This is a genomic window from Vibrio navarrensis, from assembly GCF_015767675.1.
Taxonomy (GTDB): Bacteria; Pseudomonadota; Gammaproteobacteria; order Enterobacterales; family Vibrionaceae; genus Vibrio.
Window position 1 is genome coordinate 1210584 of sequence record NZ_CP065218.1, and the last position, 57671, is coordinate 1268254.

A 57671-nucleotide genomic window follows, 5' to 3' on the forward strand; every position below is an offset into this window, starting at 1 on the left:
CAGTAGTACCAGCGCGAAATCGTAGTCTAACGTTAGGGCAAGGGCCTCTTCGCCGGAAGTGGCACGGACTACGTTTACCGAAAAAGCGTCCAGTAGGCCTTCTAGCGTGAGTAGGTTTTCGATTTTGTCATCAACGATGAGTATGGTTGCTTTATCTTGCATGGTTAACAGTCACATAGAGAATTTAAGAAATGACCAATTTCGTCCAAAGGGAGGATATGATCGACATTGGCCGTTTCAATCGCGGCGGCTGGCATGGCCTGCGCCTCGGCACTTTCGACGGATTGAACGACGGCCAGTCCGCCCATTTGTTTGATTTTTTTCAGCCCAAGCGCGCCGTCGGAATTCGCGCCCGTCAATACCACACCAACCAACGATGGGCCATAATAATCGGCGGCGGTTTCAAACAACACATCAATCGATGGCCGTGAATAATTCACAGGTGGATCGACTGAAAGTGCAATACAGCCATCGACTTCTACCATCATGTGGTAGTTGGGCGGAGCGATGTACATATTGCCGCGGCGGATGGGCAGTTTGTCTTCGGCTTCTTGCACGCTCAGGTGGCTTTTGCTGTCAAAGTGCGTGGCCATGTAACTTTCTGGCGAGGGACTAATGTGCTGTACCAGCAAAACCGGTAAGCAAAATGAATCCTTCAACTGACGCAATACCGCTCCAACGGCTGCAAGGCCGCCTGCGGATGCGCCAATAACAACTGCGCTGTATGTGTGGCCACGACAACTCATGTATCACCTAATCCGTTTCTTGCGATAAATCTTTTCTTTTTCTGAGACCAAATCAAACTTGTCCGCGATATCAGAAAAACGCAGCGATTCTTTCGAGCCGAGGCAGAGAAAACCGCCCGGTACTAAGCTGTCGTAGAAAAGTTTAAACACGCGGTTTTGCAGCTCTCTGTTGAAATAAATCAATACGTTACGACAAAAAATCACATTCATTTCACCAAACACACCGTCGGTGGCTAAGTTGTGTGGGGTGAACAACATTTTATCGCGCAGCGCGAGTTTCATGATCACACTGTCGTAGTCGGCAATGTAGTAGTCAGAGAAAGATGCGTTGCCCCCCGCTGCTTGGTAGTTGGCGGTGTATTGGCGGACCAAGTCCATCGGATAGATGCCTTTTTTGGCTTTTTCCAAAATGGCTTCGTTGAAATCGGTCGCGTAAATTTGCGCACGATCTTTCATCCCTTCTTCTTCCAGCATGATGCCCATCGAGTAGACTTCTTGACCTGCTGAACAGCCCGCATGCCAAATTTTGACAAACGGATAGGTCTGCAAATGAGGAATAATCAGCTCACGAACCTTTTTGTAGAACCAAGGGTCGCGGAACATTTCCGTGACGTTGATGGAGAGATCGAGCAGCATTTGATCAAAAAAACGCGCGTCGTTGATGACTTTGTGCTGCATTTGCGAATAGTTCGACATGCCTTCAATCGCACGTCGATATTCGAGTCGTCGCTTGGTATGAGCGAGCGAATATTCGCGAAAGTCATAGCCATATTTGCGATAGATCGCTTCCAACAGCAGTTGAATTTCTAATTGTTCGTTTGAAAGATCAGTCACGCTTTCCATTTCAGTACAACCATACTCGCAACATTGACAATAACTTATCGGTATTGACTGGCTTGGCGAGATAATCGCTCGCACCTGCTTCAATACACTTACTTCTATCGCCCTTCATCGCCTTTGCCGTCAGCGCGATCACTGGCAGCTTTTCGTAAACTTTTTGTTTACGAATCTCTTCCATGGCTTCGTAACCATCCATCCTTGGCATCATGATGTCCATTAATACGACATCAATATCCGGGTTTTCTTTTAACTTATCTAGGCTCTCCAAACCATCTCGGGCAATGACAATATCCATGCCTTTGTCTTCTAAAATGCTGGAGAGAGCAAACACATTACGCATATCGTCGTCAACCAGCAAAACTTTTTTGCCGATCAGAACCGATTCTTTATTGTGCACTGCGCGCAACATACCTTGCTGTTCTCTCGGCAGGTTGGCTTCCACGCGGTGAAGGAAGAGCGCGGATTCATCCAGCAAGCGCTCAGGAGATTTGACCCCCTTGATGATGATGCTCTCGGCGTAGCGGTTTAACTCTTTCTCTTCTTCTTTGCTCAACTCGCGCCCGGTATACACAATAATGGGGACGCGCGCCGCTGTTTCGCTGCGGCGAATACGCTCCAGTAGCTCAAAACCGGTCATATCCTCAAGGCCCAAATCCAGCACCATGCAGTCATAACGTGCCGACTCCAACTCACTCAACGCTTTCTCGCCCGTTGGCACGGTAACAATATGCACGTCATCTTCGCCAATCAGTTGGCGAATGCTCTCTTGTTGTATGGCATCGTCTTCCACCACCAGAAGGCGCTTCACGGGTTTGGAGATAATCTCTTCAATATTGCCAAACGCCTTCTCGAGTTTTTTCATATCGACCGGTTTGGTGAGGTAGCCAATCGCGCCCATACGTAGCGCATCCAAATTGGCGTCGTTGGCCGACATGAAATGTACTGGAATGTGGCGCGTTTCTGGGTTCTCTTTGAGACGCTCCATCACGGTCCAACCGTCGATGCCGGGCAAGCCAATGTCCAAAATGATGGCGCTCGGGTTGTAGTATTGAGCAAAGTGCAAGCCGCTTTCACCTGTTTCGGCGACAATGCATTTAAAGCCTCGCTCACGGCCAAAATCACGCATGACACCAGCAAACGCGCGATCATCTTCAATGATCAACAAGGTGCGATCTTCGGCGACAATCGATTGTCGGTCGTCTTCCACATAACTGTCACTGGCGCTGAGAACGGGTTCTGCTTTCTCGACACTTATGGGCGGTTGCGGCGCGGGTGTGGATACCACCGCATGTTCTTGCGCTTCTACTGGCGCATCGCGTTCGGTGATTTCCAGTGGCGCGAGGCTAATCTGCGGCAAGCTTTCCATCTCATTACGTGCCTTTTCGGTGTATTTCAACGGGAACACCACGGTAAAGGTGCTGCCTTTTCCTTCTTCACTCTTAAGATGAATACGACCGCCGAGCAAATGGGCCAGCTCTTTGGAGATAGACAAGCCGAGCCCTGTGCCGCCATATTTACGGCTGGTGCTGCCATCGGCTTGCTGGAAGGCTTGGAAAATCGCCACTTGCTGATCTTGCTTAATGCCGATGCCGTCATCGCGTACTGAGAATGCGATTAACTCTTCACGTGGCTTGTTGAGCAGTTTTGCCAGCTCTTGTGACGGATGAGCCATGTTCAGCGTCACGGCACCTTCATGGGTGAATTTGAATGCGTTGGTGAGTAGATTGCGCAGAATTTGCTGCAGTCGCTGCGAGTCACTCTCAAGGCTCGCGGGCAAGTTGCCGGCACAGATGACTTGGAAATCGAGCCCTTTGTCGTCGGCTATCTCTTTGTACAGGCGCAACAAATCCTGCTCTATGCTGGCAAGCGATACATCCTCAATATGCAAGTCGATTTTCCCAGCTTCAACTTTGGAAAGATCGAGAATTTCGTTAATCAAAGAGAGCAGATCAGAACCCGATGAGTTGATTGCCTTAGCCGATTCGATCTGTTTGTCGGTTAAGTTGCCGTCTTTGTTGTTGGCGAACAACTGCGAGAGGATCAAAATACTGTTAAGCGGTGTGCGCAGTTCGTGCGACATGTTCGCCAAGAACTCAGACTTGTACTTGCTGGCGATTTCCAACTCTTTGGCTTTTTCTTCCACCACTTGCTGCGCCTCTCGCAGCGCCTCATTTTTCTCTTTCATCTCGTTTTGCTGCTGCTCAAGCGCTTTGGTTCGCTCTTCCAACTCTTCGTTGGTGACGCGTAGCTCTTCTTGCTGGGCTTGCAGCTCGGCTTCCGATTCTTTGAGCACTTTGGTTTGCTCTTGCAGTTCTTCGTTGGTGACGCGCAGCTCTTCCTGCTGCGCCTGCAACTCCTCTTCCGAGGCGCGCAGCGCTTGAGTCTGCTGTTCCAACTCTTCGTTCGCTTTGCTTAGGCTCTCTTTCTGCTGCTGCGTTTCCAGTAGCAGTGAGTTAATCACCAAACGCGCTTTGGTGGCGTTAAACACAATGGCGAGATTGCTGACGATCTCATCGACAAAGCGGCGTTGAATCGAGCTGTAGGCTTGGTTTGAACCGAGCATCACGACGCCAATTAACTGTTCATCAACCGCTAATGGGATGGCGAGAAAATGACTTGGAATAGTTTCCCCAGCGGCAAAATTGTAGCTCGGCACATTGTGTTGCAGATGGTTAAAGGCGATCACTTGGCGCTCGAGTGCCGCTTGACCGACCATGCCTTCGCCGAGTTTGAGTTGATTGAAATTGCCATGGCGATCGGAAAACGCATAGGAGGCGTGCAGCTCCAATCGGTCGTTTTCAAACAGATAGAGCGCGCCCAACTGGGCATTCATGTGTTTGGTAAAAAAAGCAATAAACTTGTCTGACAACAGATCGAGGCTGAGATCGCCACGGATTTCATTGTCCAACATCTCTTTGCCAGATTTCAGCCAGTCTAAGTCGCGCAGTTGCGAAGCCATATTGTTGAGTGAACGGCTTAATTCGCCGAGCTCGTCTTTGCGGTCAATGGTTAACGCGGACTCTAAGTCGCCCTCGGCAATGCGCTGAGCAAACCCCATGCTTTCGAGCAAAGGCTGAGTAACCGACGAGGAAAACTTGATAGCAATAAAGCAGACGATAACAAACAAAGCCACGCCGACTGCCAGCAGGATCTGGTACACGTGATAAACCGAAGTGGTGACTTCGTCTTGGTTGATTTTGGAGATCAGATACCAGTCGTGCCCAGGGATGCTCAACTTATCGAAGGTAACCAGAACCGGAAGGCCAAGGCTATCGATATAAATGCCTTGCCCGCCGCGCTCGCCCGCCGATTGCGCATCGCGCCAGTAATCGGGCTCACCACTGCTGAGTCTGTAGCCAACCACATATAGGCCGTTGCCCATCGTAACCAGATCTGAGCGCAGCGAGAATGTATCCGTCGCGTGTTCAAGACCAATAATATAGGACTCGCCTGTTTCTCCCATGCCGACACGGGAATTGACGATTTCGGTTACCAATTCCGGCATCACTTGCACGGCGACAATGGCAATCAACTTGCCTTCTTGGTCCAAAATCGGCGCAGAAAAGTAAGCGACGTACTGATTATCCGCGGCCTTGCTTTTGGCAAAGTCGGTAAAAAGTGCACGCGGGTGGCTCAGCTCTTTGGCCCAAAGTCGGGCGAGGGCCGGATCGCTCGACTCATAGCTGAGATTGATGGTGCGGATACGGCTCTTGTCTCGCAAAGCGTAGAGGATTTTCCCGTTTTGCGGCGAAAGGATAAACAGATCGCGATAGCCATAAGATTCGACGAAGTGCCGCAATGTTTCTTCGAGTTGACTTTGCGATGCAGTGGTCACGGACTCACTGAGTTTCTGGCTAAAATCGAGCATTTCCGATGTGGAAGCAAACATACTGATATCAAGCAGTCGCTTGCTAAAAAAGGTGTCAATCGCGGTGGAACGTAGCGATTGAATGGCCTGTAGCTCTTCAAACGATTTGTCGATTAACGCATCACCTGCCATGCGTCCACTGAAAATCGTTACGCATACCATAGGCAAAATGCCAAACGTGATTAAAAGGGCAATTAACTTGGGACGAATACGAATGTCCGCGAACTTTATCATCAAGGTATCACTAATCAGTTGTTTTTATTAAACCAGTTTCTCTGATATTCCCTTCTTGTTCAAATGGACTTAAGCAGACTGTTGACTAGGATCTGATTTTAACATGGCCAAACCACATATTGATTGATGGATGAATCAATATGTGGTTTGGATTTTTAGTGGTGTGTCACTTGCTCTTAATGACCATTTGGCGCTTATCTTGCAAGCTTGTCTTGCTAGTTAAAGGAAGAAGATATGCGCAAATGGCGACTTCTCTGCCTTTAAGGTAGGAGAACGATAAAAAGGCGATTTTATAGAGTATTAACTCTATCTCGGCAAAATAAATAAAATGATGTTTTATTGTTAATGTATTGATATTTAATGATTTTATCCTTTTTGGATTACAGTTGTTCGCCCGAAAGTATTTGCAACAATATGTGAAGTGTTTCAAAATTAACTGGTTGAGCCAGTTGGGCAAATCATTAACCAAGGTTTTTTTATGAAAGTCACAAATCTTTTTAGAGACAAAGTTGATGCATGGTCTGCACATCATACTGAGTTTATGAATTGGATGTCCCCGACGCTACGCGATTATTGGGGTGACTTTTTGGAAAAAGCACAAGGAAGCTTTCTTTTTTCAAAAGTGCGCGACCATCAGCAGCCTGCGGTAAACGAGGAAGTTTCTATACCGGAACCGATTGTTTTAAATGCAGAAGCGCAAAGACTCTACGATGAATTGCAAGGAAAAATTGGTCAGGTGATCCACGTTGGCGACTGGATTCATGTTGATCAACAGCGTATCAACCAATTTGGTTTAGTTACTGAAGACATGCAATGGATCCATACCGATCCTCAGCGCGCGGCCACTGAATCGCCATTCAAAACCACCATTGCACACGGATTTCTGACGTTGGCGCTATTGCCCAAGTTGACCGATTCGGTGGATGCGGATAAACCGCTGTTTCCGACGGCGAAAATGGTGGTGAACATTGGTCTTAACCAAGTGCGTTTTCCTTATCCAGTCAAAGCGGGTAACAATTTACGTGCTTCAAGCGTGTTGACTAAAGTGACACCGGTCAAAAAAGGTCTTGAAATTGAACGCGAAATCAAAGTCGAGATCGAAGGGGTGCGCCGACCCGCAGCGGTAGTAGTCTCGGTTATTCAATTGCATTTCTAATTTAGAGACCTGCATCTAAACCATGCCAAAAGGCCAGCTTGTTGAGCTGGCCTTTTCTATTGCCATAAGCCCCAACTCTGTTGCCATAAGTTTCAAGGGTAAACTTTGTTGTAAAGCTCATTTTTCTGCTTGTAAGAAAGTTCTCATCAATTAAATCCACAAAATAATGACGGCTATCATGCTGTTGATAAGCAATGCGAATCCCTCTTTGTAATATTATTCATATTTGTGTATAAATTGCGGCGTTCAACTATTCCAACAAAAAAGATGTGCCACTATGTCAGTCAGTCTTTCGAAATCAGCTCATGAGACAGTGCTAAGTGAACAAGATCAGCTTGTTTCTACTACCGATCTTAAAGGGGTCATTACCTACAGCAATGAGGCATTTTGCCGCGTTGCGGAATATCAGCAACATGAGTTGCTAGGGCAAAACCACAATATCGTTCGTCATACGGACATGCCGAAGGCCGCGTTCGGTGATATGTGGAAAAATCTCAAGCAGGGTAGAGCTTGGCGTGGCATCGTTAAAAATCGCACTAAATCTGGCGGTTACTACTGGGTTGATGCCTATGTCACCCCAATTTACGACAATGGCGTTATGTGTGGTTATCAATCGGTGCGTGTTAAGCCAAAACGTGAGTGGGTTAATATTGCCGCCAAAGCGTATCAATCGTTGCTCAGTGCGGAAAAAAATGGCCGGACGTGGTCATTACAACTGAGTGACAGCATACGCTACGCAATTCTTTTAGGGTCAGTGTCCGCGCCGATGCTCGCCCATGCATTGCATGCTGAAGGCCTATTGGCTTGGTTGGCGAACCTGCTTCCGGCAGCGGCGCTGGGATTACTGTTTCGTCAAGAGTTGATCGACACGCCGAGCCAACTAAAAAAGTTACAATCCAAGTTTGATAGTGTGAGCCGTTTGATCTATTCCGGTAACACGCCGTTTTCTGTCGCCGATTTCCATTTAAAAATGGCCTCTGCGCGAATTCGAACCATTTTGGGCCGAATGACCGACTCCGCTCGCCCGCTGCAAAACTTGGCCGATGAGTTGAGCGCGACGACGGAAGAAGTTTCTCAAGCGCTTGGCCAGCAAGCGACGGACATTCGTCAAGTGCGTGATGCCGCGGATTCGATGGAGCAAGCCGCCAATGCGGTGTTCGATAGCACTCGTAATGCGCACGGCTTGATAGATGAAACGGTGCAAAGTTGTGCGCAAACCAAAGCAACCATTGAGCACACGCAGCAAAATTTGAATCGCTTGAGTAGCCAAGCAGAAAAAGCGACCCAGACCACTTATCAACTCAGTGAGCAAGCGGAAAGAGTGAGCAAACTGATGGAAGAGATCGGGGGAATTGCAGAGCAGACCAACTTGTTGGCTTTAAACGCGGCGATTGAAGCGGCGCGGGCAGGCGAGCAGGGACGTGGTTTTGCCGTTGTGGCCGACGAAGTGCGAGCACTATCCGGGCGTACATCGAAAGCGACATTGCAGATCAAATCCAGCATTGATGACATGCTGGGCACGATTCAGGGCTGGCAAAGCGATATTATTAGCAACCGCGAGCAGACCGAAGCGTGCTCTCAAAGTGCCTCGCAAAGCGCCGTGCGGCTGGCGGAAGTTGAACAATTGATGCAAAGCATGGACAGCTTGATGGAAGATGTGGCCGATTCGGCCAATAAGCAACTCACGCTGTCGCGCGATGTTAATCAGCACATTCACTCTATCGCATCCGCAGCCGAGCAAAACTTGGCGGCCACGCGCATCGTGGAAGAAAATAGCCTGAAACTCAAAGATCAAGTAAACGAGTTTTATCAACTAGCTGAGCGTTTTCAAGAGCGATAGTGGTTCTGAATGGCTGAACACAATAAAACCCAGCGCAGGCTGGGTTTTTTTAGGCCAGTATGACAAAGGCGAACACTGGTGCATATCGTTAGGTTAAGTATGCTGAGCGCACCACTCGTCACGCCAAGCAACAAACTCCTCCATCGGCATCGGTTTGTTGATGTAATAACCTTGTGCTTCATCGCATTGCAGTAACGCAAGTGCATCAAACAGTTCGCGGGTTTCCACCCCTTCTGCGACAACACGCAACCCTAAATTGTGCGCCAGTTCAATGGTGGAATTGACGATAATTCTGTCGTTGTTGTTCTCTATCATATTGAGGACAAAAGATTTATCGACTTTAAGCTCATTGACTGGTAGCTGTTTTAGATAGCCGAGTGACGAATATCCTGTACCAAAATCGTCGATGGAAAGGTGAAAGCCCATGTCGGCGAGTTCATTTAAGGTTTGTTGGGCAATCTTCGGATCTTCCATGATGGCGCTTTCGGTAATTTCTAAACAGATACCCTCAGCTGGTACCTTGAATTCGTTCAACTGTGAATCAAGAAAAGCAGGTAGCTGACCTGTCATGAGATCCCAAGTCGACAAGTTAATCGAGATGATCATCTGTCCTTGCCGAGGTTGCACGTGATGCCACTGGCTAATGACCTCTCTAATCACCCACTTAGTAATTTCACGCACAAAACCGGTCTGTTCTGCAAAAGGAACAAACTGATAGGGTGCGATCATACCTTTACTGGGATGCTGCCAACGGATCAAAGCTTCAGCGGCAGAAACCACCGCGGATCTTGTGTCCACTTTGGCTTGTAAGAAAACTCGCAGTTCATTTTCTCGCACTGCTCGGCGCAACTCAGAAAGCAGTGATAAGTTTTGTGGAGCCGCCGTCACCAAGGCTTGGCTGTAAACCACGATCTGCTCTTTTTTGGATTTCGCTGCGTACATGGCAATTTGTGAGGCGTGAATCAGCGAGTCGGGATCGGCAGCGTCTGTTGGCCAAGAAGCAATGCCAATTGAGACACTGAGATCAATCTGCGTTCCGTCGATTTCAAACGCATCATCCAAACTGTGTTTAAGGTGCTGAGCGGCCTCAAAAGGCAATTGTTGGGAGGTATCCAGCATCACGGAAAACTCATCACCACTTACATGAGCCGTCATGGTTCGGGACGTACGTGAAGCATCACTTAAACGCTCGGCAACGGTTTTGAGTACCCGATCACCGACCTCATAGCCCAGAACATCATTCACTTGCTTAAAGCGATCGAGGTTGAGCGTAATAACGGAAATTTGCCTAAACGTGTTAGATGCCATTGCTTCGCTGAGCTTTTGTTTAAAATTGAGACGGTTTGGTAATCTGGTCAGAGGATCGAAGTAAGCCAGTTGAGTGATGGTTTCTCTCTGTTCCTCAATGCTACTGCGCATTTTATCGAATCCCCGCGCGAGTTGGCCGATCTCATCAGGGCGATCCGTTCCCTCAATCTCAGAGGAGAAATTACCTTTCTCTAGCTCAGCGGTTGCTTCTGTGAGGGTAATTAGCGGCTTTATGGTTCGGTGAGACAAGGCGAAAATGGCTAAAGTGAAGATAATAATGCCAACACCACTCACCGTCAGATATTGAGTGGAAAGTTGGTCAAATTTCTCGCTGGCTTTTGGCAAAGATTCAAGGAAAACCACGTGAACCCAATGTTGCGTCGAGGTCTGTTCGCTGATTACCCCACTGATGAAAACTTCTTGATTGATCACTATATCCTGAAGTGAGTGTTCGTCTTGTGCCATGGTGCTGTTTTGCGAACGAAAATAGTCAGCAATGGCCTCTGAACTGGCGACGACATTGATGGTTTGTGCCCCTGTTGATGAAGAGAGAAGGGCAATTTCAATCCCCGCCAGTTGGCTAGCTTGTAAGATGCGTTCTTGGTCAATATCGAAGCCCAACAAAACGTAGCCGATCACTCGCGGAGCACGTACCGGAGCCAGTACAAACTGGGTCGGTTTGCCGCTGTACATCATCAGCTGAAAGGGCTTTTGCTTGTCAAAACGTTGGATAATCTCTTTGTATACCGAAGGGTCGTCAAGCAAGATAGCTTCGGATGAAGCGGCTTTGAGCTGCCAGTTGGCATCAATCAAAATAGCGATGGAAGCGTTGATGCGCTGGGCGTTATTTAACAGCGCGGAGGCAATGGTGCTTTGATCTTGCGTGGCGACGGCAGAGCGAAAACCGAAGTCGGAAGCGAGCACTTCTGCACTCTCTTGTAACATGGAATTAGATTGTGCCAGCAATTGATTCCAAACGCGTTTTGATACTTCTAATGACTGTCTGATTTCCTCGCGAACATGTTTGTCCACGGTTATATTAACCAAAGTAAGGCTGATGGCCTGCACAGCAATCAGCAGTAACAAAGTGATAAAAATAAAGCGCCTGGATAGACTCTCTTGGAAAAATGCCCAGTTTAGACTCACAATCTCCCTCCAGAATCTGGCATGGTAATACGAAGTGAAATGGGCTCTGCATCGACGGTCACGCTTGAAGTCACAAACGGTGAGCCATATGGTAGGCTGGCATGCCACACATCAATCTCATAGTGCTCTGGAATTTGATCGAGAAAAATAGCCTCACCTTGTTGATTGGTTTGTGTATAGACTGGCGTTTCTGATACCAATATCCAAGCCAGCATGCTGTCATGGATGTTACAACCGAGTTCAACTACGCCTGCTTGGTCGAAGATAACGGGCTGTTCTGGTTTGTCGATGTAGAGCTTGAGTTCAAATGTTTTTGCTGGCGAAAAAGAGTAAACATGGTGGCGGACTGTGTCGCGATTGGGAAAATCAACCGCAGTTCCTTGGGTAATGACAAGCACTCCGGGCACAAACGCACGATTTTTCTGTGCCATTTCGATGTTGCTCAACGGTTTTAGCTGGCTCTTTAATCGTTCTGATTTGAGAAAGACCACCGCGTTTTCTAACGGCTCACCAGTCGCATTTTGCACTTCTACCCGAATCTCAGCAGCTTGTGCAACACCAACTGCGAAGCAAAGCAGCGATAACCACCATTGTCTTTTGTACAAGGTACACCTCATAAAAGTTAGGGCTCAATCGCCAATCCAGTAATTGTTTTACCGCGTGGGAAGTGGCCAAGCAGCTCGGCTCGGCCAGTCGTAAGGTCAATCACTACCAGCTTTACTGGCAGGCTGGCTGATGTGGTGATGGTGCCAAGCGCAACATTATTAATATCGCTGATATCCAACGAGGCGTCCTGAATCGGTTCGATACCGAGTCCACCTATGGTGTAGAGCACGCCAAGATTGGGAGAAACGGCAGGCGTTGCTCCTTCTATAGTGCCTTGCATCACCAAGGTTCCGCGCTGCTTATCGATAGCATAATTGGTGGTGAGCTTTTCATTGTTTTGGTTGTAAGTGTAGGCCGCGGCGACAATATCTGGCTTGTAAGCTGCGTTGACATCACCTTGGTCATAAGTGAGCCTTGGATCCATTTGAGTGCCAAGCGTTTTACCATCAAAATCAATAATTGCTCCAGTGTCTGGGTGCAAGCGCAGATTGAGGTTTTGTTTTCCGACCACACGCATCTTGTCTGCTGCTGGGTTAAAATCGAACCCCCAATGCCCATCGTTGATCGGTTCAGTCGGTTTAGAGCCCGGAACTAGCGTTGCGACACCCGATGAGAGGTTAATGATAAAAATGCGTCCTTGGCTACTCAGGGCATAGAGATCGCCGCGCGCAACTCTAAAATCAATGCCGATGATATTTTCACCCGATGTTAACCCTTGCACTGGCAGAGTGGTTTTGATCGTGTCTGGTGAGCGAGGATTGATTTTTAGGAGTTGCTGATAGTTTTCGACCACCCATACTGTGTTGGGTAAATCGGCTATTGATGTTGCCGCAAAGAGAGGAAAACTGAATGATAGACAGAGAGTGATAAGACAGGCTTTCGTGCTGCGCATAACTGAATGTTCCTTATTTGTCGTTCTTCGTTGCACCTCTAACTATAGAAGAGTTATAGAGAAAAAAGTAAAGCATTGATGTGGGGGGGATATAAAAAGCCCTACATAATTTTGCAGGGCTTAGTATTAATTGAACTTAGTTTGAAAGTTTAAGCGATGATTTCTTTCGCTGTGTTCACCACGTTTTCAACCGTGAAGCCGAACATTTCGAACAGTTGGTCAGCGGGTGCAGATTCGCCAAACGTCGTCATACCGATGATGCGACCGTCGAAGCCAACGTACTTGTACCAGAAGTCTGCGATGCCCGCTTCGATAGCGATACGTGCTGTCACGTCTGATGGCAGAACTGCTTCACGGTAAGCCGCGTCTTGCTTGTCGAATGTATCAGTAGCAGGCATTGAAACCACGCGTACTTTCTTACCTTCTGCGCTTAGCTGCTCAGCGGCTTTCACTGCGAGTTCAACTTCAGAACCCGTCGCGATAAGGATAAGCTCAGGCTTGCCATCGCTCTCTTTTAGGATGTAACCACCCTTGGCGATGTTTGCCACTTGCTCAGCAGAGCGAACTTGTTGTGCCAGATTTTGACGCGAGAAAATCAGTGCAGACGGTGCATCTTTGCGCTCAATCGCCAGTTTCCATGCTACTGCTGATTCCACTTGGTCACATGGACGCCATGTGCTCATGTTTGGTGTTAGACGCAGAGACGCGATTTGCTCAACGGGTTGGTGAGTTGGGCCATCTTCACCCAAGCCGATAGAATCGTGCGTGTACACTTGGATGTTCTGAATCTTCATCAGAGCCGCCATACGCATTGCGTTACGTGCGTATTCCATGAACATCAGGAAGGTTGCGCCGTAAGGAACAAAACCACCGTGTAGTGCGATACCGTTCATAATAGCAGTCATACCAAATTCACGTACACCGTAGTGGATGTAGTTACCAGAGAAGTCGTTCGCTTCTAGAGATTTAGAACCCGACCACATGGTTAGGTTAGAAGGCGCTAGGTCAGCAGAGCCGCCCATGAATTCTGGCAGCATTTTACCAAACGCTTCTAGCGCGTTTTGCGATGCTTTACGTGACGCAATGTTTGCTGGGTTTGCTTGAAGATCAGCAATGATTTGGCTTGCTTTCTCTTCCCACTGCGCTGGCAGTTCGCCATTTACGCGGCGTTTGAACTCTGCGGCAAGCTCAGGGTACTCGGCTGCGTATGCCTCGAACTTCGCGTTCCAAGCGGCTTCTTTTGCAGCGCCTGCGGCTTTTGCATCCCACTGTGCGTATACATCAGCAGGGATTTCAAATGCTGGGTGTTCCCAACCTAGGAATTCACGCGCTGCGGCAATTTCTTCCGCGCCTAGCGGTGCACCATGACAGTCGTGCGAGCCTGATTTGTTTGGTGAACCAAAACCGATGATAGTCTTCGTACAAATTAGCGTAGGACGAGGATCCGCTTTAGCGGCTTCAATTGCTGCGTTGATCGCTTCAGCATTGTGACCATCCACTGCTGGGATAACGTGCCAGCCGTATGCTTCAAAACGCTTAGGCGTATCGTCAGAGAACCAGCCTTCGACGTGACCATCGATAGAGATGCCGTTGTCATCCCAGAATGCGATCAGTTTGCCTAGACCTAGCGTACCAGCAAGAGAGCAAGCCTCGTGCGAAATGCCTTCCATCAAACAGCCATCACCCATGAACACGTAAGTGAAGTGGTCGACGATGTCGTGGCCTTCTTTGTTGAATTGCGCTGCGAGCGCTTTCTCAGCCATTGCCATACCAACAGCGTTGGTGATGCCTTGGCCTAGCGGGCCTGTCGTTGTCTCGATACCCGGTGCGTAGCCGTACTCTGGGTGACCTGGAGTCTTAGAGTGCAATTGACGGAAGTTCTTCAGATCATCGATAGAAAGCTCGTAACCGCTAAGGTGCAGTAGCGAGTAAATCAGCATAGATCCGTGGCCGTTAGACAGCACGAAACGGTCGCGGTCTGCCCACTCTGGGTTTGATGGGTTGTGGTTTAGGTGGCCACGCCAAAGAACTTCAGCGATGTCCGCCATGCCCATAGGTGCCCCTGGGTGGCCTGAGTTTGCTTTTTGTACGCCGTCCATGCTGAGTGCGCGGATTGCATTAGCTAAATGCTTTCTTGATAGAGGAGCGTTATCCATAATAAATACCGAATATTATTTGAGTCTAAAGAGGAAATAAGTAGGGGAACGTTTGCGTTCCCCTAGTTTGATTCTGTGTGATTACAGTTTAGCTGCAATCATCGCTTCGAGTTTGCCTTGGTCAACGGCGAAGTTACGGATACCTTCTGCCAGTTTCTCAACCGCCATTGGGTCTTGGTTGTGCTCCCATAGGAATTCCGCGTGAGTCATTGGTGCAGGGCGCTCTGCTGCGCCTTTAGAGTCAACCAGTTTCTCAACCACTTCACCTTCAGCCGCTTCGAGTTCTGCAAGTAGAGAAGGTGCGATAGTCAGTCGATCACAGCCCGCTAGCTCTAGGATCTCACCGATGTTACGGAAGCTTGCGCCCATAACGACGGTTTTGTAGCCGTACTCTTTGTAGTAGTTGTAGATGCTAGTGACAGACAATACGCCTGGATCTTCTGATGCTTCGAAATCACGGCCTTCTTTCGCTTTGTACCAGTCCATAATGCGACCAACGAATGGAGAGATCAGGAATACGCCCGCTTCCGCACAAGCACGCGCTTGAGCGAAAGAGAACAAAAGAGTCAGGTTACAGTTGATGCCTTCTTTCTCTAGGATTTCAGCTGCGCGGATACCTTCCCAAGTAGACGCCAGTTTGATCAGAATGCGGTCGTTTGTGATGCCAGCATCGTTGTACATTTTCACCAGCTGGCGAGCTTTCGCGACGCTGCCTTCCATATCGTAAGAAAGACGAGCGTCCACTTCTGTAGAGATGCGGCCAGGGATCGTTTTGAGGATTTCTTTACCGATGTTGACGGCAAGCATGTCGCAAGTGTCTTGGATCTGCTGTGCTTTGTCAGCGCTTTGAGTTTTTGCATACTCGATAGAAGCATCGATCAGAGGTGCATACTCAGCGATCTGAGCCGCTTTAAGAATCAGAGAAGGGTTAGTGGTGGCATCTTCTGGTTGGTATTTCTTGATTGCGTCAATTTCACCAGTGTCTGCTACCACAGTGGTTAGCTTGCGAAGTTGCTCTAACTTGTTGCTCATAATCGATCATCCTATCTAACGGGCTACCGCTCGGCGGTTAGCGCCAGAGCGAATACATTTGTAAACTGACTCGCGAATAGTTTAGTGCGGATTTTCCGTCACACTCTCTATTGGTCAGAAAAAATTTAGCGACCGAACATTTGTTTTGAACATTTGCTCGATGGCTGAGTAAATGATGTGCCCATATTTATCCTATCAGCCTAGAAAGTCAATGGCTGAATGGAGGGGAAGGTGACCTCTATCAACGTTTTTCTTTGTGGGTAATCGGAGAAAAAGTAAATAAACGTTTGCCCTTGTTTGATAAGGTTTTGCCTAGTGGAATGGTTAACATTTTATTTACTGAGAAAATGTCATTTTAGTGAGCAAAAGTTGCATCTTGGCTAGGGTGTAACATATGCTAGGTCAATGAGCATTTGCTCATGAGTGAGTAAAATAGCGCTCCTAGATGAGGGTGAGAGTAAAAATGAGCAGTCCCAACCAAGACATATCGGTTGAAAGTACCGATTTGCTAACTGAAATCTCTGTGGCTTATTACCAAGATGGCGCCACTCAGGAGGAAATATCGAAAAAATTTGCCGTGTCGCGCGCCAAAGTCGGCAGGATGCTCAAACAAGCACGAGACGAAGGGATTGTTGAAATCACTGTCAAATATCATCCAGTGTTTAGCGCTAAAATTGAGCAGCGTCTCATTGACCGCTTTGGTGTTAAACGCGCATTAGTGGCGTTAGATCAACCCAGTGAGGAAGCGCAGCGTCAGCAGGTGGCAGGGTTAGTGTCGAATTATCTGACTAGCACGCTGAAAAATGGCATGGTGGTGTCGGTCGGCCAAGGACGAAATGTCTCTGCTGTCGCCCATCATGTTGGCGTTATTACACCAAGAGAGTGTAAATTTGTCTGCGCCATTGGCGGCATTCACCCGCGTGGAGGCATGTTCAATGCGGACCACATTTGTCGCCAGCTGGCAAAAAAATACGGTGGCACATCAGAAACACTCTATGCGCCTGCATACGCAGAAAACCGCGAGCAAAAGATGGCGTTCATGCAAAATGCGACAGTGAAACAGACCCTAGATTTGGCACGCAAAGCGGACATTGCGCTGGTCGGTATCGGTGATATGAGTGAAAACAGCTACATGGTCGATTTGGGTTGGTTCACGCCCGATGAAGTGGTGCAATCTCGTTTGCAGCAAGGTGTGGTGGGGGATTTCGCTGGCTACGATTTCTTTGATATTCATGGCAACGTCGCCAATACAGTCATGAGTGACCGCGTGATTGGCTTAGGGATTGAAGAGTTTCGTCCCATCTCTGAAGTGATTGCCATCGCCGCTGAAAACAGTAAACCATTAGCGCTGCTTGGTGCATTGCGTACTGGCGCTATCGATGTGATTGCCACCAGTGTCAGTAACGCGCTCACTGTGCTGAACTTAGATGAGCAGATGCAATGTCGGCAAGCTTGAGTTGAAGCTTTGTTTCTGGCACAAAAAATGTGCAACGGGTGCAACCTAACGGCGATAATTCTTAAATGACTCGCAGCCTGATGAGATTGTTGGGATGAAAACAGTTCCTGAGAGTAGCTTAGTGAGGTTAACTCTGGAGGGAATTATGAAAAAAACGCTTATCTCTGTTGCACTCTTAACCTGTTTTAGCGCCGCGTCTTTCGCGGGCGACAAAGTGGTGGCGGGTTACTTTGCCGATTGGCAGTACGCCAATCCATCGAACCCTTACACAGTGCAAGATATCCCCGCTGAAAAGCTGACTCACGTTATTTATGCCTTCTTAAGTATGTGTGGACCGCATACAGGGGCCTCTGACACCGTGCAAAAGCTGGTTGCCAAGCAGTGTGAAGGTAAAGCGCCTTTCAGTGCTATTGTGGTGGATACCGAAGCTGCGCTTGAAAAAGATTTTGGCAAAGTGTCAGTAAAAGTGCCTTATAAGGGCCATTTTGCGCAGCTTGCTCAATTGAAGCAGCAACATCCACAACTCAAAATTTTGCCTTCTTTTGGTGGATGGACTATGTCTGAGCCGTTCCATGCGATGGCCAAAGATCCCAAAGCGATGGCGCAATTCTCGAAAACCGCCGTTGAGCTTATTCATCAATATGATTTCTTTGATGGAATTGATCTTGACTGGGAATACCCGGGCGGCGGCGGTTTGACCACCTCTCCGTGGGACCCAGCAACCAAGCTGTCTGACGAGCAAAAAGCGGCTGAGCGTGAAGCCTTCACTTATTTGGTCAAAACCATGCGTGCTGACCTAGATGCGTTGGAAAAACAGACAAAGCGTGAGTATGAGTTATCAACCGCAGTGGGTGTCGGAGCGAAAGCCGCGCAAATCGACTGGAAATCGGCCGCACCTTATCTGACCAACATGTTTGCCATGACTTACGATTTCCTCGGTGGTTGGGGCCAGCAGACCGGACATACCACCAACTTGCATGCCACAGAACGCAGTTGGTGGGGCATGGGCGCTGACGTCTTTATCAACCAAATGATAGAGCAGGGGATCCCGAGTGAGAAACTGGTGATTGGCGCTGCGTTTTATGGCCGTGGCTGGCAGGGCACTAAGAATTACGACGGCCAAGCGCCAAAAGCAGACTTACTTTCTGAGCAAGGGGCGCAGTTCGGCACCGGAGAAAATGGTTACTTTATGTTCTGGGATCTGGTGAAGAACTACGGTGAAAAACAGGGTTACCAATATAACTACGATGAGCACGCTCAAGCGCCGTATCTGTGGAATCCTGAGAAAAAAGTATTTATCTCTTTTGAGGACCAACGCTCCATCAAAGCGAAAGCGCAATGGGCGAAACAAGCCAACTTAGCGGGTATTTTTACTTGGGAACTTTCGGGTGATCCAAGTGGTAAGTTGGTCGATGCGATGTACTCCGAAATGCAACAAAAATAGCGTACCGCATCTTAGACTACCCCGCCTTGTGCGGGGTATTTTTATCGAGATATTCAGCCAGAGCTTTAATATCCAGAGGTTTTGAGTAGTAATAACCTTGCAAGAGATCGCAATGACATTTTGCCAGTAGATCAGCCTGTGCCTGCGTCTCTACCCCTTCTGCCAGCACCGCCATACCGAAGTTTTTACCGATGGCGATGATATTTCGCACCATATTGTAGGATTTTGCGTCATGTTCGATGTGATCGACAAAACTCTTATCTATTTTCAGTTCATCAATCGGCAGTGCTTTGAGCATGCTGAGTGAAGAGTAGCCTGTACCAAAGTCATCCAGTGAAATCTTCAGGCCTAATTGGTGGATTTCTTGGCAGATCGGCTTGAACTGCTGCAGATCTTCGATAAACAGATTTTCGGTGATCTCAAGGGTGACGGACTCTCGATCAAAATTGGCTTCTTCGATCACTTTTAGCAAGTGATAGGAGAAGTCTTTTTGCATGAACTGTTTAACTGAAATATTGATCGAAAGGTTGAGCTTATGTCGCTGAGGCTTAACGTAAAGAGCCATCTCATTAACGCTGCGCTCAATAATAAATTTGCCTAATGTGACCATTAAGCCGGAGCTTTCGGCGATCGGGATAAAAACGTCTGGTGGAATGAATCCTAACTCATCATCTTGCCAACGGACCAAGGCTTCCACACCATGAAAATGGCCATGCACATCCACCTGAGGTTGATAAACCATCGAGAGACTTTTGTTCTCAATCGCCAAACGTAGGCGCTGCTCCACCCGCATTTTGTACAAGTGGTCAGCCTGCATCTCGGTGGTAAACAGGCGAAATGAATTGCGCTCCTGTTTTGCTTGGTACATAGAAATATCGGCCGCGCGCAGCAGTGCATCGAGATCGGACCCATGGGTAGGGTATACCGCGATGCCAATGCTACAACTGAGTAAAAAATGCATATCGTTGACTAAGTAGGTTTGCGACATGCTGGTGATCATCTCTTTGGCGAGAATGCGCAACAAACTTGGATCCGTTTCTCTGACTAACATGATGAACTCGTCACTGGCTTCACGGACGATCAAACGTTCAGGGGTAAGAAAACTGCTGAGCCGTTGAGCAATCTGCTTCAAGACTTGGTCGCCAAAGTCATGCCCGTGAGTGTCGTTGACACTCTTGAAGTTGTCGATATCGATGAATAAGAGCGCGAAAGGGGCCGTTTTGTTCTTGGTCCAAAGAGGAATGGTGTTGCGCAAATAAAGTCGATTAGGCAGGTCTGTCAGGGCATCGTGTGTCGCTTGGTAGTTGAGCCGTTCTAATGTCTCTTTCTCATTTTCAGCGATCGATCGAACTAATCCATAAAAGGCCAATTGAACGGCGAAGAAAATCAGCAGATAGAGGCCAAACTGTTGGTGAAACGTTTGATTGAGGAAACGCATGTCGGTGGTAGACACCGCCCAGAGTTGATAATCCGCCAAGTATTTCACTGTCATTATTTCGGAGTGGTTAAGGCTGTTGGTGATAAAAGTGACGGGTTTCTGTTGCCTTTTTAATTCGGCCTCTGTAAGAGAGATATTGGCCGCTGCGGCTGTGATCGCTTGCCGGTAGCGAACATCTTCAACAGGAGTCGAATAGGGATCAATACCCATATCTTCGGCTGAAATAAAGGTGCGGTAGAGATCTTCGCGGATCAGACTAACGCGGTTGAATGGGTTGTCGTGGATGTCGTGACGAAAGACCAGTGTTGAGTCCACTTTCAGCCCTGCGGTCATGACGGCAATAACATTCCCTTTGCGATCACGAATCGCTTTACGGATAGGGATCACTAACGTTTGTAACGCAGGCATGAAGTAGGTCCGGCCGAGCACCATTCTGTCGGAATTCAACGTTTGCAAAAAGCTTTCGCGGCTGACCGGATTGAGTTTTAGGTTAGTCATGTCCGAAAGGTGAATATTAGAACTCACCGTTAGAAAGTTACCTTCAGCATCGGTTAAACCAAATCCGGCGATGGCAGAGTGGATACGCATCAAGTCATCCAAGATGGGTCGAATCTGCATTGCAGCGGTCAGAGTAAAATCGTTTTTCAAAATCAGTTGGCGACCAACCACTTCTAATAGTGACTCCTGACTTTTCAGCAAAGAGTCTACCGAGGAGGAAAACAGTTCCAACTGGAGCAGTTGTTTATCCTGATACTTTTGTATATTCGATTGATAGAGAGAGCGGCTAAAAAGGGCAAAAAGGATGAAGGTCAGCGTGACGACCACCCAATACACCATCCAGATATTTCGTTTAAATCCTGCCATTTTTAGCCTTCTAGTCGTTAGGCAAACCCCCTAGACTTCAATCGGAAGTACGGAGTGACTACCCCATTCAGTCCATGAACCGTCATAGACTGAAAGATTATGGTGATTCAGTAGGTAGGCGCCCAGCAACAAAATACAGGCAGTGACACCGGAACCACAACTGAAAATGATTGGCTTATCACTCACTAATGGTAATGGTTCGAACGCAGCTTGCAACCCAGACAAAGGTTTAATAAAACCACGTTCCATCAGATGAGAAAATGGCAAACAAACCGAACCGGGGATATGGCCGCTACGGATGCCTTCACGAGGTTCAGCCACTTGGGCATGAAAGCGTTCTTTTGAACGGGCATCGACAATATTGGCACTGCGCGCATTACTATGGATCAATACGTTGTCGGCATTGAGAAAGTAGCCTTGATCGAGTGTGCCGTGAAAGTTTCCTTTCTGTGATGTTGATTCAAAATCAGGCTGTATCGGATAACCCGCTTCAACCCAAGCACGCAGGCCACCATTTAAAATCTGCACATTGTGATGTCCCATCGCTTTGAGCATCCACCAAGCGCGTGGTGATGCGTAGGTGCCCGCATTGTCATACACCACGATATGACTATCTTGGTTCAGGCCTAGCTGTTGCGCTTTTTGGTTGAATGTACTCTCGTTAGGCATCATATGTGGCAATGAGCTGCTGGCATCGCAAAACTCGTGGTCATAGTCAAAACGTCTCGCTTTGGGAATCACTTTGTGCAAAATTTTCTGTTCGGTATTGGGAATGGTGAAATCAATGCTGGCATCAAGAATGATCACCTTATCTTGATGTTTGATATTGTGCAGTTCCTGCGCGGTAATCAGAGGGGTCATAGCAAGCGTTCCTTGTTGTTTATCTCAGTCCATTGCCAACAGACGATTAAGTAAGAGAGTTGCCCAAGATGATTTTACTGGCCTTGACAGACAGGGCAATTAGGTAATTTTGTCAGTTTCATTTCTCGCCAAGAGAGTGTCATCGCATCGAAAATCAATACCTTGCCTGCCATGGCCTGACCGAAGTTCGCCAGCACTTTGACCGCTTCCAAGGCTTGCATCGCCCCAATAATCCCTACCACGGGTGCCATCACACCCGCTTCGACACAGCTTAAGGCGCTACTGCCAAACAGCCCACTCAAACACTGGTAGCAAGGTTGTTTGGCGTCTTGATACAAAAACACGCTGACTTGTCCTTCCATGCGGATCGCCGCACCGGAAACCAACGGCGTTCTTGCCACAAAGCACAGACGATTGAGCTGATTGCGCGTCTCGACATTGTCGCTGGCATCAAGCACCAGATCGTGTTGGGCGATAAGTTCGGCCAACGCCTTATCGTCTAAACGGCTATCTATGGTTGATACGTTAAGGTATGGGTTAAGTGCACGCAACGATTGAGCGGCCGATTCGACTTTCTTGCGGCCTAGATCGACATCATGGTGCAACACTTGTCGCTGCAGATTGGACAACTCTACCACGTCATCGTCGATCAAGGTGAGCTTTCCAATGCCAGCAATGGCGAGATATTGACTGGACGCACAACCTAAACCCCCAGCGCCCACTATCAGCACTGAGCTCTGCTTGAGTGCCTCTTGACCTGCAAAATCAAACTGGCGCAAGACAATTTGACGGTTATATCGCAGCATTTCTTGGTCGGATAAGATCTCCACTGCGTGCCCCTAGTACATTGTCGAATTAAACGGTTGAATGGTGACGGTCTCTCCCGCTTCGACTCGGCCACGCTCGCGCTCTAAGACGACAAAACAGTTGGCTAAGCTCATGGAACGAAACGCACCTGAACTTTGATTCCCGGTACTTTCTACCACAAATTGGCCGTTTTCGATGCGATAGACGCCACGTTGATAGTCGGTTCGACCCGGTGATTTTTTGAAGGCGCTTTGAGTGACGGCGTGAATGGATTCTGGCGCTTTCCATTGTGAGTGGCCAGCCAGCTTGGCGAGCATTGGCTGCACCAGTACGTATAAGGTGACGATGGCAGACACCGGATTGCCGGGCAGGCCGCAAAACCAAGCGGTGCGCAGTTTGCCAAAAGCGAACGGTTTGCCCGGCTTAATCGCCAGCTTCCAAAAACCGATCTCGCCCAACTCTTGCAAAATGTCTTTGGTATAGTCCGCTTCACCGACGCTCACCCCACCTGATGTCACCACGACATCAGCCAAAGATTGCGCCGTGTCAAAGGTTTTTCTCAGGGTTTCGGGGCAATCGGGAATAATGCCAAGATCGATGGCTTCGCAACCGAAATTCTCAATCAGCGCTTTTATGCCGTAGCGATTGCTGTCGTATATCTCGCCTTCCAACAAAGGTTCACCTAATGATTTCAGCTCATCTCCGGTTGAGAAAAACGCCACTTTCGGTTTGCGCACCACAGTGACATGGCTGATGCCAAGCGAAGCGATCATCGGGATCTCACGCGGGGTGAGTCGAGTACCTTTCGCGAGCACGAGATCGCCACAGCGGATGTCGTCACCGATAGGGCGGATGTTCTCATTGGGTTTAATCTGACACTGCTGAATAACAATACCCGTCTCATTCACTTGGGTATTTTCTTGCATGATCACCGCGTCGCAGCCTTCAGGGATCTTCGCGCCAGTCATGATGCGAATACAGCTATTCTCCTGCCATTCACCTTCAAATGGTTGACCAGCAAAGGACTTACCCGCAAGAGGAAGCGGCTTGTTTGGTTTAAGATCGGCGAGACGAATCGCGTAGCCATCCATGGCGGAATTGGCAAATGGTGGAACATGAATTGGGGAAAGAACGTCTTCGGCGAGCACAAAACCCAGCGCTTCAGCGAGAGGAAGTTTCAACGTTGTTTGAATTGGTTTAATACCGGAAAGCATTTTTTCCAGCGCATCTTCAATAGGCATTAAGCCTGGTGTATCACAACAGCCCATAGTGAATTCCTGTTGAATTAAGATATTAGCGCACTGTAGCACAGAACAAAGAGAGGGAAGAATGTCCCTCGGTAAAATATGGATGTAATTATTCAAAAATACGAGTATCCTTGTCAGCCATCCAAAAGGGGTAATCTTCGGTTGGTTGATGCTGTAGCAGTAAGAGGAAGTACAATGTCAGGTCTGAGCGAATCCGCTAAATTAGTCAAAGATGCGCTAGAAAAACGTGGTTTAGAGACACCCATGGTGCCAAACCAATTCAGTCGTGAAGAGAAGAAAGAGAAGATCGAGCATCATATGCGAGAGATTCTGGCTCTGCTTGAACTGGATTTGACCGATGACAGTTTAGAAGAAACGCCTCGCCGCATCGCCAAGATGTACGTTGATGAAGTTTTCTCCGGGTTGGATTACCAAAACTTCCCCAAAATCACCGTGATTGAGAACAAGATGAAGGTCAGTGAGATGGTGCGTGTCAAAGACATTACCCTCACCAGCACATGCGAACATCACTTGGTGACGATTGATGGTAAAGCGGCAGTGGCTTATATCCCGCGTAGTAAAATCATTGGTCTATCAAAAATTAACCGCATTGTTCGCTTTTTTGCTCAGCGTCCACAGGTGCAAGAGCGCATGACACAGCAGATTTTAGTCGCGTTGCAAACCTTGCTGGAATCTGATGATGTGGCGGTGACGATTGATGCCACTCACTACTGCGTAAAATCACGTGGTGTGATGGACGCCACCAGTGAAACCACCACCACGGCATTGGGTGGGATTTTCAAAAGCAACCCCGCAACTCGTGCAGAATTCTTACATGGCTTGAGATAACGAGAGCCACAGATAAAAAAGCGTCAACCTAGGTTGGCGCTTTTTTGTTATCCTGATTATTGGGCATTCGCCGCCGTGAGCTCTGGCCAATACATTTTGAAGTAATCCACCGACACCCAAACAACCAACAAAGTCGCGATGCTCAATTCGAAAAAGCCGAAATTGTGCAACCAGTGCCAATGAGGGTGTGATTCGGCAAAAAATTGTGTCAGTCGATGCATGGCAATCGCACTGATCACCGAAGGGAAGGTAACTGCGGCAATCGATGGCTGGAATTTCAGACGCAGCAAACGAATGTAACAGAGATAAATCAGCAAGGTCATGGTGATAGCGATGCCTGCCAGAGCGCCCGTTAAAATAGGATCAGGCTGTTTGAAATTGACCAAATAAGCGGCCAGTGACAAGTTCACTGGAGCCGCCATGATGGCGAGCGTAGGCCTTGCTCTTTTGGGCAAAGAACCGAAAAACACCAAACGATAGAGCACTAAAGGCAGCAAGAAGAAATAGATGCCGATACAAACCAGCGCCAAGGTTTCGGAAAACACGTTGTGGCCAAATTGCGATCCCGCCAACGAACCACTAATGAGCCCCACCGGATACAAAAACCAACTCGGCACGATATTGGACATTTTAAAGTTCATGATCTGGAAGCTGAAAAACAGCACCATCATGGTGAAATGCAGCAAAATAGCCATAAACCACAGTGGATAAGCAATGGCTGGTGAAACCACCGCCAGATAATCACACAACACTAAAAGCGCCATGCTCATCGGTGCCATCAAACTGCCACTCAGCGGATGGCGGATATCGTTGATAAACGTTCTTGCGCTGGTAGCATAGCGAGCTAAAACAGGCAAAAGCAGCAGTGCGCCGAGAGTGGCTAAAAATGGGCGAATCGGCACGCCAATCTGAGGGAGATACAAGGCCCACGCTTGTCCTAAACCAATCATGCCTAGTGCAAGGGCTGCTTGTGACGGGGGAACGCTTTGCACTTGAACAAGTCTTTTCCAGTTCAACGATAACTCCATTTATCTCGTTTTGATTTTAGGGAAACGTGCCGTCTGGAGTGTGTTGATGGCGAAGTTGGTGATGACACACCAAATTTTTTATATCGTTGTACGTCTGCAAATGGCTATAGCAGACAGACTGATGTTCATTTCGACTCCTCCCAGAAAGCGCAGGAATCTTAACAACTTTAATGAGAAGTTGCGCGAAAAATTTAACAAATAGCACAAAAATGCCGGGAAGTGTGACTCCCGGCTGAGGCTGTGAGGCTTTACGCCGTCGGTTGTTCGGGCAGATCTTGCTGGCGAAGCTTTTCGTTCTTGATCGTACGATGCAAAAGTTGGCTGTAAATCGGTTTACCGCCACACGCCTGCGCGCAGATCACGGCACCAAGGCTGGTAATAATCAGCGGCAGAATCAGGTAGTAGTTGTTGGTCATCTCGATCACCAGCAAAATGCCGGTGATGGGAGCACGCACGGTTGCGGCAAACAGCGCGCCCATGCCCGCAATGGCGAACATGCCTGGCTCAATCGGCAGATCTGGCAGTAGCAGTTTCGCTGTCGCACCGAAGGCGTAACCAAACAAGGTGCCTAGTGCGAGCATCGGCGCAAAAATACCACCAGGTGCGCCAGAGCCGAAGCAGATCAAGGTAGTGGCAATACGCCCGACAAACAGCCACACCAAGACAGAGACGCTGTAGTTGCCAGTGGTGATCTCAGGGATCAGATGAATGCCGCCACCAGTCAACTCCGGAATGTATAGCAGCAATAGGCCAAATACCCCGCCAAGGCAGGTACCAGTCAGCAGATAGCGTTTACGGTCATTCTTATGAATGGCGACAAACATATCTTGCGCGACGGTAACCAGCTTGTTGAACAGCACGCCAAACACACCAAATAACCCGCCGAGCAGAAGAAATAACCACAGCGCCTGCAGCTCCGGTGACTGATATTGTGGCATAGTGATGACCGCACTTTGTCCATTAATGGTGCGAAACACAATATTGGCCATCACTGCGGAGATAATCACAGCGCGAATGGAGATCAATGAGTAACGAAATTGCGGGCGCATCTCTTCCACGACAAACATGATTCCCGCGAGAGGGGCATTGAATGCTGCCGCTAAACCGCCCGCGGCACCAGAAGCGAGTAGAGAGTGGCGAGTATCGTCATCTTTGACGCGGAAAATATCGGTGACCATTCGTCCAACCGCACCACCCATTTGCACTGTCGGACCTTCTCGACCAAGCACCATGCCAGAACCCAGCGCGCCCATACCGCCAAAAAACTTAACGGGTAAAACGCGCCACCAGCGCACAGGGCGAATGTTATCCATTGCCCCTTCGATTTCTGGGATACCGGAGCCAGCGGCTTCCGGTGCGAAACGGTGAACCAGAAAGTACCCGACAAAGGCGAGTGCGGCACTGATCAGAATCGCGGCCAACCACAGTGGCAGTACGTGGCCAATTTCGTCGCGCAGCCACTCGGTGCGAGTTTCGGAAACGAAGTGCACCGCCATCTCAAAGTAGGTACCGACTAAACCAGCAACAATGCCGACCAACGCTGCAAGAAAAAGCACAGAAATCGGTGTAGAACCTCGAGAGAGAAACTGGTTAATGGCATCTTTAGGGACTCGCACTAATACAGATTGTACAATTCTCTCACGTTTGGTCATTACCATTCTCCGCCTTGTATCATAGGGAGGCCGATTATAAACGGGGCCGGCTATGTGTCTTAATCAACAAAGATGCAAATTAGCTTTGCAAAATTAATAGGTGCTACAAATGTTTACCTATTTAAGGTTCTGCAACGAATAAAAAAGAAAAAATTTTTCTCTCAGATTTCTTGCAAAGTTGTATTTATGAGCCACACTTAAATCGTAAAGCAACATGCTGCTCTAAGAAGGAGGGATGTTAGGTTTTACATACAATTTGGATGGATTCAAAACCCCACTGTAGTGCCTCGTATATTGTTTGGGATGCAGCTATAGACATCCCGATTCGCAGACTCACGATTGAGTACGAGGTTAAGGCGCACGCTAGTGCGCCTTTCTGTTTTATGGATTTAGTTGATGCTTTACTTCTCAAGCTCGACGTAGTTGTAGGCAATAACTATCTCAGCTCCTGCCGCTGGGATAGCCGTTCCGCGGAAGCTAATACTGTTTGTTTGAGGGTAATAAGTCCAACCGTTTACTTTGTCTCGTGTTACTTCTACACCATCGACTTTAACCGAAAGGGACGTGGAAATGACTTTACTTGCGTCATTTATCCCGAGTTTATACCCCACAGTCGACGCTCCAGCATTGTTCGCAATATCGGTCATAAACTGTTTGTACTCGGTTTTCTCATTGATATTGAGAACCAAACCAAGGCTTGTTTGAGATAAGTCATCATATTGACTAACACGAGCATCACTTGGATCAACTATGGAATACACTCGATAGCCATTATCTACAAACAGGTTGTTATTAACGTCAAAATCTCTTGTCGGATATTGACTTTCTTCATCACTTATAATAATAACTGACAGAGAGGCTCCTGATCGAGGGTAGCCCGCAACGGCAACAGTTCCCGTAGTTGGAGCTAAAGCCTTTTCAGCAAAATAGATACCTCTTTCGTATCCGCTACCGTTCGTTCCGGGTTTAAAGTCTAAGGCAATTTGCTCTGGTTCGTGAGTAAATCCATTCCCTCTTAGAGAGTCATTATCGGTTGTAATTGTTCCCACCTTATAATCGAGACCTGAAGCAGAAATTTCATCTAGAAACGTTTGTGTTAGAGTACTGATCTCATCTTGTTCATCTCCCATACTTCCAGAATTATCGATCACAAAGAGAAAGTCTGCTTTTGATACGGTCTGTTCAATGGCAGTGATAGTATCGTTTTGTACTTTGATCGTTGCATTTACTGGTGCACGAACACTTTCAGAGGTAGTTGTATCGATCAGTGTTTCGTATTTACTAAAGAGTTCTTTAGCAATAAGAGTACTAGTCATTACTACATTATCTTTTTGTTCATCGAACGAAAGCACAATGTCGAACTGGAATGCGTTGGTATTTTTTTCATTGGCATCGGCAACGAGCTGGTCGACAACTCCACCCACTTTGTTGGTTCCGATAGTTTGTAGAATCAGTTGGAGTAAGGCCGTAGTTTGTCTAGTTTCACTTAAGGAAATGTTATAGCGAGCAGATACGTCGCCATTTACCAAAGTTTTTTTCGATATTTCAGTGACGTCGTTGCGATAGCCTAATGTTGAATCCAATGACCCCATTATTCTGTTAAGGATATCTACTGTTGTCGAGCCTTGTGATAGAGAAGGTCTTTCACTGGTAAAGCCAATCAGTTCTGTACCTACTGGTGTTGGTATGCCTGATTTTTGAATTTGCCGTGGAACTTCTCCGTACATAACCACTCCTTTAAAATCACCGGTGATGTTTTGAGTCGAGTAGCCTTCAGGGAGTAGTACCTGAGTATTGTCCATCACCACGGATTGAGTTTTACTCGGCGCTTCAGCAATGGTGACGTTTATTTTTTGTGCATGCAAAGTGATCGAGCCATCTTGATGGACTCTTTTTACTTCTAATTTTGCACTCATTACACCAGATGTATTACCTGCGGTAAGTTCAATGACTTGAGGCTGATTGACTGATACAGGGCTAATGATATTATCATCACTGTCGTACCAAGTCAGAGTATCATTATCACTTACGTTACTAATGGTGGCTGTAATTGTTGTCGTTTCACTAGGAAGTATTACGGCAGGAGACGCAACTATTGCATTGATTAAAATGTCAGGTGCGGTATATTCGCCGTCGCTACATAAAATGTGCTCTTCAGAAATTTCTTGCTCACTTAGTTTGTTATTATTGTCAGCATCAATACCAGCAATAACTAATTGTCCACCTAAATTGCATCGCACGTCATTTTTAGCAATGGATAGAACAGAGACAAGAGCGTCATTGTTTACAACTAGGTCTCCATCTATGACCTTCACTCCACTGTTGCAGTAAGTGTGGCTTTGCAATACTTCGCCATTTTCAAGTATTTTTGAATCATCTTTATCCAGACCAAGGTCTATTTTAATTCCACCTGAAGTACATATGGAATCGTTTTGGGAAATTGGTGTTGCTTTGACCAGTGATGCATATGTTTGTGTTGGTGGTGTTGCTGAATCTGTCGCACTTGAGTTTGAATCTGAGCCGCCACAACCGTATAAGCCAAATAATGCTATTGATAAAACTGACAATTTTAGTTTCATGGTTTCCTACCTTAGTTATAAGATAGGACACATTTTATGGATCAATATCACGTTATCAATGTTTGTTATCACATAATTAATATTTTTTTGAATGCGTTGTTGTTTGTTTATTGCCCGTCTCATGTCTTGGGGAGGTGATAGATATATAAATAAATATAAGGAGCGAACCTGTGTTTCATAATATGTCTAAATATTGCTTTTCGCTAATTTTGCTCGCTAGTGTTTTAGTTTCTTCACCAATGTTGGCTCAAGAGACTGAATATTCAGCGTTTATCTCACATACTCTAATGGGGGAAAGAGCTTTGTTCAGTGAAACTACCATTGTTGAATCGCCATTTTTTGACTGTTCACAAAACGAAGTAGAAAAAAGGTATTGCGTTGACGAACTGACCTACTATCAGCGACCTTTTTTTGGAGAGTTGCAATTAATGGATTCGAAACATGTCTATACGTTGCAAACAGAGTTTGACTTAATCGCTTGGTTGCAACTGCAGTTGAACCTAAGAAAGGATTTGATGCAGATTGCCGAGGTTTCTGCGTCGGGTCACTCATTCGATGTGCAAGTACAGTTAGCAAAAGCCAAGACCCAAGAGAACAGAAACCTTGTCGATAAAAATCTGGTTATTTTCCTCAATAAATACCGAACGCATTCACAAACACAACGTTGGCTCCCAGCTTCGCAGTATCACCTTCAACAGCCCAGCGTGTTAGCCGAAATCGGCCATGATAGTAAATGGATAACCTTGGTGATTACTCGTTTTTTTCCGCCAAAGAAGAACGAGAAATGAATGCTGCCATACCTTCTTTATCTAAAAAACCATCTGCTTTCTTATGCGCACGCAGGTACTGATAGCCAGCAATAATTTGTTGTTGGTTTGGCCATTCTTGTTCGTTGAGTTTTTGCCCCGTCACGTGTTGATAAGCCATGCGATAAGCGGGGGCGTCCACGACCTCGGCTTGGCGGTACAAGTAACCACAGCCTGTGGCCAGCCATTCCAAGGAGCAGTTTGCCCGAACGGCAATTTGATTGGCTTTAGATAGGCTTGGCTCGCTACCATTGAGATACTTACGGATCAAAGCTTCTGAAAGGCCAACACGGCGGGCAAAACCGCTGATGCTCTCTTCGCCAATTAAGGTGTTTAAACGCTGCGCAAAACTCATTACTTCGTACTCCAGTTCGAACAAATCCAGTTTACGCGTTGAGCCAATGGCAAAACAAGTCTAGGATTGACGGCAGTTAAAGAAAAGGAGAACACCATGGTGGCAAAAGTAGTGATTGCACCTCAAGGGCCTGAGTTTTCAGAGCTGATCCAAGGATACTGGCGTTTGGGCGAGTGGAACATGACCCCTCAGCAGCGCTTAACGTTCCTCAAGCAGCATATTGAAATGGGCGTGACGACGGTTGATCACGCCGACATTTATGGTCAGTACGAGTGTGAACGCCTGTTTGGCGAAGCGCTGGCGTTAGATAAGAGCGTACGCCGCGACATCCAAATTGTGAGCAAGTGTGATATCAACTTATGTGGTGAGAAAAACCCACTTCGTAAAGTCAACCATTATGACACCAGCGCGGCGCACATCTATCAATCGGTGAATAATTCGCTAGAGAGATTAGGTGTGGATGAGCTGGATGTCCTGCTTATTCATCGTCCTGACGCCTTGATGGAGGCCGATGAAGTCGCTGAGGCGTTTAACGAACTGCACAAAGTGGGCAAAGTGAAACATTTTGGCGTATCAAACTTTTCGCCACGTCAATTTGATCTTTTGCAGTCGCGTTTGAGTAAACCTTTAGTGACCAACCAAGTGGAAATTAATCCGCTCAATTTTGACGTGGTACAAGATGGCACACTTGATCAGATGCAAACACTCCGCATACGGCCGATGGCTTGGTCATGTTTGGGCGGTGGCGCTCTGTTTCACGGTGACAGTGAGCAAGCATTAAGAGTACGTAACGAGCTGCATGCAATCAAAGAAGAGCTGGGAGCAGGTAGCATCGATGAAGTGGTGTATGCTTGGGTGAGACGTTTGCCCTCCAAGCCACTGCCTATCATTGGCTCAGGTAAAATTGAACGGGTGCAGAGTGCAGTGAATGCGCTTAAGTTGGAATTGAGTCGCGAGCAATGGTATCGCGTTTGGGTGGCCTCAAAAGGCCACGGTGTGCCATAGAACACGCTTTTCAAGGTTAGCCTAAACGGGTGAAGAGTGTTCTTCACCCGTTATGCTTTGGAGTTTGGAATAACTTGGCCAAGCTGGCTAACTAAGTTAACACTAATGTGAAAAACAGATACAGGGACGGTGGAATGTTGTCACGCATCTATGTTCGGATTACGACGAGTGGGCGTTTTATCCTAGGGTTACTTGGCATGCTGTTGCTGCTGACAGGGTGCTCAAACAAAATGGTTTATAACCATCTCGATTGGGTCGTGATGGAGTACATTGATGACTATGTAACCTTGACGGATGAACAAGAAGAGCTGGTGGAAGAGCGCTTGGATGTGCTGCTGCAATGGCACAGAGAAAGCGAACTGCCTATCTATCTATCCCAGTTGCAATTGCTGTCCACCTTGACTGAAACTCAGCTCTCCAAACCCTTTCTCGCCGCGCAAAGAGAAGCATTAACACAGCACCGCTATCGTATCGCGCAAAAACTGGCTCCTGATCTTTACGCTCTGGCGCTCTCGCTAAGTCAGGCGCAGCAAGATGAGCTATTGAAAAATATGATAAAGGCTCATCGCAAACGTGATGAAAAATATGCGGATTTAAATGAGGAAGAGATCCGAGAGCGTTATCAAGAGTTTTTTGTCGAAGGTGCGGAAGAGTGGTTAGGAGAGCTCACGCCTGCGCAACAAGCGCTGATAAAACAGTGGTCGCAAGAAGTCACCATCACGACAGCCGATTGGCGCGCATATCGGGCAGCCTTACGTCAAGCGGTCGAAGCGCTGTTTAAACACAAGCAAGATCCACACTATTTCCAGCAGCATCTTACTCGTTTGCTGCTTGACCCCGAAAGCTACCATGGCGACGCATTTAAGCAAAAGTTGCAGTCGAACGTCGATCTAGCTGACGGATACATTCTGCAACTTGCGCGTTCCATGAACGCGGCCCAATGGCGCCATTTTCATCGCGAGATTAGCGATTGGCAGGAGCTCGCCAGCGAACTGCACGCGCAGGTAGTGGCAAACAGGTAGCCACAAACCGGTAGCGGCAAAATAGTCGCCTTATTTACGTTAAGCACAAGCAATGCAGTAAAAACTGATTCAAAGCAACTTCTCATCCTTTCAAGGGCGTAAGATAGTTCGGCCGGATATCGCCTTGCAGCTCAAATCTCCTTGTTCTATTCGGCATTAGAAGTAGAGAGCATGTCCCTAAAGCAAAAATCCGCTCCTCCTGTTGGCTACCATGATGAGAATTGCTATGAAACATCTAGTACAAAGATTTATTCGCTACGTGACGTTTGACACTCAGTCGAATGCCAAGAAAAAATGCTGCCCAAGTACGCCGGGGCAGTTGAAATTTGCCCAGCACTTAAAGCAAGAGCTCATCGAACTCGGCTTGAGTGACGTACACCTCGATGACAATGGATATTTGATGGCAAAACTGCCGTCAAACGTCAGCTATCCTGTTCCTGCCATCGGATTCATTGCCCATATGGATACCGCGCCGGATGCATCTGGCAAACACGTTAAGCCACAAATTATCGAAGATTATCAAGGTGGCGATATTGCACTTGGTATCGGCGATGAGGTGCTCTCTCCAGTTCAATATCCCGATTTGCACGCTCTGCATGGCCACAACCTGATTGCAACCGATGGCACTACGCTGTTAGGCGCAGACAATAAAGCCGGAATCGCAGAAATTTTATCTGCCATTGAGCTTCTGATGGAAAACCCGCACCTCCCACACGGCGATATCTGCATAGGTTTTACGCCTGATGAAGAGATTGGCCGTGGCGCGGACCATTTTGACGTGGCCCGTTTTGGCGCCGAGTGGGCGTATACGGTTGATGGTGGCCCACAAGGCGAGTTGGAGTACGAGAACTTCAATGCGTCCAGTGCTGACGTTATTTTCCATGGCGTCAGTGTTCATCCGGGAACCGCCAAGGGCAAAATGGTCAATGCGATGACGTTGGCGAGCCGTTTTCACTGCATGATGCCAGAAGATGAGACCCCTGAAGGCACCGAAGGGTATCAAGGTTTCTATCATTTGAAATCGGCGGAGATGGGTGTCGCACGTTCAGAACTGGGCTATATCCTACGAGATTTTTCACGTGAATGCATAGAACAGCGCAAAGCTTTTATGCAGCAACGGGTCGATCAAATGAATGCGCAATTGAAACACGGCTCGGTGGAAGTCCGCTTTACCGACAGTTACTTCAATATGAGGGAGAAAGTCGAACCTTTCCCCCACATTATTGACATTGCCAAACAAGCGATGGAGCAGTGTGATGTTGAGCCAGTGATTAAGCCGATTCGAGGTGGTACAGACGGCGCAAGATTATCCTTTATGGGACTTCCTTGCCCTAACTTATTTACTGGCGGATATAATTTCCACGGCATTCATGAATTTATTTCTATCGAGCAGATGGAAAAATCCGTGGAAGTGATCGTAAAAATCGCAGAGATGACCGCCAAACGCTACGCCTAATCGTTGTGTTCAAAACAGTCGGCCCGGTAATATAACCGGGCCGACTGTTTTTGTTTTGGCAGGTAAAAAGAGACTAACGAACGTCATCGCTGTTTAGGTCGGCCAGCGGTAGCCAGTCCACTTCAACACCCGCTTGATTAAACATATCTTGGCTGACTTGGATCTTATCTCCCCAGCGAGAGAGAAAATCGGCTGATTGCTCAGGGCAATGTACTCGCGCAATTCCTGTTTGGATGATTTTCGCCGCACAGTTTGGGCAAGGAAAATGCGTCACCCAAATATCACAACCATCGAGATCTCGTTTAGAAAACAGGATGGCGTTCTCTTCAGCGTGTAAGGTTTTGAGATATTTCAGCTCTCGCTCATCGGTGTCAACGCTGTCGGAAACACCATGCGGATAGCCATTAAAACCCACTGAGACAATACGATTTTGTTTGGTAATAACCGCGCCGACCTGTGTGGAAGGATCTTTACTCCATGACGCCACCAGTTCTGCCATTTGGTAAAAGCGCTTAGCCCATTTAGATATCATCTTTGTCCTCTCTATCGAAGGCTGTAATTGCTTGCATGATAACGCATTTTAGTTAAAAAAGTAGTCGTTGCGTTATTTAAAGTAGCACCTTGGACCATTGCGCTTTTACTTCAAACTGTGCGTGTCTCCCTCAGCTTTTGCGAGTCTTAAACTGCGCAACCGCTTTGTCCATGTCTTTGGCTTGAGAAGAGACGGTATTCACTTCCGCCAAACACTCTTGGGCTGAATGCATGTTGTTTTCAGAGATGGTGTTGAGCTCGGTAATTGAATCGCTCACTTGTCCCATCACAATGCCTTGTTCTTCAATGGCCGAAGCGATGCGTTCTGAGTTAGCTTGAATATTCGACATATCGATAATAATACGCGCCAAACTGGCATCTAACTGCTCGGATGCGTGCAACGTCTCTTGGCCTTGCTGATTGCACTGCTCAATGTCACTGACGACTTTCGCCATTTGCGACTGGATCGCTGCCACCACTTTGGTGATCTCTTCGGTTGACTGGTGAGTCCGGCTGGCAAGGGCGCGAACTTCATCGGCCACCACGGCAAAGCCTCGGCCTTGTTCACCTGCACGCGCTGCTTCAATCGCTGCGTTAAGTGCCAGTAGGTTGGTCTGCTCTGCGATCCCTTGGATGATGACCACTGCGCCGCCGATTTTGTCCACGTGGTCGTTGAGGGAGTGAATAGACGTTTGGCTATTGGCTAAAATGCTGGTCAGTTGATCAACATTTTTCACCGTCGATACCACCACATTACGTCCAGCTTCGGCGTTTTTCGCTGCTTGTTGCACCCCTTCAACCGCCACAGAAGTACTTTCCGAGATCTCGCTGATGGTGGACACCATTTCCTGCACTGAGATGGTCATGGTCGAAGTGTGATCTGCCTGAACATGGAACTGCTCAATCACGCCTTCCAGTTCATCGTGCATACTGTTGGTGCTGGAAGTGAGCTGGGTCGATTTTTCCTGAGAGTGGAAAATGAGCTGCTCGATTTTTTCTAGCAAGGTATTGAAATAATTTCCAATTTCGACCAATTCGTCATTGCCTTTCATCTGACAGCGCAAACCCACATTGTTGGTTTCACAGATTCGGTGAATCGTATCAGACAGCACTTGAACTTGATGATTGATTGAGCGGGAAATCTGCCAAATGATTCCCACCAGAAGTAAAAGGACGACAGCGGTGACAAATTGCTTAATAAGGTCCATTTGCTGGGTTTGCTCGTTGTACGCTTCGTTGAGAGCGTTAGCAAATGTTTTGAACTGTTCCTCTACGGTGTGGGAGAGATTACGCACTTCCCCCAACAGTCCCTTGTTGTACTGCACGCCAATAGTGACATGCTGATTGGCCACCTGCGCAGCTTGGCTAAGCAGGGTGCTACTTTCTATGCCGCTGAGCAGCTCTTTCTTCACTTCGCCTTGTAATACATTTTGATTGAACTCCATCAAGCGCAGAACTTGTTCCGCGTTGGATGCCTCTTTTGCTCGCTTAAGTTCTTGCAGGTAGCTGCCTAATAAGCCTTGCTGCTCGTTCAGCCCTAGGGTTTGATAGGCCGCGACCAAGTTTTGAAAGCCTTTTTGGTAGGTGAGTAAATCTTGTCGCAACTGAGCGCTTGATGGAAGTTGGTTGCTAGTGAGAATGGCGGCGAGCTGTTTTTCCGTTGAAAGAAAAACATCGACGTTTTTATCAAAAGTAGACAAGTACTTAACATCGCTGCGGAGTAAAAAATCTTTTTCATTGCGACGAAGGTTAAGCAGTCGAATTTCCAAATCTGCGACGAGTTTGATGGCTTGCTGAAGTTGTTCCGATTTAGAAACAAAGTGAGTGGTGGAAAACAGTAGGGCAACAATCCCTAAAATAGCGACAACACCCAAAGAGTAGAGCTTCTGCTTGATAGTCATACGGTATCCTTAGATATGTAAGCAGTTTTATAGTCATTCGTACTAATTATACGTTTATAACGAATGGCGATAAAATTATAAAATCTTATAACCCTACCTAGCTCGCATTTCACTACTGACTTGTAAATAATTGTTTAAAAAGTAACTTTTCCACGTAAGCCCTTTTTGGCTCCTTGGTGCGTTTTTTGTTCAAGTCGCCTTTTAACCGAACCTTTGGTTGGTTTTGTTGCCACTCTTTTCTTATCTTTCTTTATCGCATTTCGAATGATTTGTGCCAAACGTTCTACAGCATCAAGCCGATTTTTTTCAAAACTGCGGTGTTGCTGAGCTTTTAGCACCAAAACGCCCTCTTTATTGATGCGACTGTCTCCGAGATTTAATAAGCATTGCTTATGAAAATCTGGTAGGGTCGATTGCTTGATATCGAAACGCAAATGAACCGCACTCGATACCTTATTGACGTTCTGCCCACCGCAACCTTGTGCCCGAATAGCGATTATTTCCCATTCGTGGCTGGCAAGAACAACCGAGTGAGAGATTTTTAACTCCTGCAACCTTGACTCCTTAATACTAGCCCCTAATGAGCAAACTGACACTCAATATACAAGAAATGATAGCTATGAACAAAAATGACTATTTACGCTATCAAGGTTTGATCTTTGATATGGACGGAACCTTGATTGATACCATGCCCGCACATTTAGAAGCCTGGCGCCAAACGGCTGAATTTTTTGACTTTCCTTTTGAGAGGGAGTGGCTGCATGGGCTGGGGGGGATGCCGAGCTTTAAAATCGCCAGCGAGCTCAACCGCCGCTTTGGCCTGCAACTTGTTGCCAGTGAAGTGTCTGCGTTTAAGATGGATGCTTTTGTCTCACTGAAAAACCATGGCGATATCATTGATGTCACTCATCGTGTGGTAAAAGCGTTCCTCGGCAAGAAAAAACTGGCGGTAGGAACGGGTAGTCAGCGTGAAAGCGCCGAACGCCTGTTAAAAAACAGCGGGCTGCGCTCCTGCTTCGATGTGGTGGTAACAGCAAGTGATGTCACGCAACACAAACCAGAACCGGAGACTTTCCTGCGTGCCGCAGAGCTTTTAGAACTCAGTGCGCAACAATGTGCCGTGTTTGAAGATACCGAACTTGGATTGCAGGCGGCCCATGCAGCGGGTATGGACTGCTTTATAGTTGAAGGTGAGGAGTTGATATTTTATCCGCTGCCTCACCGTTAATTTGTCCCAAACAGGTATAGTGCAACGTATTTGAATCGATACGTAGGTGTTGGTGTAAAACGTTGCGAATAAAAAGTGCCGTCAATGAGCGGCACTTTATAGAATTTTTATTGAATTTCAATCAGTTCGACATCAAAAATCAGTACACTGGCTGGTGGAATAGGGCCAGAACCGCTTTTGCCATAGCCGAGTGAGCTTGGGATAAACAGCCTTACTTTCTCACCTTCAACCATATATTGCAGGCCCTCTTGCCAGCCTTTAATCACTTGATTTAAGCCAAAGCTAATGGGCTCACCGCGCTGAACGGAACTGTCAAACACGCTGCCATCAATTAAAGTGCCGTGATAATGCACTTTCACTCTGCTTGATGCGCTTGGGTGCTTATCACCATGGCCTTTTTGCAGCACCTGATACTGCAAGCCACTCTCTGTGGTGACTACCCCTTCCTTTTTACCGTTCTCTTCTAGAAAGGCTTGGCCAATAGCAAAGTTCGCCTCAGACGCTTTGTGGCTTGTCCAAGTACGGTAGATAAAAAAAGCCGCGAGCAGAAAAATAATAATAGGGAAAACGAATTTAGACACAAATGACCTCTGTAAAGTTAAGGTTGATTAAGTAGATAAGTGATTGTTTGAGCGATCTCATCAGTACTTTTATGGCCACCGGTCAAGACTTGATATTTGCCGTTGACGATAAAAGTCGGTACTGCGTTAATTTGCGCCGCTTGAGATGCCGCGTCCGCTTGCTGAAACAGGGCAAACATCGCTTGCTGCTGTTCTTTCTCTAACTGATATGGGCTAATGAGGTGACGTTTCTCAAACGCTTTTTCGAGTGCTTGTTGTTTTTCTATGCCCGCCACATCGGGACCCATTTGCACAGCCGCAAACAGCTCTTGCATGAAGGCGTGATCTGGCGTCTGCTTGAGCTGCATCACTGCGGTATAAAAAATAAATGCGCTGATTTGCGCACTGTCATTAAACGTGACGTGCATCTTGCCAAATGTTTGCTTGGTTTGCTCTTCCAGTTGAGGAATCACTTCTTCCATAGTTCGGCAGTGGCCACAGGTCAGTGAAAAAACTTCGGTAACCGCAGGCAGATGAAAAGCCTCGAGAGAGGTGGGCAAGGTCTTATATTGCAAGCCTTCTTTAGGCTGCATGGTGTCGCTGCAAGCGACAAGAGTGAAGATGGCGACTACGGCCATCAGCAGTGAAATGAATCGTTTATACATAGTCATGACAACAAGAGAAAAAGAGTTGCGATTTTACCCACTAACCACTCATAGGAAAACCGAATGTTTGGCATAAATCGCAATTTGAAACAATAAGCTATTCTTTAAAGCGGTGAGCCACAGCGGTTAAGCAAGTCTGAACAATCTACACGATATGACCTTGTTCGAGCGCTGAATCACATGTGAGCACGCTATATTGAGGAAACAGCCCCAATTTGCTAAAGATTTTCAAATTGGGTCGATATGATATTGAGAAGTAACTATTTGTGCATTTGGGGTGTCGATGAGAACGAGTCTTTCGCTTTTGTGCGTTTTGCTGTCTGGGTGCAGTAGCCTGATTGCGCCGCCAAATATGCTCGATACGGCGCCCAAAACTGAGGAAGCTTTGATTTATCCTGATTGGGGCGGGGAAGTCAAAGCACAACCAGAGCCGCCAGTCACTCGTGAAGTTACACCGAAGAGAAGCGAGACGAGGGAAACGCTGCAAGCGTTTTTGCAACGTAATCGGATCGAATATCAACTGTTGCCCGGGAATCACATGATGATTCATTTGTCCGAAATCATTCACTTTAAAACGGCTTCAGCCGAAGTGTCTGCCGATTCGGTTCAGTGGATTGGTTTGCTCGGAAATTATCTCTCTTCTCGTGATGATATTGACGTCGTAATCGATGGTCACGCAGACAGTACGGGGACAAGTGGCTTTAATAACTCGCTGTCAGAGCGACGTGCTGACGAAGTGAAAAAGCAATTGTTGATGTCGCGAGTTCCTGAACGTAGAGTGTATACGCGTGGATACGGCGAGTATCTGCCCGCTTGCTCTAACCGTTCTATTAACGGACGCAAATGCAATCGTAGGGTAGAGTTGATGTTAATCGTTACCCAATAATCGGCAAAAGTGTTACTCAAGGATAAGGGCACCGAGTGGTGCCTTTGATCTTTTCTTAGGCAAATTCTTTTTCAAGGTAGGCAACAATATCAGAGGATTCGTACAGCCAGCGAGTCAGGCCATCTTCCTCAATGCGTAGACAGGGCACTTTGATCTTACCGCCGCCTTGTTGCAAGGCTTGACGATGTTCGGCGTTGTTCTTTGCGTCGCGCAGTTCAAAGTGAACCGATTGTCTTTTCATTGCTCTGCGCACTTTGACGCAAAATGGGCACGCTTCAAATTGATACAGCGATAGATTTTTGGCTTTTGCATCGACAAAGGCTTGCGCTTCCCGGCTACGCTGTATGCCTTTGGGAGCAAAAATAGCATTTGCCAGTAGGATCAATTTGCCTAAAAACCAACGAATAAAGCGCATAGCGAATCTCCACGTTTAATAAATCGCGTCGGAGTGTACCAGTGTTACGCTTGTTACAAAACCATGAAATTTATCAAGCAAATAGATTGCGTATTCGTTGCCAGAAACCCCTTGGCGGATTGTCGCGTTGGTAAAGCACTTTGCCTTGATAAAAACTTTGCATAAACTCGCTGCGAATGGCATCAGGTTGCATTTTTAGAAACGGGCTGAGGTGCTGTGCGGTTTCGTGGGCGTGATCATTCGCTAAACTAAAATCCATGTTGAGGCGACCTTGCACAAATAACCATAAGGTTGTCACCACGCTGAGATCCTGTAGCGTAACGTCGTTAAAACATTCGGCGAACTCTTCTCCCAGTTCACTCTCGAACACTGAATGCATTGCTTGGCGACTTTTCGCATGTTGCATGAAATCGGCGAGTGTTTCACTGTGGGCTTTGGTCAACAAACCAAGTAGGAGCAACTGCTTGGGCGTTTGCGGCTTATTTTTAACCACTCGCAGATATAAATCGTTTTGCCCAGTGCAAAAGCGGGCGAGAGCTTGTGGGTGGTTTTCTACAAATTCAAGTGTATGGACGCCGATGCCACTTAGCTGTTGCTCAAGTTCATTCATGAGTTTGTAAACCTTGCCAGTCGATTTGCTGGTGGAAGTGGTCACCATCGACAAAAATTGAGTTTCCGGAGATCATCACTGACAATGTGGTGCCTCGTTCGATCTGAGTGGCGAAAGCGTCCACCGCCGCCGCATCCAATTGATAAACGTTAACAGGCAGTGATTGAAATTTTCCCTTATTCTTTTCCCACCACACGGCGCTTTTGCTATTGAAGCTGTAAACAACCACTTGTTGGGCCTGTCGAGAGGCTTTTTTCATTCGCTCGGCTTCGGGTTCGCCGACATCTATCCAAACGCTGATGGAGTCGTCGTACTCTTTCTTCCAGATGTCAGGCTCTTCCGTACTCGACAGTCCTTTGGTGAAGGCTAGGTCGGGCTGGGCATGCAAACAGAATGCAAGCAAGCGCGCTGCTAAGCGTTCGATTTTTTCAGAGGGGTGCAGTGCGGTGGTGATGGAAATCGTATCAAAATAGTCGCGATTCATATCGGTTAGGTTGATACGGAATTTGTAGATCGTCGGTTTGAGTGCCATAAGATTGAATTTCAAGCATAAAAATAGCCAGCACTATGGCTGGCTACCGTAAAAAAGTCTAGTCTAATTAAAGCGCTGTGATTTCTTCTGCTTGAGGACCTTTTTGGCCTTGTGAGATGACGAAAGAGACTTTTTGGCCTTCAGCGAGTGAACGGAAGCCATCACCTTTGATTGCAGAGAAGTGCGCAAAAACGTCCGGGCCGTTTTCTTGCTTGATAAAACCAAAGCCTTTAGTTTCGTTAAACCATTTTACGGTGCCGGTTACTGTGTTAGACATGTGTAAATCCTATCTATATCAAAATTTATTTAGCCGAATTGACGACTGGTATTGCATAAAGAAAAAAATACATTTGTAACCCACAGTTCTGGAATTTTGTAAAATTCGCCGAAATGTGTAAAACAAAAGACTTCCTTTCTGTTCGACCCAAAGTCTAGGTTAACTTACGCAAGAGTCAATGGATAAACCTCGGTAAATTGAGATTATTTGTCGCCAATCACTATTTTGTTTTCGACTATTAATCGATCTTACAAATTAATGATGCGTCAAATAAATTTTGCTGATGGACAAGATATAAATAATCTGTCAATTGATATAAGAATTGACAGCCAACGCGCTTTGATCTCAAATAGTCGCTGAAATGAGACACCCCGGGAGGGAAAAGGAATGAAAAGCAAAAATAAGATTCACTCTGACACTCATGAACATGAGTTAGGCAGAGGAGTGATACAAGATAACGCGCTTAAGGCGTTGGTCACCAGCCAGTTGTTTAAGACTCGGGTGGTGAAAGCGAAAAAAGGTAAAGGCAGTTTCAGCCGTAAAATGAAACATAGAGGCAAAGAGCCCGGTGCAAAGGGGATGAAGAAAATCCATTTTGCACCGGGCTCTTTCGTTATAGATGGTTTAATACCAGTTTTGGGTTAATGCTCTATTTTCGGTGAATAGATAGCGTACGCGGTAATTTGGCCAGCGACAATCGCCGAAAACATGAACAGAGCGGAAAGTCCAATACTAGGGATCGGCAAAATGGATTGCTCAAATACTGACTGACCTGCGCTCACTAACACGCGGCTTCCCGGAACCAAAATGATGATGCCTTGCACAATATATATTGAGCCAGTCAGATCCATTTTTTTAGCTAGCCATGTACCGTACAAGGTGATGAGCACCGTTGTGATCCAAGTGCCAACCACCCAGCCACTCTCAAAGCCCAAATATAGCGGCCCCCACATGCCAAGAATTGCCACAGGCAAGCCGAGAACAATGTCCAAGGGCCTGGCATTAAACAAAATGCCTAATGAAACGGAAAGCAAGAACAAGCCGAAAATGTGCATCCAGATCGGCACCTGATTGGTGTATGAAATTGAGGTTGCTTGCCCCCAGATCGCTTCGCCGATATTGAGCCCCATAACGATGCCCACAAAGAGTTTTATCAACGTCAACACGCTCTGCCCAAAGAGGCTGGTACCGGAAATCAGATCATTAAAGGCGAGACACTCTAACGAGTTGGCGATGGAAAGCCCCGGCACAAACAAAATGACCGCGGCAATACACAATGCCCAGACGGGGATGGGTAATCCTGTGTTGGCAAGAAACGCGACGAAAATGCCAGTCACCAAGGCAGAGAAGAACTCCACCGCAATAGCACGGCGTGAATGAAAAACTTGTTGGCAGAGCCAAATCATCAGCCCAAGTAAAAAGGCGAAGCCGACCGCTTCTAAAGTGCTGCCGACCAACATCAGATACGCAGGCGGAATGCCCATGTTCGCCATGGCAATCACCCATTTGGAATAGCCAACGGGTTCGGGGACCGGTTCACTGCTGGGTTGATTAATTCGGATGATGGTGTTTGCCAGCAAACTCAAATTAATTGAGGCAGGTTTGAGGCGTTTCATCACAACCGTATTGTTGGCGTCGGTAAACTGGTAATTAATCGCCGTCGGCGTCGCCTGTATCATCACGTCCACACCATGTTTTTGTGCGTAGTGCTGGGTATATTTTTCAACTTTGTAAGGTGCACAACCACTGCGATGCAGGGTATCGCCAATTTCTACGATTTTCTTAATTCGGTAGTGCGACGGCATGGTGACAATCTGAGCCAATTTTAAAGTGGCGTAAAGTTATCAGAGCGTTTGAAAATTAGCGAGATAGCCAATAGAAATTTTTTAACAATTTTATCGCTAGCGTCACATATGTATGAAACAAGTGATTTTTTAGCGAATAAAAATGTAGCCATAGTCGCTCAAAGTGACTCATGCTTGCAGAATATTGGCGTTATCTGGCTGAGCAAGTGGCGTGTTATCTGCTGATTTAGGAAAAAATGGCGAGTTTGCAAGCTGCAGTTGAGATAAGTTAGTGACATGTATGCTAAGTGTGCCAAAATTGTTGGAGGGATATCTTAGACTACTCAGGAGTTGTTGGATGAGTTTTTCAATATCAGGGAAGTTGCAGTTGAGTTTTATGTTACTTGCTGTGTTGTTTATTGCTTCGTCGGTTTTCACTTATCGCACTACCAATGTGGTGGAGCAGCATACAACGTCGCTACTTACTCGTGATTTGCCGACCGTCGATAGTAGCCGAGCCATTCAGCAGTCCATTCAAGAAGTTATCTCTACCCTGCGCGCATACATGCTGCTGGGTGGAGAAGAAAATAAGCGAGAAACCCTCCATCAAGCTCTGATCACCGTCCTGTCTCGCACAGAAGAAGCGCTACCACGTTTGCAATCGCTGATTGCCCCTGAAGAATTTGAGGCGTTGTCGCAGCAGTGGCAAACGGTGGTCACTTTGGTTAATCGTGTGGTTGAGTTGAGTCACACCGATGAAAACTTGCCAGCGCACAGCTTATTCCTCAACGAAGCCGCGCCAATCGCCGAAGTGGCTTTGGATCAGATCCAAGGTCTGATCAACGATGAAGCGGGCAACCGAGAAGGCGGTGAGCGTAAGCGCCTGTTCAAAGTGTATGCGAACAGCTACACCTCACTCGCTAACGCACTCTCCGCAATGCGAGATTATCTGCAGTACGGAAAGCCAGAGCACCTAGAGAAATATCAAGACTTTATCGCTTTTCATAATCAATCCGTCGCGGAAATTGAGCAAAAAAGTGAGCTGATGTCAGAAAGTGATCGCGATTTGTGGTCACTGTTTAAGGAGATGCAACAACTCTATTTCCCGCTCGCTGAGCAAGTTATTGCCCTGCGAAATGCCCCTAACTGGAACCAAAGCAATCAGATAATGGCCTCAGAGCTGGTGCCAACGGCGAACAAACTCAATCAACGGTTAGAGCAAGTGGTGCGGAGTCAACAGCAAAAAGCTGATCTCAGTGGAGCAGGGATCCGTCAATCGATTCAACAGGTGGTGATTTCTCTGGCGATTGCCGTTGTACTAACCGTACTTGCCGCTGTTGTGTTGTCAGGATACTTAGGCCGGAATATTGGTCGGCGAATTGCGCTGGTGTCTGAGCGCGCCAGCCGCATCGCTTCGGGGGACATCTCGCAAGCGCCTTTGATCGTCGAAGGAACGGACGAATTGGCAAAACTCACCGATTCGGTAAACCGAATGAATCACTCTTTGTCCTCAATCGTCCAAGGGGTGACAGACAAAGCCGTTTCGGTGGACGCTAGCATGAGTAAGCTGTTGAAGGCGAGTGAGAAAACCCTCATACAAATAAAAAGACAGCAAGCGGATATGGTTGAGGTGGGGCATGAAGTCAATGGGGTGGCTGATGCCGCGACCAATACTTTGCTTCAAGTGGAGTCATCAGCGCAAAGTCTGGCGGATTCAAAAGAGAAGATTTCTCAGGGACATCAAGCCTTAGATAGAAATCAGCAGACGATGCAAGCACTCAATCAAACCATTCAAAGCGCCGCAAAAATGGTGGCGGAGTTAAGCCAAGCGAGCGAGCAAATCGGCAAAGTGACAGAGGTAATTGAAGGGCTGGCCGAGCAAACCAATTTGCTGGCGCTAAATGCCGCGATTGAAGCGGCTCGCGCTGGAGAGTATGGGCGAGGATTCGCGGTGGTGGCTGACGAAGTGCGTTTGCTTGCCAGTCGGACCACGGAATCGACCAGTGAGATCAATACGATTGTCAATGCCATTCAAAGCTCGACAGGCTTAGTGGTAAAAGAGATCGAAGCCAGTCAAACACTGGCGTCTAGTGGCGAAGAACACATAGAACAAGCGGTAACCAAGCTGCAGGAGAGCGTTGAGCAGATCAATCTGCTCAATCGGCAAATCAGTGAGCTCGCCCAAGCAGCGCAAACGCAATCGGAGGCGACTCAATCCATTACCCAGTTGATGGCTGGTGTGCAGGAGTCGGTGTCTGGTGTAGCAGAAAACAGCGACGCCTCCAATCTTTGTGCCCTGCAGGCCAAAGAAAAAGTGAATGAATTAAATCGAGAGGTTTCACAGTTCAAAGTTTAATGACCTTTTGCCTAAGTTTTGTTGTTGAAAAAGCAAAAAATTGAACGACACTTAGCGTTAAATTCCAAAAATATTTAAACGATGAAGGACTTGCTCAATGCATGTCACGCTTTTGATACGTGTTTTATTGAAATTTGTCTTATTTGCTCAAGTTGTGCTTTGTTTTAACACCTTGGCTGCTGAGGAAGATTCAGTAAAAAAGAAGCTCAGAGTGGCGAATTCGACCTCTTGGAAGCCGTTTTCCTATGTGGCTGAAGATGGCTCCAAGCGCGGTATTTTGATCGATCTCTGGCAACGTTACGGCGAGAAAAACGGGGTGGAGATCGAGTTTGTCTTGGCGGATTGGAATGACTCTATTCTTGCGGTTCGGGAAGGAAGAGCCGATGTCCATGCCGGATTGTTGTGGTCAGATAAGCGCGATACCTTTTTCGATTTTGCCGATGCGATCATGACCATCAATACTCAGCTGTATCTCAGCCAAAGAATCATCACCTCTGATCTTAACGAGATGCTGACGGGCCAGAATGCGCAAGGGATTGGTGTAGTTGAGGGCGGTTATGAAGAATATTTTATGGTAAAAACCTATCCGGCGGCGAGGTTGGTCAAGTACACAAATAACCGTTTGATGATAGAAGCGGCTTTTCGCCACGACATCGACGCTTTTGTCGCCGATCTGCAAGTCGCGAATTTTTACTTGTACACTTCAGATCAATCCACTGCATTTGTGCCCGCACTGTATCTTTACTCTGGGGAGATTCGTCCCGCCGTCGCCGAAGGTAAACAGAATCTGCTCCAAGAGTTAGAGCGCGGTTTTGAGCGAGTGGGCGATCGCGAAATGGATAAAGTGATCGCCAGTTGGAGCACAATTCAAACCGTGTATCCCAAATTTTTGTTTCCCGCTGCATTGGCGCTGGTTGTTGTGTTGTCCTTTAGTTATATCTTACTTCTCAAGCGTACCGTGAAGTTAAGAACGCAAGAGCTGCAAACTGCGAATCAAAATTTGCTCGATATTTCTCGGCGTGATCATTTAACCCAAATTAGTAATCGACGCTTTTTTATTGAGCAACTAGAAACGTTATCGACAAAGGACACTTCGGTTGCGGTGTTGATGTTTGACATCGATGACTTCAAGAAAATTAACGATGAGTTTGGCCATGCCACAGGCGATGTGGTGATTCAGCGTGTCGCAAGATGTGTCGAGCATGAGCTACCGGATAATGCGCTATACGCCAGAATCGGTGGTGAAGAGTTTGCCATCGTATTGTGTGGTTTACCGTTTGCCAATGTTGAGCAGCTGACAAAACGCTTGTGTGTCGCGGTGTCTGATATCACTTTTATCCAAATGCCCGACAAGGTGACGATCAGCCTCGGATGTGCGTATTATCCCTACGTACGACAGAGGATGGATTTAAATACAGCAGACAATCTGATGTATCAAGCGAAAAGGCAAGGAAAGAACTGTGCCGCAGTCGCTCAGATTGAACTATGAGAGCAATATCTGAGCACTTGGAAAATGTTTGACTATGATTTAACCGTTTGAACTAAAAAGGGCTTTCCTTTTTTATTAGATGTGGCATAGTAACTCCCGTCTTCACGATGCGCGGGCATCGTATAATGGCTATTACCTCAGCCTTCCAAGCTGATGATGCGGGTTCGATTCCCGCTGCCCGCTCCAAGTTTTCCTCTTCTTACTCCGCCAAATCTAATTCATATTGAGCATATCGTTTCGATTTTTCGTTGTGGTCTACCCTTGGTTTCTCTGCGAGACTAACACAAAATGCGTGCTAGATAGCTATTCACGGTATGGTAACGTTGCGGTAGGTCGCGGTTTCTTTTTTGCACCAAATATAAGGTTTCTCTCACTTCCGTTTTTGGACTGACAACGACTAGGCTTTCGCTATCGACAAAGTTTGTGATGGCACTTTTTGGCAGCACGGTAAATCCCAAACCTCGAGAAACCGGGAGTAAGATTTGGCTCAGTTGGTTGACGTAGCCCGATTTTGGCAGCTTATCTAGGTTGATCTTCGACAGCGACTCCAGCTCACACGCATTGAAATAAATGGATAAGTAATGCTGGGCATCAGGATGATCAATCACCCCAATATCGCATAGCAAGTCGGCGTTAATTTCACTTTCTTTATAAAACTTTGGTAAGACCAAACATAAAGTCTCGCTGCCGAGAACAGTGCTTTGAAATAGCCTTTCGTCGGGCTTTTGGGTGACAATCCCTAAGTCAATCATATCTGTCTGCAGATCATTGAAGATTTTCTGGTTGGGGGCGGCTTCAAGATGGATCTTTAAATCAAGATGCGCTTGCTGCAACGACAGCAACTGTGGATAGAGTTGCAATGCCAGTGAACCTGAACAGGATAACTTACACAGACCAGCAAATGGATTATCAAACTCTAGGCTAGCAAACAAACGTGCTTCAGCATCGGCGCTCTTTACGGCGTGTTCATAGACCAATTTTCCTTGCTCTGTGAGTTCAAAGGTTTTATTGATTCGCTGTATGAGCGCATGACCGCAGAGCTCTTCAAGTTTTCGAATGTGCTGGCTGACCCCAGGTTGGGTCATATGCAGCTTTTCTGCCGTGTGAGTAAAGTGCCCCACATCAACTAAGGTTTTGAACGTGTTCAGCCAGATTGGATTGAGCATAGAGGTGTCCTTCATACAACCAAAAATGGATGGGGTGTCATATTTGTTTTAAGGTAACCCATAGAAAGCAACATAAAAGAAGCACTGTGCAGAAACAAGTAAGGATTAGCTAATTGCTAATCCTCAGAAGTGGTAATGCCAAGTGTACTTGGTGGGCTATTCGTAATCGGAAGCGTAGGTTTCTTCATACGAGTGGGAATAAAGCTCAAAGAGATTACCAAACGGGTCTTCTAAATAGACCATCTTAGCGGGCTTTGTATCGTCTTCTGGATGGTAACGCATCACATCCATACGCACTTTCCCACCAAATTTTGTCACTTTCTCCATCACTCCTGCAAAATCGTCGGTTTGCAGGCAGAAATGGAAAATACCTAGCCGAGAGAAGTCTACGCCATGGCGCTCTTGGCGTTCTCTCATTTCAAACAGTTCGACACCAATACCATCTGTCGTGGTGAGGTGCGCAATGTTAAAACCTTTAAAACCCTCACCAAAAACCGCGATACACATACGGCCAATCGCCGTTTCTCGTTCTTCAATCACTTTTGTATTGTTCATGACGATTTTTAGCCCCAAAGCTTGAGTATAGAACTCCACCGCTTGGTCCATATCGCCCACCATGATGCCGACGTGATTCATTTTCATCACTTTCTCCAAATGCTAATTTTCTGAGTACTTGCGACCGATAGAGAAAGTCTATGTGAGCATGCTTGAGATGTTAAATTATCAAATATTCTAAAAATAATAATGAAAAATTATCATCTCCAACCATTCAAAGATAAAGTGGCGTGAAATCATGCCACTCTTCAGGTAACAGAGAGTTAACTAAGCGGAATACTTTTCGCGTTTTTGGAGAAAGATGCTGAACCGCAGTGCCGTAATGTTTTCGGTAGATGTGCTCTAACACTCCGCGTTGCTCGAGCTTTTGTAGTCCTTGTTCGAGATCTTTTTGCAGTTTGGTTTGGCTCGGATTCAGATAAAAGACGATAGGTAAAGGATAGAAAAACATCAGACTGGGCTCTATGACGAGCCGACTGGCCTCTTGTGGATGGTCATCAAGTAAACTTTGTGCTTCGTTGATGCCGAGCGGGATAAAATCACACAGCCCTTCTTGTAGAAGTAAAAATTGTTGTGCCAGCGTTCCTTGTTCCAATACCTGAAAACCATTTTGCCGCAAGAGTTCAGCGTCTGCCCAAGTGCCGGGAATGCCAGCGATACGCTGTTGCAACTCAGAGAGCGATAAGTGGGCAAATTGATCCTGTTCATCACGGCGTACAATCAAGACACGACAACCCAAGATGCCGCCGCAAATGGCGTGAGGCACCATCAGGTATGTTTCTTTGGCAAATTTACGGTTGCCCGCGACCGTGGTAGTGAGATCAGTGCCTGACGCAAAAATATTGGCCTCATCGGTGGCGAGAGGGTAGTCCGTAGTATCATGGACAATGTTGCAAGGCAGTTCTTGAGCTTGCAGTACAGCATGAAGTACATCGATTTCGTGCTGTTGTCTTGTCCACGATTTGTTGCCATTCCAGAAATTGAGCATAGTGAGTCACTCCAACTTGTAGTCTAACCTTATCATTTCACGGAATATTTAATAAAGAAAGCGCTTTCTTATTGTTTAATGACAAACAATAAGAGAAATGGAGAGTCACGGCGATGATTCTATCTCTTTGCGGAGAATAAACGTTTGTTACGTCACAAAATTCATCATAAATGGCATATTTTAAGTTTTTGATTTTTAAGTATTTTATTTAAGTCCAATAACTGGACATGGTTATAACTTATTGATATGTATAAGTTAAGTGAATCTGTGATCTCTGGTCGTTTTTATCCATCTCTATTTGAATAGTTGTAGGCAAAGGGGAAGAATGAATTAAAAGAAAGCGCTTTCTTTCTCGTTTTGCTAGTTATTGTGCGTACAACGGGAAGTGAATCAAAAAACAATAAGAAATCGCTTTCATGGGGTGTAACTAAAACAAGGACAATGTGATGCAAAAGAAAACTCTGCTCGCAACTCTCGCTGCCAGTCTACTGTTAACTGCAACGGCCTCTACAGCGGCCGAGATCAAACAGGGTGGTACCTTAACCGTGCCAATCATCAATACGGGGTTTGTCGACAACTTCAACCCTTACACCACCAAAGATCTGCTGCACGGTGTGATGTTTGAACCTCTGTTGGTGTTCAATAACATGACGGGGAAAACGGATTTTCGTTTGGCAAAATCGGTGGCTTACTCGGACGATCTAAAAACCCTCACCCTGACACTGCGTGACGACTTGAAATGGTCTGATGGCACGCCACTGACCGCAGAGGATGTGGTTTACAGCTTCATGCTCACCAAAGATGCGCCAGCGTTTGACCAGAAAGGGATTTGGTCGGCGAAAAATCTGCAAACCATTACCGCCAAAGATGCGACTACAGTGGTCTTTGCACTCAATGAGGCGGACTCGACTTTCGCGTGGAATCTAGAGCGTTACCACATTGTTCCTAAGCACATTTGGTCAAAAGTGGCAGACTTAACCACCTTTACCAATCCAAATCCTGTGGGCAGCGGCCCAATGACGGTAGTGAAATACGTTAAGCCACAGCAAATGGAACTGTGCCGTAACCCGAACTACTACCTTGAAGGTCGTCCATATCTTGATTGCGTCAACTTCCGCTCTTACAACGACAACTCGCAAATTCAACCTGCGTTGATCAAAGGCGAAATCGACTGGGGTTCCAACTTCATTGCGGATGTGGAATCGACGTTTGTCGCGCAAGACAAAGCCAACAACCACTTCTGGTACCCAGCCAACGACGCGATTCACCTGTACGTCAACACCAAAAAAGCGCCGTTTGATGATCTGCGCGTGCGTCAGGCATTGTCAATGGCTCTGGATCGCCAAGAGATTGTCGATATCGCCGCTTATGGTTATCCGACGCCCAACTACAATGTCGGCGGTATTGGTGAACTATACAAAACGCATATCGACCCTAAAATTGGGCAAAAATATGGTTATTTGACCCAATATAACCCAGAAAAAGCGAAACAATTGCTAGAAGATGCGGGCATTGTGGATCGCAATGGCGACGGTTTACGTGACAACAAAGATGGCTCAACGGTTGAGTTTGATATCGAAGTGGTGAACGGCTGGACTGACTGGATCCAAGTGGTGCAGATGGTCACGGAATACTTTGACGAAATCGGCATCAAGGCCAATGTGAAAACCGTGGACTGGGCGGTGTATGACGCTAACTTGAAAGAGAGCAAGTACACCATGTCGATCAACTGGTCGATGGTCGCCACCAACCCAATTTTGGCCTACCAAGAGTACTTCGCGACGTCACGTATCGGCAAAACATGGCACGCGGGCCACGGTGTGAACTCGCCAGAGATCGACAAGTTGATTGAAAGCTTCGGCAAAATCGGCGATGCGAAAGAGCAAGAAGCGATTCTTTCTCAATTGCAGGAATATACCGCAGAAAACCTACCGTTTATTCCTCTGTTCTCTAACCCAACTTGGTTCCAGTACAGCACCAAGAAGATTGTTGGCTGGCCAGATGCAGATCATCCTTATGTACAGCCAGTGTGGTATGACGGCGGTAAGCGCGTGATCATTCTCAACAACTTACATCTGAAATAAGTGGTTTGTGTTTTCAATTGTTAGGAGTCACCGCCACGGTGGTGGCTCCTAGGTTAAAAGGTGTGTTATGTCGTTTTTAGTTCGCCGTTTTGGCTTTTATTTTACTGCCTTTCTGATTGCGATTTCATTCAACTTTATGTTGCCGCGTTTGATGCCAGGGGATCCGGTGGATGCTCTGTTTGCCGCAGCACAAGGTCGAATGGACCCAGCTCAGATGGACGCAGTGCGTGAGATGTATGGTTTTGTCGATGGCAACCTGTTTGAGCAGTATCTGGCTTACATGAAGAGCGTGTTTACGCTTGATCTTGGCCCTTCGGTACTGATGTTTCCGGTAAGTGTATCGGATGTGATTGCCATGGCGCTGCCGTGGACCATGTTCCTTGCGCTCGGCTCTTTGATTGTCGCATTGATCATCGGTGTCAGTATTGGTACCTATGCGTCTTATCGTCGTGAAGGACTGTTTGGCCAAGTGGTGCCACCCGTGCTGGCCTTCATCAGTAACTTCCCTTATGTCGTTACTGCGCTGCTGCTGTTCTACTTCTTCGGTTTGAAACTGGAACTATTGCCGCTGGCGTACACCTACGACCCAGCGTTAGAGCCGGGCTTTAACCTGGAGTTTATCGGCAGCGTCGCCAAGCACGCGATACTTCCAGTGGGTTCGATGGTGGTGGTCGGTATTGCGACTTGGGTGTTTAACATGCGCAATGCGATGATCAACGTGCTCGGTGAAGATTACGTCACCATGGCGGAAGCGAAAGGACTGAGCAGTTTCCGCGTGATGTATCGCTATGCAGGACGCAACGCGATTTTGCCAGTGGCAACCGCGATTGCCATGGCGATCGGTTTCTCCTTCGCCGGTTCGATCATGACGGAAGTGGTGTTCAACTACCAAGGGCTGGGCAACATTCTGCTCAAAGGCATTGTCGCCCGTGACTACCCATTGATCCAAGCCATCTTGTTGATTCTCGTTACCGCAGTACTGACGGCGAACTTTATTGCCGATCTGCTGTACGTCTGGCTTGACCCCCGCATTTCAAACTAAGGTGTACCATGGACAAGACAATCAATACTAATAATGCGTCCGAACCTAGTGAAATGATCGCTCGTGAGCCTCGTTTCTCGTGGAAAAAGACCAAAAAAATACTGGGTAAAATTTACGCATTTTTCTATGGCAACCCGCCAGCCATTATTGGTGGTTTGTTACTGACTATTATCCTGAGCGGTGCATTGTTTGCACCGGTATTGGCAACCCACAACCCAGAAAAGCGCGTTGCTCGCCCGCACGTAGCACCGAATGCAGAATACGTTCTCGGTACCACGCGTAGTGGCCGTGATGTCTACAGCCAAGTGCTGCATGGCGCGCGCAAATCACTCACTGTGGCGATCGCAGCCGGTGTGATTGCCATGAGCCTAGCGGTGATCGTCGGCGTTTCATCCGGCTATTTCGGCGGCAAAATCGATGAGCGTCTTAACTTTCTGACCAACGTGTTTCTGGTTTTTCCCCAGTTGCCCCTTTTGATCGTGTTAGCGGCTTTTCTCGGTCAAGTGGGATCCTTGGTGATCACCGTCTTGCTCGGAATCACGTCGTGGCCTTGGGGCGCTCGGGTCATCCGCTCGCAAACCATGGCGATTCGCAATAAAGAGTTCATCATTTCGGCGGAAGTGATGGGTGAGTCAAAAATTCGCATCATCTTGGTCGAGATCCTGCCAAACCTTGTTTCCATCGTATTCGGCGGCTTCTTGGGTACCGTGATTTACGCCATGGGCGCGGAAGCGGGCCTAGGCATTCTAGGCTTGGGAGATGCAACCGAAGTGAGCTGGGGATCGATGCTTTACTGGGCGCAAACCTCCTCGTCGCTCTACACCGGCGCATGGTGGGAGATGCTGGTACCGGCGTCAGCATTGGCGATTACCGGTGGTGCGTTGGCGCTGGTCAACATGTCCATCGACCAAGTGAGCAACCCGAAACTGCGCACTGGCCCACACATCAAACTGTGGCATCAATTGAAAAAGCAAGCCGATAAACGCCGAGGTCTACTATGAGTCAGTTACTTGAAATCAATAACTTGTGCGTAGATTACGTCTCACCCAATGGCGTGGCACGCGCAGTGAATAACGTAAGCTTAACCATCGCACCTGGGGAAACGCTCGGGCTGGCTGGCGAATCGGGCTGTGGCAAAAGCACCTTAGCGTTTGCCATCTCGCGTCTGCATAAAGCGCCTGCGCTGATCTCGGAGGGGGAAATCCTCTACAAAGGACAAGACGTGTTGAAGATGAATGATCGCCAATTGCGCGATTTTCGCTGGAACGATGTGTCGGTGGTGTTCCAAAGCGCGATGAACTCGCTCAACCCGGTGATCACCATTGGCGAGCAACTGACGGATGTGATTTTGGCTCACCGTAAAGTGCCGTACAAACAAGCCCATGAGAGAGCGGTAGACCTGCTGAAAATCGTCGGCATTCATGGCGATCGTATGAGCAGCTTTCCGCATCAACTCAGTGGCGGTATGAGGCAGCGTGTGGTGATTGCGGTGGCGCTCGCGCTTGAGCCAAAACTGATCATCATGGACGAGCCAACCACGGCGCTGGATGTGGTGGTTGAGCGCGAAATTCTCAACGAGCTGTACGAACTCAAGAGCAAGTTTGGCTTCTCGATTCTGTTCATCAGCCACGATTTGAGTCTGATGGGCGAAATCGCCGACCGCATTGGCGTGATGTACGCGGGCAACCTGATTGAGCTGGGCGAGGCGCAGCAAGTGTTTGGCAATCCACAGCACCCTTACACCAAAGGATTGATCTCGTCATTCCCGACCATTCACGGGCCAAAAGAGCGTCTTTACGGCATTCCCGGTAACCCGGTCAATCTGCTCAATATCCCAACGGGATGTAATTTCCAAGAGCGTTGCGGTGTTTGTGCATCCGTGTGTAAGCAGCAAGAGCCACATCTCAAACGTGTCGGCAACGGCAGCCTAGTCTCTTGTCATTCAGTGTAGTTGGGGGAAATATGCAACAAGTAAACACACCCGAGGTGATTCTTTCGGTTAAGAATCTGGTGAAAGATTTTCCTCTGGGTCAATCGATGAAAAGTAATCTGATGCGAGCGGTGAACGACGTGTCGTTTGAACTGCGCAAAGGCGAAGCGTTGGCGATTGTCGGTGAGTCGGGCTCAGGCAAAAGTACCGGAGCACGTATTTTAACCCGCATCTACGATAAAACCGCAGGGGAAGTGACCTTTAAAGGCCAACCGCTGGCTGATTACATCAAAGAAAATGGTGAGTTGGAATACGCACGCCAAGTGCAGATGATTTTCCAAGACCCCTTTGGTTCACTCAATCCGGTGCACACCATCTATCACCACATTGCGCGTCCGTTGCAGATCCACAAACGGGCCGATAACGCCGCTATTCCCAAACTGGTGTTTGAACTGCTTGAGCTGGTGGGCTTGTCGCCAGCCAAAGAGACGGCGGAAAAATACCCGCACGAGCTCAGTGGCGGTCAGCGTCAGCGCGTGGCGATTGCACGTGCCATCGCTGTTGACCCGGAAGTGATTCTGGCCGACGAGCCGATCTCGATGCTGGATGTGTCAGTTCGCTTAGGCATTTTGAACTTGATGGCGGATCTAAAAGATAAGCACGGCATCTCATTTATGTACATCACTCACGACATCGCAACCGCGCGTTACTTTGCAGAAAAGACCGCGGTGATGTACGTCGGCCACATGGTTGAGTGGGGCGACAGCGACAGTGTGACGCAAAACCCGCAGCATCCGTATTCGCAGCTGCTGCTTTCTGCGGTGCCAGAAGTGGGCAAGGCGGGGAGACGGGAACTGCAAGCGAAAAAAGGCGAGATTCCACTGTGGAAGCCAAGCAGTGTTGGCTGTCCATTCGCGGCTCGCTGTCTGAAAGCGACTGAGCAGTGTACGCACTCGCTGCCAGAAGCAACCCAAATTGCAGAAAACCACTTTGCTCGTTGCCATCACCTTGCTGGGTGATGGTTAGCATCTCTATTTAAAAAAGCGCAAATAGAAAGCGCTTTCTTTAGTCGGAATGAAATTATGAATCTTACACAGGTTAAAAATCAAACAGTCACTGGCTCTTTTGTTGATTTACTTGGCGAGCGTTACTACAAAATCGCCAACGTAGATAAAATGGCCCCGTTTTTTATTAGCGTGGTCTCGTCCAGCGACCATTGGCTGTTTATCTCCTCAACAGGCAGTTTGTCAGCGGGGCGCATTCGTCCTGAAAACGCTCTTTTCCCTTATAAGTCGGTGGATCATATCCATGAAAGTGCGGAAAACACCGGCTCAAAAACCATTATTCGCGTACAGCAAGATGGCCGTTGGGTACTGTGGGAACCGTTCAACCGTTTCCACGATGGCTTGTACCAAGTCGAGCGCAATCTTTATAAAAACAGCATCGGCGACAAAATCGTTTTTGAAGAGCTTAACCACACGTTAAAGCTGAAATTCCAATACACTTGGGCCAGCAGTGACGATTTTGGCTTTGTTCGCCGTGCGCAAATCAGTGATCTCTCTGGCCAAGAGCGTGAGCTCGACATTCTCGACGGTTTGCAAAACCTATTGCCATCGGGCGCGCCATTGGCGGCTCTGCAAACGCGCAGTGCCTTGGTGGATGCCTACAAATGGAATGAACAAGTGGAAGGCACCTCACTGGCGCTCTACACCATGTACGCTAAGCTAAGTGATCGCGCAGAGCCCGCCGAATCACTGTTGGCGACCACAGTGTTTAGCATCGATAACGACGACGGGCAGATTCTGCTCAGCAGCGAACAGTTGGGCGCGTTCCGCTGTGGTGAGCCAATTGCTAACGAGCCACTGACGCGTGGCGTACGCGGCAGCTACTTGATCAACAAAACCATCAAGTTGACAGCAGGTCAGAGTAAGCACTGGCTGATTGTGGCGGATATCGACAAAAACCATTGTGATGTGCGC

At 47.5% G+C, this 57671-nt stretch carries 50 protein-coding genes and 1 tRNA gene (2 of these 51 cut by a window edge); 21 read left to right on the plus strand and 30 right to left on the minus strand.

The features are described from left to right. The 4 genes in view from I3X05_RS22160 to I3X05_RS22175 are tightly spaced (at most 3 nt apart) and all read right to left on the minus strand, a layout consistent with a single transcriptional unit that may run on beyond the window. A protein-coding gene (locus I3X05_RS22160) for a GGDEF domain-containing response regulator (RefSeq protein ID WP_045569437.1) crosses the window boundary here: on the minus strand, positions 1-162 show its 5' portion. It extends 849 nt beyond the left edge of the window; the window shows 162 of its 1011 coding nt (coding positions 1-162); it begins with the start codon at positions 160-162; its stop codon lies beyond the left edge, outside the window. A 2-nt stretch (positions 163-164) separates the two neighbouring features. Next, complete coding sequence (locus I3X05_RS22165) at positions 165-746, minus strand: chemotaxis protein CheB (RefSeq protein WP_045569436.1); 582 nt, start codon at positions 744-746, stop codon at positions 165-167. 3 nt (positions 747-749) lie between these two features. Continuing rightward, complete coding sequence (locus I3X05_RS22170; protein WP_045569435.1) at positions 750-1589, minus strand: CheR family methyltransferase; 840 nt, start codon at positions 1587-1589, stop codon at positions 750-752. Position 1590: 1 nt separating this feature from the next. Next, the gene (locus I3X05_RS22175) at positions 1591-5688 is read right to left on the minus strand and encodes a response regulator (protein WP_045569434.1); all 4098 of its coding nucleotides are present in this window, start codon (positions 5686-5688) and stop codon (positions 1591-1593) included. A gap of 478 nt (positions 5689-6166) precedes the next feature. Between I3X05_RS22175 and I3X05_RS22180 the strand changes: the two genes are divergently transcribed. Both I3X05_RS22180 and I3X05_RS22185 read left to right on the plus strand, forming a co-directional pair. Then, positions 6167-6844 (plus strand): MaoC family dehydratase, encoded by a 678-nt coding sequence (locus tag I3X05_RS22180; RefSeq protein WP_045569433.1) that lies wholly within the window; start codon positions 6167-6169, stop codon positions 6842-6844. Positions 6845-7121: 277 nt separating this feature from the next. Then, positions 7122-8684, plus strand: coding sequence for a methyl-accepting chemotaxis protein (locus tag I3X05_RS22185; protein WP_045569432.1), 1563 nt, complete (start codon positions 7122-7124; stop codon positions 8682-8684). Positions 8685-8777: 93 nt separating this feature from the next. On the opposite strand, the gene I3X05_RS22190 is transcribed toward I3X05_RS22185, so the two are convergent. The 5 genes from I3X05_RS22190 to tal form a co-directional block, all read right to left on the minus strand. Next, positions 8778-11138, minus strand: a complete 2361-nt coding sequence (locus I3X05_RS22190) for a bifunctional diguanylate cyclase/phosphodiesterase (RefSeq protein ID WP_045569431.1) — start codon at positions 11136-11138, stop codon at positions 8778-8780. Then, positions 11135-11743 (minus strand): methylamine utilization protein, encoded by a 609-nt coding sequence (locus I3X05_RS22195; RefSeq protein ID WP_139046270.1) that lies wholly within the window; start codon positions 11741-11743, stop codon positions 11135-11137. Before I3X05_RS22195 ends, I3X05_RS22190 begins: the two co-directional genes overlap by 4 nt. Before the next feature lie 17 nt (positions 11744-11760). After that, positions 11761-12636 (minus strand): DUF4394 domain-containing protein, encoded by an 876-nt coding sequence (locus I3X05_RS22200; RefSeq protein ID WP_337971260.1) that lies wholly within the window; start codon positions 12634-12636, stop codon positions 11761-11763. A 149-nt stretch (positions 12637-12785) separates the two neighbouring features. After that, a complete protein-coding gene (tkt, locus tag I3X05_RS22205) occupies positions 12786-14792 on the minus strand; it encodes a transketolase (RefSeq protein WP_337971261.1) in 2007 nt (668 codons plus the stop codon). A gap of 81 nt (positions 14793-14873) precedes the next feature. Beyond that, entirely contained in the window at positions 14874-15824 is a 951-nt protein-coding gene (tal, locus tag I3X05_RS22210) for a transaldolase (RefSeq protein WP_337971262.1), read from the minus strand. A gap of 463 nt (positions 15825-16287) precedes the next feature. Here tal and I3X05_RS22215 point away from each other — a divergent pair, with 463 nt between their 5' ends. Beyond that, a complete protein-coding gene (locus tag I3X05_RS22215) occupies positions 16288-17280 on the plus strand; it encodes a sugar-binding transcriptional regulator (protein WP_337971263.1) in 993 nt (330 codons plus the stop codon). A 145-nt stretch (positions 17281-17425) separates the two neighbouring features. Beyond that, entirely contained in the window at positions 17426-18724 is a 1299-nt protein-coding gene (locus tag I3X05_RS22220; RefSeq protein ID WP_337971264.1) for a glycoside hydrolase family 18 protein, read from the plus strand. A gap of 16 nt (positions 18725-18740) precedes the next feature. On the opposite strand, the gene I3X05_RS22225 is transcribed toward I3X05_RS22220, so the two are convergent. The 4 genes from I3X05_RS22225 to moeA form a co-directional block, all read right to left on the minus strand. Continuing rightward, positions 18741-21026, minus strand: coding sequence for a bifunctional diguanylate cyclase/phosphodiesterase (locus tag I3X05_RS22225; RefSeq protein ID WP_337971265.1), 2286 nt, complete (start codon positions 21024-21026; stop codon positions 18741-18743). 30 nt (positions 21027-21056) lie between these two features. Next, a complete protein-coding gene (locus I3X05_RS22230; protein WP_337971266.1) occupies positions 21057-21887 on the minus strand; it encodes a sulfurtransferase in 831 nt (276 codons plus the stop codon). A 74-nt stretch (positions 21888-21961) separates the two neighbouring features. Next, the gene (gene moeB / locus I3X05_RS22235; protein ID WP_337971267.1) at positions 21962-22717 is read right to left on the minus strand and encodes a molybdopterin-synthase adenylyltransferase MoeB; all 756 of its coding nucleotides are present in this window, start codon (positions 22715-22717) and stop codon (positions 21962-21964) included. Between the two features lie 9 nt (positions 22718-22726). Then, entirely contained in the window at positions 22727-23962 is a 1236-nt protein-coding gene (gene moeA / locus I3X05_RS22240; RefSeq protein ID WP_337971268.1) for a molybdopterin molybdotransferase MoeA, read from the minus strand. A 174-nt stretch (positions 23963-24136) separates the two neighbouring features. Here moeA and folE point away from each other — a divergent pair, with 174 nt between their 5' ends. Then, positions 24137-24790 carry a GTP cyclohydrolase I FolE gene (folE, locus tag I3X05_RS22245; RefSeq protein ID WP_193157610.1) on the plus strand — a complete coding sequence of 218 codons (654 nt, stop codon included), beginning with the start codon at positions 24137-24139 and terminating at the stop codon, positions 24788-24790. A gap of 56 nt (positions 24791-24846) precedes the next feature. Here folE and I3X05_RS22250 read toward each other — a convergent pair whose 3' ends face one another. The 3 genes from I3X05_RS22250 to I3X05_RS22260 all read right to left on the minus strand — a co-directional run bounded on the left by I3X05_RS22250 (position 24847) and on the right by I3X05_RS22260 (position 30049). Next, positions 24847-25818, minus strand: a complete 972-nt coding sequence (locus I3X05_RS22250; protein ID WP_337971269.1) for a TDT family transporter — start codon at positions 25816-25818, stop codon at positions 24847-24849. Between the two features lie 248 nt (positions 25819-26066). After that, the gene (gene clcA, locus I3X05_RS22255; protein WP_337971270.1) at positions 26067-27470 is read right to left on the minus strand and encodes a H(+)/Cl(-) exchange transporter ClcA; all 1404 of its coding nucleotides are present in this window, start codon (positions 27468-27470) and stop codon (positions 26067-26069) included. Positions 27471-27871: 401 nt separating this feature from the next. Beyond that, positions 27872-30049: a vWA domain-containing protein gene (locus I3X05_RS22260; protein ID WP_226972239.1), complete on the minus strand. Its 2178-nt coding sequence runs from the start codon at positions 30047-30049 to the stop codon at positions 27872-27874. A gap of 170 nt (positions 30050-30219) precedes the next feature. Here I3X05_RS22260 and I3X05_RS22265 point away from each other — a divergent pair, with 170 nt between their 5' ends. Beyond that, positions 30220-30837 carry a hypothetical protein gene (locus I3X05_RS22265; protein WP_242401976.1) on the plus strand — a complete coding sequence of 206 codons (618 nt, stop codon included), beginning with the start codon at positions 30220-30222 and terminating at the stop codon, positions 30835-30837. Here I3X05_RS22265 and I3X05_RS22270 read toward each other — a convergent pair. After that, on the minus strand, positions 30800-31210 hold the full coding sequence (locus I3X05_RS22270) for a helix-turn-helix domain-containing protein (protein ID WP_045569098.1): 411 nt from the start codon (positions 31208-31210) through the stop codon (positions 30800-30802). The two genes, I3X05_RS22265 and I3X05_RS22270, sit on opposite strands and share 38 nt — an antisense overlap. 96 nt (positions 31211-31306) lie before the next feature. Between I3X05_RS22270 and I3X05_RS22275 the strand changes: the two genes are divergently transcribed. The 3 genes from I3X05_RS22275 (at position 31307) to pepT (ending at position 34693) form a co-directional block, all read left to right on the plus strand. After that, entirely contained in the window at positions 31307-32215 is a 909-nt protein-coding gene (locus I3X05_RS22275; RefSeq protein ID WP_045569099.1) for an aldo/keto reductase, read from the plus strand. Between the two features lie 134 nt (positions 32216-32349). Then, positions 32350-33237 carry a DUF6279 family lipoprotein gene (locus I3X05_RS22280; protein ID WP_045569100.1) on the plus strand — a complete coding sequence of 296 codons (888 nt, stop codon included), beginning with the start codon at positions 32350-32352 and terminating at the stop codon, positions 33235-33237. Positions 33238-33463: 226 nt separating this feature from the next. Then, on the plus strand, positions 33464-34693 hold the full coding sequence (gene pepT / locus I3X05_RS22285; protein WP_045569101.1) for a peptidase T: 1230 nt from the start codon (positions 33464-33466) through the stop codon (positions 34691-34693). Between the two features lie 73 nt (positions 34694-34766). On the opposite strand, the gene I3X05_RS22290 is transcribed toward pepT, so the two are convergent. From I3X05_RS22290 to arfB, 3 genes are all read right to left on the minus strand, one after another. Then, positions 34767-35225 carry a dCMP deaminase family protein gene (locus tag I3X05_RS22290; RefSeq protein ID WP_039427294.1) on the minus strand — a complete coding sequence of 153 codons (459 nt, stop codon included), beginning with the start codon at positions 35223-35225 and terminating at the stop codon, positions 34767-34769. Between the two features lie 130 nt (positions 35226-35355). Continuing rightward, complete coding sequence (locus I3X05_RS22295) at positions 35356-37125, minus strand: methyl-accepting chemotaxis protein (protein ID WP_045569102.1); 1770 nt, start codon at positions 37123-37125, stop codon at positions 35356-35358. A gap of 134 nt (positions 37126-37259) precedes the next feature. After that, a complete protein-coding gene (gene arfB / locus I3X05_RS22300) occupies positions 37260-37679 on the minus strand; it encodes an alternative ribosome rescue aminoacyl-tRNA hydrolase ArfB (RefSeq protein ID WP_045569103.1) in 420 nt (139 codons plus the stop codon). Between the two features lie 65 nt (positions 37680-37744). On the opposite strand from arfB, the gene I3X05_RS22305 reads away from it, so the two are divergent. Then, positions 37745-38353 (plus strand): beta-phosphoglucomutase family hydrolase, encoded by a 609-nt coding sequence (locus I3X05_RS22305; protein ID WP_045569104.1) that lies wholly within the window; start codon positions 37745-37747, stop codon positions 38351-38353. Positions 38354-38460: 107 nt separating this feature from the next. Here I3X05_RS22305 and I3X05_RS22310 read toward each other — a convergent pair whose 3' ends face one another. Beyond that, a complete protein-coding gene (locus I3X05_RS22310) occupies positions 38461-38934 on the minus strand; it encodes an FKBP-type peptidyl-prolyl cis-trans isomerase (RefSeq protein ID WP_045569105.1) in 474 nt (157 codons plus the stop codon). 17 nt (positions 38935-38951) lie between these two features. Continuing rightward, a complete protein-coding gene (locus tag I3X05_RS22315) occupies positions 38952-39578 on the minus strand; it encodes a thioredoxin domain-containing protein (protein ID WP_045569106.1) in 627 nt (208 codons plus the stop codon). A gap of 283 nt (positions 39579-39861) precedes the next feature. On the opposite strand from I3X05_RS22315, the gene I3X05_RS22320 reads away from it, so the two are divergent. After that, entirely contained in the window at positions 39862-40464 is a 603-nt protein-coding gene (locus tag I3X05_RS22320; protein ID WP_045569107.1) for an OmpA family protein, read from the plus strand. Positions 40465-40519: 55 nt separating this feature from the next. On the opposite strand, the gene I3X05_RS22325 is transcribed toward I3X05_RS22320, so the two are convergent. The 4 genes from I3X05_RS22325 to I3X05_RS22340 all read right to left on the minus strand — a co-directional run bounded on the left by I3X05_RS22325 (position 40520) and on the right by I3X05_RS22340 (position 42298). Next, positions 40520-40879: a glutaredoxin family protein gene (locus I3X05_RS22325; RefSeq protein WP_045569108.1), complete on the minus strand. Its 360-nt coding sequence runs from the start codon at positions 40877-40879 to the stop codon at positions 40520-40522. Between the two features lie 73 nt (positions 40880-40952). Beyond that, positions 40953-41489 carry a hypothetical protein gene (locus I3X05_RS22330; RefSeq protein ID WP_045569109.1) on the minus strand — a complete coding sequence of 179 codons (537 nt, stop codon included), beginning with the start codon at positions 41487-41489 and terminating at the stop codon, positions 40953-40955. Continuing rightward, on the minus strand, positions 41482-42021 hold the full coding sequence (locus I3X05_RS22335) for a YaeQ family protein (RefSeq protein ID WP_045569110.1): 540 nt from the start codon (positions 42019-42021) through the stop codon (positions 41482-41484). Before I3X05_RS22335 ends, I3X05_RS22330 begins: the two co-directional genes overlap by 8 nt. Positions 42022-42088: 67 nt before the next feature. Beyond that, positions 42089-42298: a cold-shock protein gene (locus tag I3X05_RS22340; RefSeq protein WP_045569111.1), complete on the minus strand. Its 210-nt coding sequence runs from the start codon at positions 42296-42298 to the stop codon at positions 42089-42091. 387 nt (positions 42299-42685) lie between these two features. Between I3X05_RS22340 and I3X05_RS22345 the strand changes: the two genes are divergently transcribed. Then, on the plus strand, positions 42686-42943 hold the full coding sequence (locus tag I3X05_RS22345; RefSeq protein ID WP_045569112.1) for an alternative ribosome-rescue factor A: 258 nt from the start codon (positions 42686-42688) through the stop codon (positions 42941-42943). Here I3X05_RS22345 and I3X05_RS22350 read toward each other — a convergent pair. Then, a complete protein-coding gene (locus tag I3X05_RS22350) occupies positions 42940-44103 on the minus strand; it encodes a threonine/serine ThrE exporter family protein (protein WP_045569113.1) in 1164 nt (387 codons plus the stop codon). The two genes, I3X05_RS22345 and I3X05_RS22350, sit on opposite strands and share 4 nt — an antisense overlap. 337 nt (positions 44104-44440) lie before the next feature. Between I3X05_RS22350 and I3X05_RS22355 the strand changes: the two genes are divergently transcribed. The 3 genes from I3X05_RS22355 to I3X05_RS22365 all read left to right on the plus strand — a co-directional run bounded on the left by I3X05_RS22355 (position 44441) and on the right by I3X05_RS22365 (position 48113). Beyond that, complete coding sequence (locus I3X05_RS22355) at positions 44441-46438, plus strand: HAMP domain-containing methyl-accepting chemotaxis protein (RefSeq protein WP_045569114.1); 1998 nt, start codon at positions 44441-44443, stop codon at positions 46436-46438. A 211-nt stretch (positions 46439-46649) separates the two neighbouring features. Further along, positions 46650-47927: a sensor domain-containing diguanylate cyclase gene (locus I3X05_RS22360; protein ID WP_242401977.1), complete on the plus strand. Its 1278-nt coding sequence runs from the start codon at positions 46650-46652 to the stop codon at positions 47925-47927. A 111-nt stretch (positions 47928-48038) separates the two neighbouring features. Then, positions 48039-48113 (plus strand) — tRNA-Gly (locus I3X05_RS22365). Between the two features lie 92 nt (positions 48114-48205). Here I3X05_RS22365 and I3X05_RS22370 read toward each other — a convergent pair. The 3 genes from I3X05_RS22370 to I3X05_RS22380 all read right to left on the minus strand — a co-directional run bounded on the left by I3X05_RS22370 (position 48206) and on the right by I3X05_RS22380 (position 50636). Further along, complete coding sequence (locus I3X05_RS22370; protein WP_045569116.1) at positions 48206-49093, minus strand: LysR family transcriptional regulator; 888 nt, start codon at positions 49091-49093, stop codon at positions 48206-48208. A 156-nt stretch (positions 49094-49249) separates the two neighbouring features. Continuing rightward, on the minus strand, positions 49250-49735 hold the full coding sequence (locus I3X05_RS22375; RefSeq protein WP_337971271.1) for a VOC family protein: 486 nt from the start codon (positions 49733-49735) through the stop codon (positions 49250-49252). Between the two features lie 127 nt (positions 49736-49862). Beyond that, positions 49863-50636: a transporter substrate-binding domain-containing protein gene (locus I3X05_RS22380; protein WP_045569118.1), complete on the minus strand. Its 774-nt coding sequence runs from the start codon at positions 50634-50636 to the stop codon at positions 49863-49865. A gap of 446 nt (positions 50637-51082) precedes the next feature. Here I3X05_RS22380 and I3X05_RS22385 point away from each other — a divergent pair, with 446 nt between their 5' ends. The 6 genes from I3X05_RS22385 to I3X05_RS22410 all read left to right on the plus strand — a co-directional run. After that, the gene (locus I3X05_RS22385; RefSeq protein ID WP_337971272.1) at positions 51083-52720 is read left to right on the plus strand and encodes an ABC transporter substrate-binding protein; all 1638 of its coding nucleotides are present in this window, start codon (positions 51083-51085) and stop codon (positions 52718-52720) included. 67 nt (positions 52721-52787) lie between these two features. After that, complete coding sequence (locus I3X05_RS22390) at positions 52788-53762, plus strand: ABC transporter permease (protein ID WP_337971273.1); 975 nt, start codon at positions 52788-52790, stop codon at positions 53760-53762. A gap of 8 nt (positions 53763-53770) precedes the next feature. Further along, positions 53771-54763 (plus strand): ABC transporter permease, encoded by a 993-nt coding sequence (locus I3X05_RS22395; RefSeq protein ID WP_337971274.1) that lies wholly within the window; start codon positions 53771-53773, stop codon positions 54761-54763. After that, the gene (locus tag I3X05_RS22400) at positions 54760-55713 is read left to right on the plus strand and encodes an ABC transporter ATP-binding protein (protein WP_337971275.1); all 954 of its coding nucleotides are present in this window, start codon (positions 54760-54762) and stop codon (positions 55711-55713) included. Before I3X05_RS22395 ends, I3X05_RS22400 begins: the two co-directional genes overlap by 4 nt. 11 nt (positions 55714-55724) lie before the next feature. Then, positions 55725-56711 (plus strand): ABC transporter ATP-binding protein, encoded by a 987-nt coding sequence (locus I3X05_RS22405; protein ID WP_337971276.1) that lies wholly within the window; start codon positions 55725-55727, stop codon positions 56709-56711. Positions 56712-56774: 63 nt separating this feature from the next. Next, a protein-coding gene (locus I3X05_RS22410; protein WP_045569123.1) for a hypothetical protein crosses the window boundary here: on the plus strand, positions 56775-57671 show its 5' portion. 2553 nt of this gene lie beyond the right edge of the window; 897 of the gene's 3450 nt are visible here — the first part of the coding sequence; the start codon lies at positions 56775-56777; its stop codon lies beyond the right edge, outside the window.

Coding starts and splice junctions, on each gene's coding strand:
- I3X05_RS22395 (WP_337971274.1), top strand. CDS start 53,771: ATGGACAAGACAATCAATACTAATAATGCGTCCGAACCTAGTGAAATG.
- tkt (WP_337971261.1), bottom strand. CDS start 14,792: ATGGATAACGCTCCTCTATCAAGAAAGCATTTAGCTAATGCAATCCGC.
- I3X05_RS22225 (WP_337971265.1), bottom strand. CDS start 21,026: ATGGCAGGATTTAAACGAAATATCTGGATGGTGTATTGGGTGGTCGTC.
- folE (WP_193157610.1), top strand. CDS start 24,137: ATGTCAGGTCTGAGCGAATCCGCTAAATTAGTCAAAGATGCGCTAGAA.
- I3X05_RS22375 (WP_337971271.1), bottom strand. CDS start 49,735: ATGAAAATGAATCACGTCGGCATCATGGTGGGCGATATGGACCAAGCG.
- I3X05_RS22330 (WP_045569109.1), bottom strand. CDS start 41,489: ATGAATGAACTTGAGCAACAGCTAAGTGGCATCGGCGTCCATACACTT.
- I3X05_RS22200 (WP_337971260.1), bottom strand. CDS start 12,636: ATGCGCAGCACGAAAGCCTGTCTTATCACTCTCTGTCTATCATTCAGT.
- I3X05_RS22170 (WP_045569435.1), bottom strand. CDS start 1,589: ATGGAAAGCGTGACTGATCTTTCAAACGAACAATTAGAAATTCAACTG.
- I3X05_RS22270 (WP_045569098.1), bottom strand. CDS start 31,210: ATGAGTTTTGCGCAGCGTTTAAACACCTTAATTGGCGAAGAGAGCATC.
- I3X05_RS22355 (WP_045569114.1), top strand. CDS start 44,441: ATGAGTTTTTCAATATCAGGGAAGTTGCAGTTGAGTTTTATGTTACTT.
- I3X05_RS22230 (WP_337971266.1), bottom strand. CDS start 21,887: ATGACCCCTCTGATTACCGCGCAGGAACTGCACAATATCAAACATCAA.
- I3X05_RS22370 (WP_045569116.1), bottom strand. CDS start 49,093: ATGCTCAATCCAATCTGGCTGAACACGTTCAAAACCTTAGTTGATGTG.
- I3X05_RS22340 (WP_045569111.1), bottom strand. CDS start 42,298: ATGTCTAACACAGTAACCGGCACCGTAAAATGGTTTAACGAAACTAAA.
- I3X05_RS22290 (WP_039427294.1), bottom strand. CDS start 35,225: ATGATATCTAAATGGGCTAAGCGCTTTTACCAAATGGCAGAACTGGTG.
- I3X05_RS22280 (WP_045569100.1), top strand. CDS start 32,350: ATGTTGTCACGCATCTATGTTCGGATTACGACGAGTGGGCGTTTTATC.
- I3X05_RS22180 (WP_045569433.1), top strand. CDS start 6,167: ATGAAAGTCACAAATCTTTTTAGAGACAAAGTTGATGCATGGTCTGCA.
- I3X05_RS22165 (WP_045569436.1), bottom strand. CDS start 746: ATGAGTTGTCGTGGCCACACATACAGCGCAGTTGTTATTGGCGCATCC.
- I3X05_RS22320 (WP_045569107.1), top strand. CDS start 39,862: ATGAGAACGAGTCTTTCGCTTTTGTGCGTTTTGCTGTCTGGGTGCAGT.
- I3X05_RS22260 (WP_226972239.1), bottom strand. CDS start 30,049: ATGAAACTAAAATTGTCAGTTTTATCAATAGCATTATTTGGCTTATAC.
- I3X05_RS22390 (WP_337971273.1), top strand. CDS start 52,788: ATGTCGTTTTTAGTTCGCCGTTTTGGCTTTTATTTTACTGCCTTTCTG.
- I3X05_RS22185 (WP_045569432.1), top strand. CDS start 7,122: ATGTCAGTCAGTCTTTCGAAATCAGCTCATGAGACAGTGCTAAGTGAA.
- I3X05_RS22380 (WP_045569118.1), bottom strand. CDS start 50,636: ATGCTCAATTTCTGGAATGGCAACAAATCGTGGACAAGACAACAGCAC.
- I3X05_RS22220 (WP_337971264.1), top strand. CDS start 17,426: ATGAAAAAAACGCTTATCTCTGTTGCACTCTTAACCTGTTTTAGCGCC.
- I3X05_RS22405 (WP_337971276.1), top strand. CDS start 55,725: ATGCAACAAGTAAACACACCCGAGGTGATTCTTTCGGTTAAGAATCTG.
- I3X05_RS22325 (WP_045569108.1), bottom strand. CDS start 40,879: ATGCGCTTTATTCGTTGGTTTTTAGGCAAATTGATCCTACTGGCAAAT.
- tal (WP_337971262.1), bottom strand. CDS start 15,824: ATGAGCAACAAGTTAGAGCAACTTCGCAAGCTAACCACTGTGGTAGCA.
- moeA (WP_337971268.1), bottom strand. CDS start 23,962: ATGGGCTGTTGTGATACACCAGGCTTAATGCCTATTGAAGATGCGCTG.
- clcA (WP_337971270.1), bottom strand. CDS start 27,470: ATGACCAAACGTGAGAGAATTGTACAATCTGTATTAGTGCGAGTCCCT.
- I3X05_RS22385 (WP_337971272.1), top strand. CDS start 51,083: ATGCAAAAGAAAACTCTGCTCGCAACTCTCGCTGCCAGTCTACTGTTA.
- I3X05_RS22250 (WP_337971269.1), bottom strand. CDS start 25,818: ATGGAGTTATCGTTGAACTGGAAAAGACTTGTTCAAGTGCAAAGCGTT.
- pepT (WP_045569101.1), top strand. CDS start 33,464: ATGAAACATCTAGTACAAAGATTTATTCGCTACGTGACGTTTGACACT.
- I3X05_RS22175 (WP_045569434.1), bottom strand. CDS start 5,688: ATGATAAAGTTCGCGGACATTCGTATTCGTCCCAAGTTAATTGCCCTT.
- I3X05_RS22350 (WP_045569113.1), bottom strand. CDS start 44,103: ATGCCGTCGCACTACCGAATTAAGAAAATCGTAGAAATTGGCGATACC.
- I3X05_RS22275 (WP_045569099.1), top strand. CDS start 31,307: ATGGTGGCAAAAGTAGTGATTGCACCTCAAGGGCCTGAGTTTTCAGAG.
- I3X05_RS22400 (WP_337971275.1), top strand. CDS start 54,760: ATGAGTCAGTTACTTGAAATCAATAACTTGTGCGTAGATTACGTCTCA.
- I3X05_RS22295 (WP_045569102.1), bottom strand. CDS start 37,125: ATGACTATCAAGCAGAAGCTCTACTCTTTGGGTGTTGTCGCTATTTTA.
- I3X05_RS22335 (WP_045569110.1), bottom strand. CDS start 42,021: ATGGCACTCAAACCGACGATCTACAAATTCCGTATCAACCTAACCGAT.
- I3X05_RS22305 (WP_045569104.1), top strand. CDS start 37,745: ATGAACAAAAATGACTATTTACGCTATCAAGGTTTGATCTTTGATATG.
- I3X05_RS22315 (WP_045569106.1), bottom strand. CDS start 39,578: ATGTATAAACGATTCATTTCACTGCTGATGGCCGTAGTCGCCATCTTC.
- I3X05_RS22345 (WP_045569112.1), top strand. CDS start 42,686: ATGAAAAGCAAAAATAAGATTCACTCTGACACTCATGAACATGAGTTA.
- I3X05_RS22215 (WP_337971263.1), top strand. CDS start 16,288: ATGAGCAGTCCCAACCAAGACATATCGGTTGAAAGTACCGATTTGCTA.